This is a genomic window from Streptomyces sp. NPDC093149, from assembly GCF_044754145.1.
GTDB lineage: Bacteria > Actinomycetota > Actinomycetes > Streptomycetales > Streptomycetaceae > Streptomyces.
In genome coordinates this window covers 1-55,516 of sequence record NZ_JBIVON010000013.1, presented here as the reverse complement: position 1 = coordinate 55,516, position 55,516 = coordinate 1, and the positions used below count along the sequence as shown (strand labels likewise).

The following is a 55,516-nucleotide window of genomic DNA, read 5'->3' as shown; positions in this document are numbered from 1 at the left end:
CGCCACGCGGGCTCGACCACGTTGCGGAACTCGTGGAAAAGGCCGGTACGTTCGGCCTGAACACAACACTGACGATCGAGGGACGGCGACACGTTGTGCCGGCCGCGGTGGACCGGACCGTCTACCGGATCGTTCAGGAGTCGCTCACGAACATCGCTCGTCACGGGGATGCCACCACGGCGTCGGTCCGAATCGACTACCGGTCCGATGCCCTCGCGATACGCATCGACGACGACGGCAGGGCGACGCAGGACACCGCCCCGACGCCCGGCGTCGGACTGCTCGGCATGCGCGAACGAGTCACCGCCCTCGGCGGCCGACTGCGCGCCGAACCCCGTGGCGAGGGCGGCTTCACCGTCCAGGCCGAACTCCCCGTTGACCAGACGTCATGATCCGTGTCCTGCTGGTCGACGACCAGCCGCTGATTCGCAGCGGGTTCCGCGCCCTCCTCGATCTCGAAGACGACATCGAGGTGGTGGCCGAGGCCGCCGACGGGCAAGAGGGCCTGACTCTGGCCAGGGAGCACCTGCCCGATATTGCACTCGTCGACATCCGGATGCCGGTCGTCGACGGCATCGAGACAACCCGGCGCATCGCCGCGGACCCGACCCTGGCCGGGGTGCACGTCGTCATCCTGACCAATTACGGCTTGGACGAATACGTCTTCAACGCGCTGCGCGCCGGCGCTGCCGGGTTCCTCGTCAAGGACATCGTGCCGCAGGACTTCCTGCACGCCGTACGTGTCGCCGCGCGTGGTGACGCCCTGCTCGCACCCTCGATCACCCGCAAACTCATCAACCGGTACGTCACCCAGCCGTTTCACACCGGCACCGACACGGGACTGGAAGAGCTGACCAACCGCGAACGCGAGGCCGTGGTCCTGGTCGCGCGAGGCCTGTCCAATGACCAGATCGCCGACCGCATGGTGATCAGCCCAATGACCGCAAAAACCCATATCAACCGGGCCATGACCAAGCTCCACGCACGTGACCGCGCTCAGCTCGTAGTCCTCGCCTACGAATCCGGCTTGGTAGCCCCACGCAACTCCTGACATCCACGGTCCGGGTGCAGGCCTGCCCGCCGGTGGTCCTCGTACTGAATGCCCTCTTGCAGGGTGAGGTCGAGTCCTTCGACCTCACCCTGCGAGCCTTCGTCGACTGCGCGTCGGCGGCGGGCCAATGGGTCGGCGCGACCCGAAGGCTGTCGTTGCCCGCGTTCCGGGACAGAGCCGGCCGAATCGGTGCGGGCTATGGCAGTTCGGGTCGGCACAGCCCTGGTGGCCGACGCCGGCGCGCGGTCCGGCCCAGGTCGCGCCGGCGAAGGCCACCGTAGCCCTGGCCGCCCTGCCGCGGGCCGCTGGTTGCGGGCCGAAGCGTCCGCCGTGTCAGGGCACGGTGATTACGATCTTGCCGCGCGCATGGCCGGTGGCGCTGACGTCATGAGCTGTGGCGGCCTCCTTCAGCGGGAACACGGCGTGCAACGGGACGGTGAGGCGGCCGTGGTCGGCGAGGTCGGCCGCCAGCGGTAGTCCTGCCCAGCCCGGCGACTCTCCGGCTTCGGAGCGGGAGAACCGCACTCCGTGCCGGCCGGCGTCGAAGTCCGCGATGGTCACCACGCGGTGCGGATCGCCGGCGATGGCCACGAGTTCGGCAAGAGAGCCCTTACCAGCCGCGTCCAGAACCACATCGACACCGAGCGGAGCCAGTGGGGCAAGGCGATCGGCCAGCCCCGCCCCGTAGGTGACCGGTACGACGCCGAACTGGTCGAGGAAGCCGTGGTTGCCTTCGCTCGCGGTGCCGATCACGGTGAGGCCGCGGGCCTGGGCGAGTTGCGCGGCGATGGTGCCGACGCCTCCGGCGGCACCATCGATCAACAAGGTCATGCCTTCGGCGGCTTCCAGTGCGTCCAGTACACGTGTGGCTGTGTCGATATTGCCCGCGGCGCCACCCGCTTGCTCGAAGGACCATGACTGAGGCTTGGACGCCCACGCCTCCAGCACGGCGTACTGAGCCGCGGCACCTCCCTGATCCACGAAGGGGACGAGGCCGAAGACCGCATCTCCCACGGCGGTGCCGGTCACCCCCTCGCCCACCTCGTCGACGATTCCCGCGGCATCCATGCCGGGTATAAGGGGGAAGTCCACGGTGGCGATGTCCCGCAGCATCCCTGAGCGCAGGTACCAGTCAGCAGGGGTGACGCCGGTGGCACGCACCGCGATGCGGACCTGGCCTGGCCCGGCGTGCGGCTCGTCGACCTCCTCGACGCAAAGGACCTCGGAACCGCCATAGCGGTGGTACTGCACAGCAAACACGGGCAACCTCCGTACACATGGCACATCGTTCAGCAGGAGAACTCGCAGCCGCCGCTCACCTCTGCGGCAGAGAGCCGACCGCGGGGCACCGCGGCACCAGGTCACGCTAACCCGCTAAACGGTCGACCTCTTCCGTTTGTGATTAAGTGGGAGACATGCCTGCCCAACCGTCTCGGAACCCGCCCCCTTCCGCCTCCGGCACCCCTGTCCGGGGGCAGAGAGCCGACGCCCGGCACAACCGCGCCCGGCTCCTCCAGGCCGCCCGCGAGGCGTACGCTCTCAACGGCGCCGACGTGTCCTCCAGCGCAATCGCCCGCAGAGCGGGTGTGGGTGCCGCCACCCTCTACCGGCACTTCCCGACACGCGGCTCGCTGATCGCCGCTGCGTTCTCCGAGCAACTCAGCCAGTGCGTCGCAGCCCTCGACGAGGCCCTTCAGGACGACGATCCCTGGCGCGGACTTCGCAACGTCCTCACCAAGGTGTGCCTGATGCAGGCCCAGGACCGCGGGTTCAGCGCCGCGTTCCTCTCCCAATTTCCCGACGCGCCCGACGTCCATCGTGAGCGTGCCCGCGCCGAGGCATGCCTCGCCCAGCTGGTACAGCGTGCGAAGGACACCGGACAGTTGCGCAAGGACTTCGACCCCAGCGACGTCACCCTCCTGCTCCTGGCCAACAACGGCGTCGTGCGAGAGTCCCCGGCGGCCTCCATGGCCGCATCCCGCCGCCTGCTCGCCTACTTCCTCCAGTCGTGCCTGCCGACGGACGGCACCCCCCTGCCGCAGCCCGCGCCACTCCGCCTCGACGACCTCTACAAGCCACCGCATCGAACGGGGTGACCGGCCGGCGTCCACCCCGGGGCACGCGCCCCTGATGTGGCCCGACGGGTGCGGCGGCCCCGCTCGCCGTTCGCGGCACGCACGCAGCCTCGTGTCACAGCCCTGCCAGGGCGAGGAGCCGGTGGATGTGTGCGGGCGGCAGGTCGGGATTGCCGGCTGCGGCGGTCGCGACCGATTCCGATGGATCGGCCAACAGCCGTGTCAGATCGTGGGTCGGAAGCCTGGGGTGGGTCGTGATGGCGCGGCGCACTGTGTGATCGGGGTCGGTGGCAAGGTGACGGACGAGTTCCATCGGCAGGCCGAGGTCGCGTGGGGCCAACTGGCGCATCCTCGGGTCGGGATCGGTGGCCAGCCGCCGCAGGGTGTCCACGGGGAGGGGGAGGTCGTCGGCCGGGCGCCAGCGTGTCATTTTGTCCGGGCGGTAGCTGCGGTCGATGCGTTCGGCGGTGGCGGGATCGATCTGGTCACGGGTGCTCAGGGCCATCGTCGTGCGGACGCTGCTTTCCTCGTCGTCGAGCAGCCGGGCCACGACCGGCGCGGGGAGGGAGCCGGACATCGCAGCCGAAGCGCGGAAGCAGGCGTAGGGCGAATCGGCGTACGGCAAGGGGGCAGCGGTCACCCACGGCAGGCGCAGCGCCCGAAGCTGCGTCCGGGCAATGGCGTGCATGATTTCCCGTTCAAGCGCGTCATCGTCCGTGGTTCGGTGATCGGTGAGCCAGCCCAGCGGGGGGACCCCGGACAGGATCCGCGCGTGGATCGCGGCACGGGTCGGCTCCGGGGTGTCCTGACGGGCGAAGATACGGAGGGTGACCTGCGGGCTGGGGTCCTCGGCAAGAATGTCGCGCAGCGGCGGTGGGAGGTCGGGGTGCTCGGCGAGTTCCGTGCGCACCTCGTCGTCCGGGTCGTGGGCCAGCCGCTCGGCGGTGGCGGCGTCCAGTGTGCAGTGGCGTACCGCCCCTGCGCGGGTGACCGGGTCGGCCAGCAGCGCGGGGACCAGGTCGGAGGGCGGGACGGGATGGGGAAGCCGTCGGAAGTAGGTGGCACAGGCTCCTGCGCGCACGGTCTCTTCCGGGTCGGTCAGCAGGAGCCGACGCACCGACTCCGGGGCCTGCGTCCACCATTGGGCAAGTGCCGCCCGGATCTTCGGGTCCGGGTCGGCCGCCAGCCGGGTGCGTAGATCCGTTGGCACGTGATCGCTCTGCGCCAGGTGTTCGCGCACCTGCGGGTCGGCGTCGCCGATCAGCCGCTCGTACAACTCTCGCGGTGCGGCGTCCGCGCCTACCACGACGGCCGCGCGTATCGCCGGATCGGGGTGCTCGGCGAGTTTCATCCGGAAGGCATGAGGGAGGCTGCGGTTGAGGGCGAGCGAGTGCGTGAGCCAGTGATCGTCGGCGGCGATGATCTCAGCGATCATGTCATCGCTGAGGTCCGGGCGCTCGGCAACTCTGCCAAGGCCCTTGCGGTAGGCGAAGAGGCGGCGCACGAGCTCACGTGGCAGAGCGGGGTTCGTCGCCAGACCCTCCATTATCTTGTCGAGGTGGATCGGGGGCGATGGCGCGTCCGTCACGGCAAGCGACCCTTCTGCCTGGGTGAGCTGACCGCCGAGTCTCTCATGCGCCGCCGTCCTTCTGCGTTCCGCAAAGGCTGTTGCAGAGCACTGACTTCGTCCACTTCGGAAGGCAGCGTTCGTCCAGCAGTCCCGGGAGGCATTCGGCGATCCAACAACCTCCCCGAGCCGGCCTTCGCGTTGGGCTTCGGCGATCCTGGTCGGCGAGGTGGCCGCGATCCTTCAATGAGTCGCGGCCCATCGGTTGGAGAGAGAGGACGGGGCAGCGGACGCCCTGTTGACCGAACTGGATTGGGCCCCCTTCGAGGTCAACTCACAGTGACGGCAAGGGGGTTGTGATGACTCCCAGTGGCGGGTCGTGGTGACTGTGCGTGTGATGGTGGATCTGGTTTCATCGCGTGTCGTCCAGTAGGTCGGCCCGTGGAGGAATGGATGCCAGAGCACAGCACGACGGTCCGGGACGTGGCGACGCTGAAGGTGGCGAGGGTCGGCCGCGTCGAGAAGACCGATGACCCTCTGCGGCCGTTCCGGCTCGTAGACGCTGATGGCATCGAGGTGGCGGCGGTCAGTGAATTCCTGCACCACATGCTCGCCGACGACGCGAGTCCGACGTCGCTGCGGTCCTACGCCTATGAGCTGTTGGCGTGGGTCCGGTTCTTACGCGCCGTGGACGTTCCCTGGCATCTGGCGAGCCGCGTCGAGGCCCGTGACTTCGCACTGTGGCTGAAGCGCCGCCGCCGGAGACCGGGCCGCCTACGCAGCCGAGATCAGCCGCCGGAACAGCACCTGACGGCGGGGCAGGGCCACCGACGAAATGCGCTGACCTGCTGTGATGGCTCCGGTCACGTGTGTGGGATCCCGAGCTCTGTGGATGCAGTTCCCGGCCGGGTTTGCGGCGCGCCAAGGTAACTCATAGCACCCGAATGGAAGTGGTACGTGGCGGCGAACCGCGCGCTGGGACGGACATCCACGCGGCGATCGTGGACCTGCTCGCAGGCCATCTACCGGCGACGGACCGGCGGTCGACGGACCGGCTGTAGGGCTCTCTTGGGTGGCACCCGTGCCGGAGCTCTTCGTGGGGCGGCCACGAGGGCCGTTGTCAGAGGCGATTGGCAAGATTGCGGCCATGAATGTCACTCCTGTCACTCCGCCACGGCCGATCGACGTTGTCGCGGTCTTTCCCCAACTGGCCCCGCTGGCCCGCACGGCGACTCGCCTGCACCCCCGCCCTGGGGCGCCGACGCGGCACGACAGCTCAATCGGCGGGCCGTTGCTGTGGCCCGCTGAGGAAGCGTGGCCGCACTGCGAGGAACCGCATGTGGTGGACGGCATCAACCCAGCCCAGTCCCCGGCGGATCTGCGGCTGGAACGACGGATCTTCGCCGCCTCGCACGGCCGGGACCTGACTCCGGAGGAACGGGAGACTCTCGAACGGATCCGGCCCCCTCAGACGTATCCGGCGAGGCTGGCGGTCCAGTCGTACGACGGCCCCATAGCGATGCTGCCCGTCGCGCAGCTGTACGTACGGGATGTGCCCGATCTGAGCCCGCCGGAGGGTAAGGACCTGCTGCAGGTCCTGTGGTGCCCCTTCGATCATCCGATCATGCCCAGGACCCTGCTTTTCTGGCGTTCCGCAGCCGCCGTCACCGACATCCTCGACACGCCCCCCGAGCCGCCCGCAGTGCAGTTCGACGGCTATCTACCGGAACCGTGCGTGCTCGAACCGGAGCAGATCACCGAGTACCCCGACCATCTGGAGCTGAGCGAAGAACTGCAGGAGCAGCTCAAGCAGTGGAGTGTGCCGCAGGCAGCAGAGGAAGACATGGACCCGGACACGTACTACGACTGTGTGCTGTCCAACGCACCCGGCTGGAAGGTCGGCGGCTGGCCCGCTTGGAACTCCACCGACCCCAGCCCGCAGCCCTGCTCCGAGTGCGGCACCGGCATGGAGGTCCTGATGACCGTCGCCACGTTCGAGGAAGGGGACGACGCCGGGAACAGCTGGTCTCCGTACCCCCACCCAGGTGCTGGACCGTACCCCGGCCACCGCGGCTACAACTCGACCGGGGTCCAGATAGGCAGCGGCTACCGGCAGCATCTGTTCGTCTGCCCGGCGAAGCCCGAGCATCCGCACATCGAGTTGATGACGTAGCCCGTCCGCAGTGTGCAGCCGGGGCGTCACGGTGCAGGCATGCCGTGACGCCGGGTGTCCGCGAGGCTCAGGGTCCCGGACAGCCGACGGATTTTGTTGACCTGCAGGAACGTCACCTCCGACGCGTGGAGTTCCCGCGCAGGTAAGCCCGCATTCCCTTCCACGAGGATCGGTAGACGAACGTAGGCACATCCTGACGGTGCCCGACCGGCCCATGCCTGCGTTTCGTCACTCGGTGAGGCCCATTTCGTCGGTACCTCGGGTATTCCGGGAGTTCCAATACCCGAGCCCACCATTAGCGATCTACCCCGAGGACGTGATCTCCCATCACCGGGCCTTCATCGCGCGCCGCAGAACCGATCGGCCCAGCGAGGAGTATCGCGAGCTCACCGCTACCGAGTGGAACGAGTTCCTGGCCCACTTCGAACTGCGCAAGGTCGCCCTGGGGACCTGCGGCCGCGACTACTCGACCCCGTGCCAGCACGAAAACGCCTGTGTCAGATGTCCCCTACTTCTCGTGGACCCGGCCCAGATGCCACGTCTCCGGGAGATCCACGCCAACCTCGTCGACCGCCTCCAGGAGGCCCGGGACCAGGGCTGGCTCGGCGAGGTCGCCGCCATCGAGACCACCATGGCCGCCGCAGCGCAAAAGCTGGAGGCCATGCGCGAGCGTGCAGCGCAACCGTCCACCGTCCACCTGGGCATGCCCGACTTCCGCCGGAACGCCGGACGAAGCAGCGCCGAGCCCGAAACCCCACCAACTGCGGCAGGCCCGTTGTGAGTCGACCGCGCATTCGGGACGGTTGCCGCCGCGAGATCAAGTCTTGGGCAGGAAATCCCGCCAGAACGAGACGGTCGCCTGCGGGCGCCAGCCGTCGGGGGTGTGGGCGTCGAAATCGTCGAACTCGTGGTTGACGTAGTCGACCAGGTCAGTGCCGTAACAGATGATGTCGGTGCCCCACACTGAGAGAACCGGGTGACCATGGGAGCCATGGCCGGCAGGTAGAAACCGATGCCCGTAGATGGGAACGAGCCTGGGGACCCGAGCAAGCAGCGCCTGAGCTTGCTGAAGGGCCTCGTCGGCATCCTCCGGGCGTTGTCCCCAGCTCGGATGCCAGTTGCCGCGTCGGACCGACAGGGCAATGCCCTCCACGGGCCACTCAAGCCGCTCTCGGAGTTCTTCGGGGTCGCCGTTGCGCCAGTCCGGCCATGGGTTCTCCCACGTGTCCCCCTCTTCGGGCGGCTGACTGACCGGCAAGCCCGACGCCAGGAAAGCCCGGTGGTCGTCGGCAAACTCGATGCCGTAATCCTGCTCAATACGCTGGAGCTCGATCTCGCTCAGCCCCGGCGCTATCTCGCAGCGGTCCGCAACGGCGAGAAGGCGCGCTGCTTCGATCCCCAGCTTCATCCCATCCGGCTTCATCACGTTGGAACAGTACTGGTCCCGCCATCTGAGCTCGGACAGTTTTCGAAGATCACCCGGCTGCAGCCGGAGCCCGCCTGACGCGAGATGAGCTCAGGCGCGCGGCGGCAGGACCTCAGGGAGTCAGGAGGGCCTTGATGGCGCGGCGCTCGTCCATTGCCTGGTAGCCCTCGGTGACCTGCTCCAGGGGCAGGGTGAGGTCGAAGACCTTGCCCGGGTCGATCCGGCCGGTCAGTACCCGGCCGATCAGGTCGGGCAGGTAGCGGCGCACGGGGGCGGGGCCGCCGCGCAGACCGACGTGGGAGAAGAACAGCTCCTGCCCGTCGACAGCGACCTCGTGGGGGACGCCGACGAAGCCGACGTTGCCTCCGGGCCGCGCTGCTCGCAGGGCCTGCTGCATGGCCTGGGCGGTGCCGACGCACTCCAGCACACTGTCGGCACCGATGCCGTCGGTGAGATCCTTGACCCGGGCGGCTCCCTCGTCGCCACGCTCGGTGACGATGTCGGTGGCGCCGAACTCCAGGGCGAGCTTCTGACGGGGTTCGTGGCGGCTCATCGCGATGATCCGCTCGGCGCCCATTTCCTTGGCCGCGATGACCGCGCACAGCCCGACAGCGCCGTCGCCGACCACCACGACGCCGGAGCCCGGCTTGACTTCCGCGGCGTCGGCGGCCCACCAGCCGGTGCCCATGACGTCGGAGACGGCCAGCAGGCCGGGCCAGATCCGCTCGTCGGGGATCTCGTCGGTGGCGACCAGGGTGCCCTGGGCGTTGGGAATGCGGACGTAGTCGGCCTGGCAGGTGCTCATGAACTCGCGGTGCAGGCAGTTGGACTGGAAGCCATTACGGCAGTTGGCACAGGTGTTGTCCGAGGTGGCGAACGAGCCGACGACGAACTGGCCCGGCTTGACCGAGGTGACCTCGCTGCCGACCTCCTCGACGAAGCCGAGGTACTCATGCCCCATCGGATGCGGAGCGCCGATCGGTTCCAGGCCGCGGTAGGGCCACAGGTCCGAGCCGCACACACAGGTGACAGCCGTGCGGATGATCGCGTCGGTCGGGTGGAGGATCTTCGGGTCGTCCAGGGTCTCGAAGCGGACATCGCCAGGGGCGTGGATCACTGCTCCGCGCATGAGGAGTTCCTTACGTAGTGAGGTGTGCGCCAGCAGGTTCACCTGACGGCGCCGAGTGCGGACCGGGGCACAGGCGGCGAGCCGCCCGATCCGGAGGTGGGCTCCTCATCGGCCGTCTTCACGGCCGACGACAAGCCCCACGTCTTCCAGGTAAGCGGCTCCTGGCGCGCGCAGCGAGTCACTGCCAAGGGGTGTACTGGCAGTACATCCCTCGGGCCGCGTGCGGGACGTACCGTCGAGGTGTGGACAACCGAGAAGAGGTCCGCGAGTTCCTCACCTCGCGGCGCGCAAAGATCACCCCGGAGCGGGCAGGGCTGCCGCCCGGCAGTCGGCGACGTGTGCCCGGCCTGCGCAGGAGCGAGGTCGCCACGCTCGCCGACATGAGCGTGGAGTACTACGCCAAGCTCGAACGCGGCCATCTCGCCGGTGTCTCACCGGCCGTCCTCGAAGCCGTCGCCCGCGTCCTTCAGCTCGACGACGCCGAACGTGCCCACCTGCTGAACCTGGCCCGCGCCGCGGACGGCTCCGAGGCCCTCACCCGCCCCCGGCGCCACAGCACCCGGCAGTGGAAGCCGCACCGCAGTCTGCAATGGACCTTGGACGCCATCACCGCCGGGCCCGCGTTCGTCCGCAACGGCCGCATGGACGTCCTCGCCGCGAACCAGCTCGCACGCGCCTTCTACACCGACGTCTACGCAACCCCCGGAAATCAGGCGAACCTCGCCCGCTTCAACTTCCTCGACCCCGCCTCCCGCCGCTTCTACCCCGACTGGGACACCTTCGCCGACGTGGCCGTGGCCATCCTGCGCACCGAAGCGGGCCGCAACCCCCACGACAAGGACCTGCACGACCTCGTCGGTGAACTGTCCACCCGCAGCGACGAATTCCGCACCCGCTGGGGCGCCCACGACGTACGCCACCACGGCACCGGCACCAAACGCTTCCACCACCCGGCCGTCGGCGAACTCACCCTCGCCTACGAGGGCCTGGACATGGCCGCCGAACCCGGCCTCACCCTCACCATCTACTCCGCCGAACCCGGCTCCCTGTCCGAGGAGGGCCTGCGTCTCCTCGCGTCCTGGGCCGCCACACAGGAAGCCGACACCGCTACGGAACCGTTCACAACCAGTTGACCAAGGCTGACGCAGACCAAGCCGTTGAACCAATCCGTTTTGCCGCCGCACACCCGGCCCCGGTCCCGACGGACCGAGGGCCGGTACATCGCCAAGTGCCGTTGCTTGCGTTGCGTGAAATATCGGCTGTGCAGTGACACGCAGCATCCTTAGGGTTCGTGCATGACAGACGAGAGTGAGCAGGGTGTTCCAGCGGCCATTGAGGCGGAGATGCGGCTTCTCGACCCTGATGTGCGGGCTTCGCCGGCCCGGGTCTCGGCGCTCCTGGACCCGGAATTCCTTGAGATCGGAGCGTCGGGGCGGCGCTGGGACGCGAAGTCGATTCTCTCGGTGACGAGTGATGGCTCAGTGGTCCCCGAAGCCCCGGTCAAGGTCAGCGAGATGTCAGGGACCGTGCTCGCTCCCGGCATCGTTCACCTGACGTACTTCGCTGACCACAACGGGCGCCGAGCGTGGCGGAGCTCCGTGTGGCGTCTGACGGAAGTGGGGTGGCGCCTGTACTTCCACCAAGGCACCTTGACGAGCTGAGCGACCGGTGGCCACCGCCCGGAGGAGGTGGCCACCGGGCCTGGGCCGTTGACACCCGGCGCGACCCTGCGCGGACTCCGAAAGCTGTCCGCAGGTGTTCCGTGGCCTCCTGGTGGTATGAGCGATCACGAGCAGCAGCCGCCCCACGCCGCGGCGGGTCGGACTTTCGTGTGTCACCGCAAGCCGTTGGTGCGCCCACCGAGCTCTGCCTGGCGGCCCTCCTGGCGGTCATTCTGCTGTGGAGACGACCGCGACCGGTGTGACGGTGCACTCCGCACGTGATGGGCAGCGGCCACCATGGGTTTCGGGGCAGGCCCCGTGGACACCGCGGTGTCTTCCGCTCGGACTCGACTGATACGGACTTGGTGTCACAGACCTCGGCCAACACGGTCGGTCCTCCCTGTGCGGCGTTGGGTGCGGATGAGGGTGCCGTCGATCAGGACCACCTCGCCGCCCCGCTTGGCGACCTTCCTCAACGCATACTGCGGCGAGGATGCGCCGGTAGTCCGGCGGGAGCGTGTCCTCCTGCCCGCCCGGTGCACGGTGCGGGATCAGCATCACAGCCTGCCCGCCCACTTGCCCGGGCGCCGGCGTGGCCGAGGCGCGTCGGAGGCGAACTGTTCGCTGACCCGCTCAACGACTCTTTCGGTGAAGGCGAGTTCGTCCTGCTCGCCCCGTACCTCCGCCAACCCTGTGGCCGGCTGTTCTTCGAGTTCGTCCAGTTCCGCGCGCCGCGCGGCGATCCGCTCCAGCAACACGGGATCCGGTATGCACAGGATCGTAGAAGACCGCCGAGCACTGTGAGCAAGAACCAGCGGTCAGGTCCACTCATCGTGGCCTGTCCGTCGCCTTCTGCTTGTCGGCGGCCGGGTCTAGGCTGGATCGCATGACTCCCGGTGAGTTGGTGCGGCCCGGACCTGACGGTGACACGACCGACCTCGTCTTCCGCGAGACCGGCGGTTCGCGCGGCCATGCGGTGCTGATCGCGCTCGCTTCTCTGGTGCGCATGCTGATTCTGTTCGGCTGCGCGGGAACCGTGATCATGGTGTTCATGGCCGCCTTCGGCGTCGACTTTCCCGAGGCGCTGTTCGCGGCCGGCCTGGTCGCGGTGGCCGGCCCTCTCGTCGCCGCCCCGTTTGTTGTGGCCGGTGCACTGCGTCGTGTCCGTCGAGTTCGGTTCGCCCTGGCACAGGACCCGCCCCGGTTTCGCTTGATCCGGGCGGGTCGGCCGGAGCCCTGGATGCCGATCGCCGACCTGGCGCGCATAGATCTGGTGGAGAGCATCGTCGAGCCGTACGAGGGCGATCCTCTGCCAGCCAGCCGAACGCTGATGGTTGTATTGGTCAGGGGAGATGACTTGGCCAAGCCGGTTTTCGGTCACCCGAGGCATACGGACGGGCGGCAGCTCAAGGAGACCCTGGATGCGCTCCTTTCGGATGCCGGGGTCCTCGTTCAGCTGGAGACAACGCGCACCCCGCGGTCCAAGCCTCCGTCGAAACCTCGTCGGTCAGGTTCGGCTCATGCCGGCGTGATCGCCAACAACGGGAGGTCGGGCGGTCCGGGATCCGGCAACGCGGCCGGCTTCTGAGGACCGCTCCCGAACCGGCCGCGGCTACAGACGGTCCCCGGCGTGAGGCGGAGGTCGGTCAGCGCGGCACCGCGTCCGGCGACCGCGTCGAACGGAATGTCTACGGCATTCTCCTGAAGCCGCCGGAGGCACCTGTCTCACCCGCGGCGGCAAGGTTGTCGAGGCGAACGCACTGACGCCGAGACACATGGGCCCGGGGGAAGGACCGATCACCGCGTGGTGGACCGAAGCCCGCCCCCGGACACCGTACTGTCAGCTCGCGTCGGGCAGGTCCCGCAGGTCGGGGAGGTTGAACAGGCGCTGTGCCCGGCGGTCGTTCTTCTCGCGCAGCGTGGTTCCCCATGGCCAGGGCCAGCGGGTATCGGCAGTGGGGTAGGGGCAGACGAGGTGGTGGGCCACACGGCACAGGGCGCCGGGGGTGGGTTCGGCGTCCCACGTGTTCCACGCTCGGCCGTCCGCGGTGGTGAGCCACCGTCGGCGGGGTGGCAGGTGGTGGGAGGGGACGGTGACGTCGGGTTCGAGGAGCACCCAGTGGCCTTCGTAGAGGGTGGGGTACCGGTCCTGTGGAAGCCCGCAGTCCGGGCAGTCGGGCGGCGTGGGCGGTGCGGGTGCGATGGCGCCTTCGCGGAGGGCTTGCAGGTCGTCGTCGTGATGGTCCGGGCCTGTCGCGGAGTTCTCGATGTCCCCCATACGGTTCAGGGTCCGGACGGGACGTCAGGCGCGGTAGGGCGCGATCCGGCCGGTACAGGAGTGGCCCTGGGGTGCTGGGGTGCCTGTACGGCGCCACATGTGGCGTACGCGGTCGCGGCTGTCGTGCCGGACCGTGGCCGAGCAGCCCACTGAGTCGGGGCATTCATGACCGGCCTCCGTGCGAGGAGCGGCACTTCTGCCTTGCGCGTGCCGGCCCTCCGGAGTTGTCAGTGAATCCCGGTTGCCCGGGGCGCGACCGACAGCGATGATCCTCCTCATGTCTGACGCTGCGTCTGCGGGTTCCTCGCTACAGCCGTACCCCAAGATCCCTGCCAAGGGACGGTTCGGCGTGTCCGGGGGCCGGGAGTGGGTCGCGGTGGAAAAGGTGCACGGAGCGCACTTTGCGGTGGTGTGCGACGGCGCGGGGGTTCATCCGGCGAAGCGGCGTGAGTTGTTGGGCGACGATGCGCTGGATGGTTTCTTCGGCGTGAGCAGGGTCTGGCCGGTGCTGTCGGTGGCGGCGGCCCGGTTCGCCTCGGAACTGCGCAGTGTGTGGGGTGGCGCTGCGGTGGTGACGATCTACGGTGAGCTGGCCGGCGGTTGCTACCCACACCCGGATGTTCCTGCCGTTGCCGGGGTCGAGCCGGTGCAGACGGGCGTGTGGTACGCGCCGGGCCTGCACTGGCTGCCGTTCGACGCGTCGGTCGAGAAGGCTGAGGGAAGCTGGTGGATCTCCGACCGTGCTCTGCGTGGAGCCGCTGCGGCTGCGGGGCTCCTGTGCCCTCCCGCTGTCGGGTACGGCGCGCTGAACAAGCTCCAGGAGCTGCCGTGCGCTTTCCCCACAGGAGTCCCGGCTCTTTTCGGGCTGCCTGAACTGGCGGGCAATCTCGCCGAAGGCTACGTCCTCAAGCCGGCCGGCGAATGGACCGAGGCGGATTCCGCGGGCATGCGTCCTGTGGTCAAGGTGAAGCAGAAGGCTTTCGCCGAGGACGAGCGGTTCGACGGCGCACGTCCCTATCTGCCACCGCCGCAGGGGGCGGCCGGAGTTCCCGCCTGGCTCCTGTCCCAGGCGTCGGCACTTCTCACGCCCGCTCGCGCGGCCGCGGTGGTCAGTAAGCTGGGCCCCCACACTCCGGTGGACGCTGTGGCGGAGGAGATCACCCGGGACGTCTCGGAAGAGCTTGCCGAAGCGCTGGGAGGCCTGGAGGATATATTCCTGCGCCCTTTGGAACGAGCGCTTCTGCCTGGGGCACGCGCCCTGGCGGTGTTCGATGCATCGGACCGTCAACCCGCCCGGAGGGGCAGAGAGCGCACACGGTGACGACAGCGCTCAGCCGCCTCGGTGAAAGACGCGGCGGGCAGAAGAAGGCATCAGTCAGGTGTGGCCGGCCGGCGTCGGCCGGATGACGCGCCCGCTCGTCGGCTCCCTCGGGGGCATCCGGGTTACGCAGCAGGCGCAGACCCGCGTTGAGGCCGGTGGCCCGGATGTCGAACCGGAAGCGGCCCGGGACCTTGATGTGCTGGTCCTTGGGTAGGGAGAGCCGGGCGACGTCCGCGCACCGGATGTCGCCGTACCGGGGCGACACCGACCGATACGTCCTGTCGTCCGGGCTCAACTCGGCGGGTGTGAGGGCCCCGTGGTCGCGGCTCGGCGGACCGCGTCGAGCGGCGCCTGCCCACCACTTGCGGCTGGTCCGCCACCGCGCGGCCACCGAACGCACAAAGGCCCCGACCGTCTCCGCCGCCCGGCCGTGCGCCGGGGCCTGCCCCGGCTCCAGCGCGCTCAGCATTCACAACTGCGCTTCCTTCTGCGCAGCGGCGGCCAGCCCTGCTCAAATCAAGATCGAGAAGCCAGGTAGAGGATCTGCGCGCCCTGAGGCCCGAGGTCCGTCGACGAGGGGGTGTCAGCGGCGTGCGTAGTAGAGCGAGTTGTGCGCGGTGTCCGGCAGGTACAGCACGTCGTCCCCGTCCGAGTCCCTCCGCACCGCGAGCCGGTCCGCGCTCACGCCCGGCGCGGCGGACTCCGAGGTCCAGGTGCCGCCCGACTCGGTCGCGGCGAACACGCGGTCGGTGCCGGAGCCGGTCACGTAGTAGACCCGCTTGGCGTCCGTCTGGTCCCAGGTGATGCCGAGGGCCGCGGCGGTCTGGCCGCCGGCGTACACGGTCTGGCGGGCCCAGTCGCCGCCGCTCGGATACGCGTAGTAAACGCGGAAGTTGCCGCCGCTGTCGGCCGAGCGGTAGCGGTAGGCCACCTTCGGGGTGGAGCCGTCGAGGGTGAGCTTGGCGCTCTGTACCGCCGGGCCCGTGTAGGCGTTGTCGATGCTCCACTCCTCACCCGTAGTGAGCTCCTGGATCACGTCGGACGTGCCGGGCGTGACCGGGGTGGTGACGGCCGCGCCCGCGCTGTCCGTGAAGGCGCCGGTCGCCGGGTCGTAGCGCAGGTAGGACAGCTGGTGCCGGAACGCGGTCGCCGGGGCCTTGGCCCACTCGTACAGAAGGTGCACGCGCCCGGCGGTGTCCACCGTCAGGTCATCGGGGTACACGGAGCGGTTCAGTGCGCCGGCGAAGGTGGCGACCACGCTCCAGCGTGCGGCGGCGTCGTCCCAGCGGTACAGCCTGCCGGGGCGCTGGTCGGAGCCGGCGCCGACGCGGGCGGCCAGGTACAGATCGCCGTTGGGCGCGGTGGTCACGATCGGGTAGGTGATGGCCTCGCCCTGATCGGGCAGTTCGGCCGCGTGGTCCGTGACGTCCCCGCCGGGGGCTTCGGTGCGGAAGTAGCGCCAGGCATCGGCGTGCATGGAGGTGAACACGTGCAGGCGGCCGCTGCCGTCGCGTGCCACGGACGGCTGGTTGTGACCGTTGTCGTCGGGGAACTCGGCCTGCTGTCCGCTCTTGTCGAGCAGCGGCAGACGGCTCCAGACCCCGTCCGGGTCGCGCCGCGCGATGGCAGGGCGGTGCGTGGCGGCCGTCGAGCCGGGCTCGTTGAAGGCGAAGTACGTGTACTGGCCGCGGCCCTTGTACGTGGCGACGGGCGTCCACCAGGCGGCCTGGTTCGACGAGTCCATCGCGTAGGGGACCTTCTCGATCACCGTCGCGGCTGCCGTGAGGTCCGTGCTGTCGGCCTGGGCGGCCGGGACGGGCGTGAGCAGGGCGGCCAGGGCCGCGGTCGAGGCGGCGTACGCGCGTGCCGTGGGACGTCGCAAGGTGAACTCCTTCGCGGGCGTGATGATGAGGCGAACGGGAGCGGCTCCGTGGGTCGGTCCACCCCCCCTGCGCTGCGCCGGAAACTTACAGCAGATCCCGGATCATGAATAGAGATTGCACAATACGGATTCGAGATACGTCTTGGGGAAGGCGTGTGCGGCATGGCGAAGGGTCCGGTGAGGCCGAACGGCCTTCACCGGACCCTTGAGCTGCCGCGCGCGGGCTCAGCGCTTGATGAGGGCGGTGATCTCCTCGCCGGCCTTCTTCATCGCGTCCTTCGGCTTCGACTTGCCGACCAGGACGGCCTGGACCTGCTTGGCCACGGCCTCCTCGATCTGGGCGTTCTGCGCGAACTGCCAGAACGGGCTGCCGGTCGCCGTCTTGGTGATCTTGTCGGTCCACTCGGTGGTGAAGGTGTCCTTCGCGACCTTCGGGTCGGCCAGGCCCGCCGTGGTGGACGGTGGCAGGGCGCGGGAGGCGAAGTACTCGGTGACGGTGGCGCGGTCGGAGGTGGCGTGCAGTGCGAACTGTGTCGCGGCCTCCTGTCCCTTGCCCTTGACGACTGCGATCACGCCGCCCCAGAGCAGCGCCTGCGGCGTGTCGCCGGAGCGCAGCACCGGGCGCTGCATCGGCTGCATCGCGTCGGCCAGTGTCTTGTCCTTGGACTGGGCCGCGGTCACGCCCTTGCCGATGATGGCGTCGTCGTAGAAGGCGGCCTTGCCCTGTCCGAACAGGGCACGTGCGTCGAAGCGGTCCACGTCCGCGGCGATCAGCTTCGCGTCGTGCAGTTTCTTGTACCAGGTGACCGCGTCGACGGAGGCGTCGTCGCCGATGGTCACCTTGTCGTCCTCCAGGAGCGTGCAGCCGAAGGTCTGCATCCACGGGAAGATGTCCTTGAGCTGCGCGACCTTGGTGGCTGCGGCGTAGGGCACGATGCCGCCGCCGAGCCCCTTCAGCTCCCGCAGCGCGTCCTCGAACTCCTCGACGGTGGTGGGGTGCTTCTTGATCCCGGCCTTCTCCAGGAGCTTGGAGTTGGCGATCACGCCGATCGAGCCGGTGTTCCACGGCAGGCCGTACTGCTTGCCGTCGTACATGCCGCTGTCCAGCGCCACGTTCGTGTAGCCGCCCTTCAGCGCCACGGAACCGAGGTCGGCGAGCTTGCCCATCTGCGCGACCGCGGCGAGCCAGGCGATGTCGAGGTGCACCGCGCCGGTCGTCTCCCCGCCGCCGAGCTTGAGGGTGAGCTGGCTCAGGTACTCGTTGTACGGGTACGAGACCGCGCGGATCTTGGAGCTCTCGGCCTTCTCCCACGCCGTGATGATCTTCTCGATCGCGGGCTTGGCGGCCTCCTCGTTGAGCGACCAGGAGGTGAAGTCGAAGTTCTTGGACTTCGTGTCGCCTCCGTTGGAGGAGGTGCCGGCGCCGGAGGGTGCGCAGGCGCCCAGCACGCCGACGCCGGCCGCGCCGAGCGCGCCGATGCCGAACATGCGCAGCGCGCCGCGCCGGCTGATGCCAGAGGTGGTCATGGTGTCTCCATGGGGGAGTGGGCGGAAAGGGGGGAAGTGCGTGGGGGAGGGTGCGGACGGAGCCCGCGGGCTCAGCTCTTGACCGAGCCGGCGGTCATGCCGCCGACGAGGTAGCGCTGCAGGAACATGAAGGCGACGACCACCGGGACGGACACCACCAGCGAGGCGGCCATCAACTCGGGCCAGGCGGTCTGGAACTCGCCGATGTACGTGGAGACGAGGCCGGGCGGCAGGGTCTGCTTCTCCTTGTCGGCCAGCGTCACCGCGAAGATGAAGTCGTTCCAGCCGCGGACGAAGGCGAACAGGCCGGCGGCGATCATTCCGGGCGCGGCCAGCGGCGCCACGATGGAGTGCAGCGTCCGCCATCGGGACGCGCCGTCGATGGACGCCGCCTCCAGCAGGGCGTCCGGGATGGTGTCGAAGATGCCCTTCAGCATCCAGACGCACAGCGGCATCGTGAACGTGGTGAAGGACAGCACCAGGGCGGTGTACGTGTTCAGCAGGCCGAAGCTGGAGAACACGGCATACAGCGTCACCAGCAGGAGCGCCTGCGGGAACATCTGGGATGCCAGCACCAGGTGCATCAGCGAGCGTCGCCCGCGGTAGCGGAACTTGGAGAACGAGTAGCCCATGTACGTGGCGACGACCACGCTCAGCACGGCGGTGATCGAGGCGACGATGAGGGAGTTGACCAGGTACGTGATCAGCTGGTCGTTCTCGGCCAGGGCCGTGAAGTTGCTGAAGGTGATGTCGGTGGGTATGAGCTTCGGCGGGAACTGGAAGGTCTGCTCGGGGCTGCTCAGGGCGGTGGCCAGCAACCAGTAGACCGGCAGCATGCCGAAGGCGCCGATCACCAGGACCGCGGTCCAGGCGGCGATCCGTGAGCGCAGCAGGTCCTTGCGCATTCTGCGCCGCGAGGTGTGTCCGGCGGATGTGACGGACGGTGCCGGCCGGTCGGTGCCGGTCAGCGGGGTGGAGGTCGTGGAGGTCATCGGGCGTCGCCCTTCCGCTCGGTGATCCTGAGATAGACGGCGACCAGGATGAGCAGGAGCAGCATCCACAGACCGCCCAGCGCGGTCGCCCGGCCGATGTCGAAGCCCTTGAAGGCGGTCTGGTATACGGCGGTCGCGAAGGTCTCGGTGGTGCCGGCCGGGCCGCCGCCGGTGAGCACGTAGATGGTGTCGAAGTGCTGGAAGTTCCAGATGAACTCCAGGAGCAGCACGATCGAGGCGACGCCGCGGACCTGTGGCCAGGTGACGGCGAAGAAGCGCCGGATGGAGCCGGCCCCGTCCATCGAGGCCGCCTCGTGCAGTTCCTTGGGCACGGTCTGCAGGCCGGCCAGGAGCATCACCATCATCCAGGGGAAGCTCGCCCAGGTCTTGGTGACGATGACGGCGAGCATGGCGGTACCGGGCTGGCCGAGCCAGGAGACGGACTCCTCGATGATTCCGGCTTTCATGAGGATGCCGTTCAGCACGCCGTAGTTCGCGTTGAAGATCCACATCCACAGGAAGGAGACCACCACGCCCGGGATCACCCACGGGAACAGGAACAGACCGCGCAGGAAGCCGCTGCCCTTCAGGCCCGAGTTCAGCGCGAGCGCGAGCGCGAAGCCGACCACGAAGGGGACGAGCGTCGCACCGACGGTGAAGACGACCGTCTGCTTGAGGATCGTGAGGAATTCGCCGTCCAGCCAGTAGGCGAAGTTGTCCAGGCCGACGAACTCCCGGCCCGGAAGCCGCAGATCCTGCTTGAAGAAGCCGGTGAACAGCGCAGATACCAGCGGGTAGATGATGATCGTCGCGAACAGGGCGAGCCCCGGTGCGGTCAGCAGCAGTGCGAACGCGCCGTTGGAGAGCCGTCCGCCGGACCGCTCACGGCGTGGAGCGGCCTTCTGCGGAGGTGCGGCCGTACTCATGGGTGTGTCCTCTCGAACGGGGCGGGAGCGTTGGTGCGGGGCATGGCACGGGGCGCCGTGCGCCGGCAGACGGATGCGACGCGGCCGGGCGTGAGCGGTGAGCCGTTCCGTCCCCTGCTCCGACCGAGGCCCTGTGTGAATGCCATGCATGCTCCATTGAACGCAAGTTGCAGCATGCGGGATCGTTCTCCATATCTTGCGACGGCGTCAACCCTTTTGGTCGGTGAATCGCCGGTTCTGCGCAGGACCGGCGGCATCGCCGAACAGGCCGGACTCGACCGTCGGCCCACGGCGGCGGTGTCGTCGGCTGCGCCGGAAATTTACAACACATCCCACTGGATGAACAGTGGTTGCACAATGTGGATGTGATGTACGTTCATGGCGGCTCCGCTGCGGCGGAGAGTATCCGAGCTTCACACCAAGGAGGCCGCACCGTGCGGGAAGAAGAGGTCCATTACGACATCGCCGTCATCGGCGGTGGCCTGGCGGGGACCTGTGCGGCCATTGCCGCGGCCCGGCTCGGCCGACGCGTCGCCCTGGTCAACAACCGGCCCGTCCTGGGCGGCAACGCCAGCAGCGAGATCCGCGTCTGGGTCTGCGGCGCCACCGCCCACGGCGTGCACCGCTGGGCCCGGGAGACCGGCATCATGGGCGAGCTGTACACCGAGAACCAGTACCGCAATCCCGAGGGCAACCCGTACTACTGGGACCAGGTGGTCCTCGACGCCGTCCGTGCCGAGCCGGGCATCGACCTGTACCTCAACACCGACGTACGGGAGGTCGACGCGAGCGGCCCGGACGACGCACGCGAGGTGCACTCCTGCACCGGCTGGATGATGGGCTCCGAGCGGCGCATCACCTTCCACGCGAAACAGTTCCTCGACTGCACCGGCGACGGCCTGCTCGGCCACCTCGCCGGCGCCCGCTACCGCATCGGCCGCGAGTCCCGGTCGGAGTTCGGCGAACCCTGGGCGCCCGAGGAACAGGACGAGGCGCTGCTCGGATCGACGATCCTGTTCCACACCAAGGACACGGGCCGACCGGTGAAGTTCGTACCGCCCGCCTCCGCCCGGGACCTCACCACCACGCCCATCCTGCGCAACCGCGTGCTGCGCACCGGCGACAACGGCTGCGACTACTGGTGGATCGAGTGGGGCGGCGAGCTCGACACCGTCCACGACAACGAGCGCATCCGCGACGAACTCCAGGCCGTGATCATGGGCATCTGGGACCACATCAAGAACTCCGGCGAGTTCCCGGACGCCGAGAACCTGACTCTGGAGTGGGTCGGCAGCCTCCCCGGCAAGCGCGAGTACCGCCGCTTCCTCGGCGACCACATGCTGACCCAGCAGGACATCCTGGAGCAGCGGCAGTTCGACGACCGCGTCGCATTCGGCGGCTGGTCCGTCGACCTCCACCCGGTGCAGGGCATGTACGCCGACGAGCCCGGCGCCCGCCAGCGCTACGCGGACGGCATCTTCCACATCCCGCTGCGCTCCCTGTACTCGGCGAACGTCGCGAACCTCCTGTTCGCCGGGCGCAACATCTCCGCCACCCACATCGCCTTCGGCGCCACCCGCGTCATGGCCACCTGCGCAACGCTCGGTGAGGCCGCGGGTACGGCCGCCGCGCTGTGCGTCGCCGAGGGGATCGGCCCGCGCGAACTCGCCGCCAAGCGTCCCGAGCTGGTGCGCCGCACCCTGCTGCGCCAGGACGCCTCGGTCATCGGCCTCGCCGACGACGACCCCGACAACCTGGCGCGCACGGCCCGCGTCAGTGCCTCCTCGCACCTGAGCCGCCTGGCCGCCGAGCCCACGGAGGCCGCGCCCGGCGAGCCGTACCCGCTCACCCGCGACCTCGCACTGCTGATGCCGGTGGACCCCGCACTCGACACGGTCGACCTGCTCGTCCACGGCGCCGCGGGCGAGCGGCCGAGCGAACTCACCGTGGAACTGTGGAGCACCGGCCGCCCCGAGAACGCGGTCCCCGTCGACCACCTGCTCACCACCACCGTGACCGTTCCGGCCGCAGGCCCCCACTGGGTCACGGCCCGCCTCGACCACCACCCGGACACCCCTGAGAACGTCGTCCTGATCGTGCGCGCCTGCCCGGGCGCCGCGCTCGTCCTCGTTCCCGAGCGCACCGACGGCGTCCTCGCCCTGCGCAGCAGGGTCGAGGGGGACGCGGCGGTCGACCACGACATCCCGGAGGAGGACGGCCAGCTGGTCCTGGAATGGCAGGCTCGCGGCCTGCGTCGCCGGACCTTCGGCTTCCGCGCGACTCCGGACACCGCTGCGTTCCTGCCCGAACGGGCCGTCGGAGGATTCCAACGCGCCTACGGGGGCCCGCAGATGTGGTCGTCCGAGCTGCTGCCCGACCCGGAGCGGGCCACGCAGTGGCTGCGCCTCGACTGGGACCAGGAGCAGCAGCTCGGCGAAACGCGTGTGGTGTTCGACGACGACGTCGACGAGTACCTCAACAACCTGCACCGCCACCGCACCCCGTTCGAGGTCATGCCGGAACTGGTCCGCGACTACCGCATCCAGAGCCGCGAGTCCGACGGCACCTGGCGCACGCTGCTGACGGTCACGGGCAACCGCCGCCGCCACCGCGTGCACGAGCTGAACGGTGCGGACGGCGGACCCGTGCGCACCGACGCGCTGCGGCTCGTGGTGGACGCGACGCACGGGGCGCGGCACGCGCACGTGATCGCGTTCAAGGCGTACGGCGCATAGCCACGCGGCGAAGGGGCCGGGGGAAGACCGAACGGTCTTCCCCCGGCCCCTTCGTCACGTGATTCAGAGGGCGCCGAGTGCTTGGCTGACGACGTCGGCGGCTTCGATGACCTCGCGGATGAGGGTGAGGCGCTGCCCTTCGGCTTCGGTGCGGTTGCCGAGGAGGGAAGCGGGGCCCCACAGGGAAATGGCGGCGACGACGTCCCCCGAGGCGTCGCGGACGGGCGCGGCGAGGGAAGCGCGGCCCAGGGCGCGTTCTTCGGCTTCGATGGCGTAGCCGGTGCGGCGGACGGTGTCGATCTCGGCGTCGAGGAGGTCGTGACTGGTGGTCGTGTAGTCGGTGTGTGCCGCGAGCGGCTCGGGAAGCAGCTTGCGGCGCTCTTTGGGCGTGAGGCCGGTGAGGAGGCACTTGCCGATGCTCGTGGCGTGCAGCGGGGCGGTGTGTCCGGCCTGCGTGTAGGACTTCGGGGCGCGGGCTCCCTCGAAATTGCACAGGAACATCAGCTCGGCGCCGCGGCGGATGGCGACGTTGGCTCCCAGCCCGGTGCGGGTGGCGAGGTCCTGGAGGACCATGCGGGCGGCGCGGTGGACGGGGTGGCGATTGGTGGCGGTGGCGGCGAGCGGGAGGATGCCGAGGCTGAGCCGGTACAGGTTGCTGACGGGGTCACGTTCGACCATGTCGAGGCGTTCGAGGGTGGAGAGGAGGCGGGAGGTGGTGGAGGAGCCCAGCCCGGTGAGTTCGGCGACGTCGGAGACGCGCAGTTCGGCGCGGCCGGAGTCGAGTGCGCGCAGCACCGAGACCGCTCGTTCGACGCTCTGGTTCGTCCCGGCGTCGCTCGCCCGAGTAGCCATGACCCTCCTCATTTTGCAAACCGCTTGCACAATCTGCATCAGCATATCGCGTCGGCCTGAGGGCTGTTCCTGAGATCCGCCGACTCGCGGACGGGGCGGAACGGATGCGAGTCATTCACCGTAGGGACGGCAGAGGGCTGGAACGGCATCCGCAGGACACGCCTCTCCCTGGAGGACGTGTGGACTGCCTTTCGCGGAGTGAGCCACCGAATCCTCGGGCAGGAGCATGCCCTTCCCGGCCCCTGTCACGGCAGTGGGACGACCTGGAGAACCACGGCGTCATTCCCCGGTTCCGGGTGCGCACCAGGGGCGCTGTGCCCTTACCGGTCAGGAACCGAGTCCTGCCCAACGCGGTGCCACGGCCTCCAGCACCGCCCATGTCGAACCGGCGCCCCGACGTCCACCACCTCGCCGGGGAGTGGCCGACGGCCACCGCGAAGCAGCGGGCCGCATACGTGGCCGTCAACAAGTGGCTGATGAGCGACTCGGACCTGTTCGCTGTCCCGCCCGCAGAGCGAGCCATGCCGGCCTCCGGGCCCAAGACGGCTGTTCCCTTGCTTCGAGCCTCGGCGGCCAGGAGCCCGCGTGCGGCGAAGACCTCGGCGGTTGGCCTGGTCAGTGATCGGTCAGGTCCCGGCCGTCGGCATCGCTCGCGCTGGGCCTCGATCGGAGGCGGCTTCGCCGACGGTGCGTTTGCGACGGTCCGCATCGTTGCAGGGCTCGATGAGGTCGGCCGGAGAGCAGTCGAGGATGTCGCAGAGCGCGGCAAGGGGCGGCGGGGACAGGCGCTCGGGCCAGCGCGTCGACCCGGGCTTCGCCCCGTCCGGCGACACCAATTCTAATACCGGTATAGTAAGGCCGGTATAGTTATTGCTTGCGCGAGAAGGGCGTCACATGATCGAGATCCTCAACTCCACCCTGCTGGTCAGGGCGAAAACCACCGGCGCCCTGGTCGGTGACATCCTGCAGACACTGAAGAGCCGTAGCACGATCGGCACGAACCTTCTGGACATCGACCGGTGGGCCGAGAAGATGATCGTCGAGGCGGGAGCGTCGTCCTGCTACGTCGACTATGAGCCCTCCTTCGGACGCGGCCCGTTCGGCCACTACATCTGCACGGCCGTCAACGACGCCGTGCTCCACGGACGGCCGTACGACTACACGCTTGCCGACGGCGATCTGCTGACACTCGACCTCGCCGTCTCCAAAGGCGGAATCGCTGCAGACGCCGCGATCAGTTTCATCGTGGGCGACGCACAGCCCCCGGAGAGCGTTGCGATGATCAGTGCAACCGAACGCGCGCTGGCCGCCGGGATCGCCGCTGCCGGGCCCGGGGCCCGCATCGGCGACGTCTCCCATGCCATCGGCACGGTCCTCAGGGAGGCGGGGTACCCGATCAACACCGAGTTCGGAGGGCATGGCATCGGATCGACGATGCACCAGGACCCTCACGTTGCGAACACCGGACGGCCCGGCCGTGGATACAAACTGCGCCCCGGGCTGCTGCTGGCGCTGGAGCCGTGGGTCATGGCGGACACCGCTGAACTGGTCACTGATGCCGACGGGTGGACGCTCCGAAGTGCGACAGGCTGCCGGACGGCACACAGCGAGCACACGATCGCCATCACCGACGACGGAGCCGAAATCCTCACCTTGCCGGAGCAGGTGCAGCCATGAGAAATGACCTCACAGGCCCGCAGACGCACGGGTGAGGTTCTGGCACGCATTCCGTGAAAGATCTTGCTGCCTCTCGCCGGCAGGAGGCGCGCCCGTCGTGTGAGCTGCGCGGGCCACGTGTCACCGGGGTCCGGTCAGGCCGGACTCGAGATCGCTCGCGGGGTGTGTGCCAGAACCGACTCGCAGCAGCGGTTGCTCACCGGTTGGGGAGGGGCCCCGATCCCCGGCTCGGTGCTGTTCGCGGGTCTTGATCGCCGTCGGCTGCGCCACCGCTGCATCGGGATGCTCTTCGCCAAAGAGGCTGGTCATCCCGCGCTCAGTCGAACGTGGCGCTGTCCGTGCCTCGGTTGCGAAACGGTTGCTGACACAGTCGTGACGAATGACTCTCATCGTGACCGATGATTCTTGTCGTTCCCGGCGGTCTCAATGTTCCAAGAGCGAAGTGGGCAGTGAGAGGAATGGGAATGTTTGTGCTGATTCCTGGGGCCGGGGGTGCGGCCTGGTACTGGCATCGTGTGGTGCCCGAGTTGCACGCCAGGGGGTATGAGGCGGTCGCTGTCGAGCTGCCCGGCGCCGACGAATCCGCAGGGCTGCCCGAGTACACCGACGCGGTGGTTGCCGCGATCGGCGATCACGACGACGTTGTGTTGGTGGCCCAGTCGATGGGCGGCTTCACCGCTCCGATGGTCTGCGCTCGCGTGCCAGTCGACCTGCTGGTGCTGGTCAACGCGATGATCCCGTTGCCGGGCGAGACGCCCGGACAGTGGTGGGACAACACCGGATCGCCGGCAGCCCGTGTCGCAGCTGCCGAAGCAGGCGGGTACAGCACGGAGTTCGACTTGTCCACCTACTTCCTGCACGACGTGCCGACCGAGGTCGCCGCCGCCGGCGCGGCACACGACCGGCCTGAGACCGAAGCCGCGTTCAGTCAGCCTTGCGGCATCGAACGATGGCCGGACGTGACCACTCGCGTGCTTGCCGCAGCCGAAGACCGTTTCTTCCCTGCGGAGTTCCAGCGCCGAGTGGCCCGCGACCGCCTCGGGATCGACACCGACGAGGTCCCCGGCGGTCACCTGGTCGCGCTGTCGCGCCCGGTCGGCCTGGTCGACCGACTGATCGAGTATCTGCGCTGACGACGGCGGGCCCTCCCCGTCCGGCCACATCGCAGTGCCGCCACTTCGATATGCGCTGTTGCTGAAAGTGAACGAAGCCAACAGACGAAGGCCGGCCGAAGGCCCGGGAAAGCGGGCCTTCGCCGTGGCGCACGGCGATGAGGAGCGGCTGCACCAACGACCTCGACGCCGACCGCTCCGAGGAGCCGTTGAAGCCGGTGCACGCCGCGAGGGCGGTGGCCCGGGTGTCACCTGCCGATGTGGTCTTCGGCAGGGGTCAGGCACCGACTGGCTCGTACGTCGAGTGCGGTTGGCTCGCACGTCGACTGCGGTCGGATGGCCCGCGCGTCCATGGAGTCCTGCGACGAGCGGCGCGAGGGTCAACTCCGGGCCTACGCTGATCGGTTGGCCACCTCGGCAAACGCCTGGCGAAACGAACCCGGGGAACGGGAGCGAGCGCGCGTGAACGCCCTTGTGAAGGCGGCGACCGAGGTGTAGCCGACTGCGCGTGCCACGTTCTCGGCCGGGTCGCCGGTCCCGCGGGGCCGCTGCGAGGTGAGGTTCATGCGCCACTGGTGGAGGTAGCCGGAGGGTGCCACGCCGACGACGTCGGAAGAGCGGAGGACCAGGGTCGCCCGCGACACCGCGACGGGGCCGACGAGCGGTTGCGCGGCCCAGGCCCGGGACGGTTCGGTGAGGGCCATGGTGTCACGGGCCACGAGGTCGGTCAGGGCGCTGAGCGGGGAGTCGGGATCACGACCGGGGGCGCGCCCCGTTCGTTTTGCAGTTCGTGGCCGGGGTTCCCGGCGTGGACGGGTGTGTCGCCGGTGAGAGCGGCCGGGGGGATGTCATCCAGAGGCATCGCGCCCGGCGGGGCCAAGGGAGTGCAGGGGCCGTGCCCTGCCTACAGTGGTGCTTACCGCGCGGAGGCCATCGTCCGGCGGGGCGCGGGCCCCGGGCGGCGGAGCCCGCCTAACGTACGGGAAGCAGACCACTTGCCCGGGAGGTTCCGTGCCCCGTACTCGTCCGAAGAGATTCACGCGTCACTTCGAGGCCATCGAACCGCCGCGCAACGCCGAGGTCGTGATCGGCGTGGTGTCAGTGACGGTTCTGGTGATGGCCCTCGGTGTCCTGTCGCCATCCCCGGTATGGCTTCTGGGGCTGCTCGTGTTCCTGCCGGGGACGGCGTCGGCGCTGTGCACCGTACGCCAGACGGAGTTTGTGTCTGCGTGGACCACGCTCGTGGTCACCGTCAGCGTGCTGGTGATTCAAGATGGCGGGCGTTCATGGCTCAACACGATCCTGATGGTGCTGCTCACCCTGGCCCTGGGCGCGGCCTCCGTGTACGCCTGCCACCGTCGTATCCACCGCGAGCATGCGATGCTGCGGCTTCGCTCCACCGCCGCGGCGATGCAGCGCCACATCCTGCGTCCTCTCCCGCTGCTCACCGACGACGTCCTGGTCGACGGCGTGTACGAGCCTCTGCAGGAGGACCGTCTCGTCGGCGGCGACATCTACGACGTCGTCGTCTCTCCATGGGGGTCCCGGGTTCTGATCGGCGACGTCCAGGGCAAGGGCCTGCCCGCGGTCGGCGCCGCGTTCGCCGTCATCGGCGCCTTCCGTGAGGCGGCCCACCGGGAGCCCACCCTGACCGCGCTCGTCGATGCCCTCGACGCCTCTGTCGTACGGCACAACTCCTACGCCGCACAGACCGGCGACGACGAACGGTTCGTCACAGCGCTCATCGTCAACATCGACGCGCACGACGAAGTACAGGTCATCAACTGCGGGCACATTCCGCCGCAGCTGCTGCACGACGCCACTGTCATCACACCGGCTCTCGAATCCGGCGTCCCCCTCGGTCTCGCCGAACTCGCAGCCGAACCCGCGACCGTCGACTGGTTCGCCTTCCCGCCCGGCGCAACGCTGCTGCTGACCACCGATGGGCTCACCGAGACCCGCGCCGCCGACGGCACGTTCTACCCTGTCACCGAACGCCTTGCCGAGCGCGCGTCACTCTCTCCCACCGAGCTGCCGCACGCCCTCTACGACGATGCGCGTGCGTTCGCCGGAGAGGGCGGCCAGCACGACGACGTCGCGGTCCTTTCCGTCCGACGGTCGCCACACCGCTGAGCGCAACACAGCGCACGTGCGCGCAAGCGCTCGGCGACCCTCGGGCGACAAGCGGGGTCCGAGCCGAGCTGGTTCCGCTTTGATGGATACCCTTGGCGTACGAGCGCACTCCTGGCCGCCGTGCCCGAACTCATCATCCATGGCGCGCCGGTCTCCAGCGCCCCCGTCACGTCCTTTCTGCCGAGCGGCCGGGTGGTCAAGCCCACTGCCCGAGACTCGCGCCGTCCTGGCCACCCTGCTTGAAGAGATCGCCGACGCGGTGGACTCGCCCTACCTCCACATCGGCGGCGACGAGGCCGACCTCTCCGGCTGGGAACGATCGGCCGACGTCCGCGCCTACGCCAAGGGTCGCGGGCTGGACTCCGTCGAGGAGCTGCGCGCCGACCTCACCACCTACGTTGTCGAAGTCTGCGCCCGGCTGGGCCGCCGTGCCGTGGTGTGGGAGGAAGCCGCGCGAGCGGGCGGACTGCGCCCCGACAGCGTCGTCATGGTCTGGCGCGCCGAGCGCAACGCCCACCCCGTCCTGGCTGCCGGTCACGATGTCGTCATGGCTCCCGTCGCCGGCAACTACCTCGACCATGCCGAGGATGGTTCGGACGAGCCGCTGGCTCTGGGTACGGGTCGGAGCACGGCCGGGGTCGCCGCTATGAACAGGGCGCCGTGCACCATGCGTGCCCCGTCATCCCCGGTCCGTACATCGTGACCGTGGTCGCTGTCGGCTACGCCTCCGCAGCCTCCACAGCCCTCGTCACCGCGAGCGGCCGCGCTGTGAAACTCGGTCGGGTCGTCCTGGCCCGTCAGTGGCGGCACCCGGTTGCCGCCGCCTGGTGCCTGGACCATTACACCTGTACTCCTCCGTCAATGCCACGGCACAGCAGGTCATCCCCGTCGGGGAGGCGGCCGGCCGTGGTGTCCGATGAACTGCGCGACAGCCGGATCGTCGTCGTTGGTACGTCTCTTGCCGGGCTGTATGCCGCCGAGACACTGCGCGAGGAGCGCGACGACCGCGTAACGGTACGCCTGGAGGTCGGGGGAGTGCCGCGCTGCACGATCCGATTCGTCGTGGACCAGAGTGTCCTGTTCACCGGCAGCCCGTTCCCCGGCTCGGGTTCGGGTCTCTGGAGCCCGCCGCCTGGCTGGAGCAGGCATGCGACCACTGCAAGGGCCGCTGGCCACGCAGGGCCGCAGAGGCCCGCGCTGAGTTGCGATGGTGCTCTTTGAGCACCCAAGAGAGAAGAAACAGCAAACAGCACCATGAGCAAGCCTTTTGACCAGGCCGCGTGCATTGCGCGTCGGACCGCCGTCGGGACTGCCGCTGTGGCAGTCGCGGCAATCGGACTGCTCGCCACAGGGGGCACCGCCTCGGCGGAACTCCCCGGAACAGCGGCCACTGCGTCCTCGTATCGGGCCCCGCTCGCGCAACCCCTGAGGCGTGCAACGTCGCGGTCAGGTGCCAGGGCGGAGGCGGAGGGCCAGGAGGCCCAGCGTGACGAGCGATTGCACTGGATCCGTGCGGCGTTTGAGCACAGGTCTCCGGGAGAGCGCCCTGATCACGGTGAACACGGCGTGGACCGCGATCTGGGCCTCGGTCCGGTCCATATCGGGTCGGCATGCTCGAAGCAGGCCGACCAGCTCAGCCGCGTACTCGACCTGGGCGCGGTGGAGCGACTCGCGGTCGGCAGCAGGCAGATGGGACAGTGCGCCCACCAGCGTCGCGGTGCCGCCCGAGGCAAGGTTCACGGTGCAGAAGGTGCGCAGGGTGCGCTCCAGCGCATCGCGGGCGGATGCGCTGTGGTTCAGCGCCTGGTCGAGGTCGAAGTAGAGGGCACCAGTACCGCGGTGGAGCGCCGCACTGAGCAGGTCGGTCTTCGCGGCGAAGTGGTTGTACACAGCCGGACCGGATACGCCGACAGCCGCGCCGATGTCGTCCATACTCACCGCTTGGAAGCCGCGCTCGGCGAAGAGCTGGACCGCTGCGGAGAGCAGTGCCTCGCGGCGTGAGGCGTGGGTGAGACGGGGAGCCGAGGAGGATGCGGCAGATGCGGCCGCCGTGGGCAGTTCCTGCGCCCGGGACACGGCAGCGCCCAGTTCGCACAGCAACTCGTCGAAGCGGGGCCGGGGAAGGCCGACCGTATGGAAAGACGGGCTGGCCAGCACACCGAGCACAGCCCAGCCGAGGAGTTCGGCGTCGTCGGTCCCGAGGTCGGCGCGCGCATCGCGAATGGCTGAGGAGACGATGTCTGCGATCTTTTTGTTGCGTTCTTGAACTTCTGTGCGGCACTCGGGGGACAGGTTGCCTTCCTCCGTCTCCCACACTGCCGTCTAGCCGGACTGGTGGAAGCGCTCCAGGGCCGCAGCGACGATCTGCGCCTTGCGGTTGCGGGGGCGGCGGGTAGGCCCGCCGTTTTTGCTCGTCACTTGGTCATCCTAGTTACAGTTCGGCGTCATTCGGTTACTGACGGAGGAACGGGGCTGTTCCAGGGTGTGGGGGATGGGCTCAAGTTCGGAGTGGTTCGGTTGACTCCGTCTCGCCTGCGTGGGGCGCGATTGTCAGCCATCCATCTCCCACCGGGCCGGGGCACGGGTATCCGCCTCGCCGTTTGCTTCACACCGTTGGAGAGGTCTCACCCGATTGGAGCATTTGAGTCGCCACCTTGAATGATGCGGGTTTTCCATGGAGTTGCACCGCAATGGCGTTCGGGGGAGGTGGCGGATGTGCAACGTGCGCGCCGAACGCGTAGTGACGGACAATGCCACCGGACTTTTGTGGCATGGCGTCGACCGCGGGGGCAACGACCTGTGTGCTCGGATCTTCAGCGGCAAAACAGCGTCGACACCAGACGGCGTGTGCGACCGTGATGACCACTGCCGCAGTCGCATGAACTTCGTTGCCCAGGTAGTTCAGCCCCTCCTGTCACGGCGGATTCACCCACTCCGGTCGACGACGCCACGCAGCAGACGCGGACCTCGTCGCGCCGAACCCGGGAGGTCACCCTCGTGGTCACTGACACGTCCCAAGAGCTGAACCCGTCTCGGCCGACGCTCATCGCACGCTGGCGCGAATCGGCAGGTCAGCACCTCACCCCCACGAAAAGATCACTGATCGTGACGTGGATCGCCTTCGGTGTCACGTGGGGAACCGTGCGGACCATCACCCACGGTATTCGCGGCGGATGGCTGCCCTGGGGGAACATCTCCGCCGGCGGTCAGCACCTGCACCACTACAACTTCGGCATCGGCACCCTTGCCGGCATAGGGCTCATCGCCGTACGCGGCGACGAGCGCGCCGTCGGCCACCCGGCCGTCGCCGCTGCCTACGGCGCAGGAACCGCCCTCATCGCCGACGAATTCGCCCTGCTCCTCGATCTGCAGGACGTCTACTGGGCCAAGCAAGGACGCCTCAGTGTGGATGTCTCCCTCGGCATCCTTTCCGTACTCGGCGCGTACCTGACCGCCGCACCGTTCTGGCACGAGTGCGCTCGGGCGACCCATCACCATGTCGTCTCCGCCGCCAAGCATCACCTGACCTCCGCCAGGTAGGTCGCCCCGGGAACCTACCGCCGTGCCGTTGGTGGGCGTTGGCGAGGCTGCCACGGGGCGGGATGTGGTCGTGCGTAAGCGGTCGGTGATCTTGCCGCATATAGGGCAGGTCATGGGGCGCTGGCGCCGCCCGGCGGGCAACGAGGGTGCTCGGGATCAGGTGCGGCGTGCGGCCCACACGGTGCGTTCGGTGCGTACCGCAAGGTCGTCGCGGCGCAGGATGCTGTTCGGGCTTCCGGTATCGAGGAGCTCGTCGAGCGCGGTGAGGTCCTCGGTGGAGAGCGCGCCGACGGCGGCGCTTCGGATGCGTTGCAGGCTGCCGAGGGCGTAGCGGCCGATCGCTTCGCTGCGGGTGCCCTCGATGTTCACGGCGACGGTGCGTTCGCCCTCGACCGTGAATCCGGCGGCGGTGAGCATCGGACCCCAGTCGGCGCCGCGATGGGGCACGTGTTCGGCGTGGAAGCGGTCGGTCGCGGCGTGGCAGCGCTCTTCCAGACCGGGCCGGTCCTGGGGGGCGGTTTCGGGCAGGAAGCGTGGGAAGCCGGCCAGTTCGACAACGCTGAACAGGCCGCCGGGCGCGAGCAGGTCGTGGACGTTGCGCAGTGCGCGATCGGGGTGGGCCATGTGGTGCATCGAGGCCGACGCCCACACCAGGTCCGGTGATCCGAGGTCGGGCCAGGCGGAATCGTCGAGATCGGCCTGCACGGTGCGCACGCGCTCCTCCAAGCTGCGGGTGCATGCCTTTTCGCGCAGGCGCTGGAGGTATCCGGCGGATGCGTCGACGGCGGTGACGTGTGCGTCGGGGAAGCGGTCGAGAAGGGCGAAGGTGCCCGCGCCCGTGCCGCAGCCCAGATCCACGATCTGGCGCGGTCCGGTCTTCAGCGGCAGCCATGCAGTGATGGAGGCGATGTGCTCGGCGAGGACCTCGGCGTCCAGGTCGAGAATCTCCGCCTGGCCGTCGGTTCCGTGCTCCTGGTGGCGGCCGTGCGGAGCACCGTGATGAAGGGTGTGCGGGTGAGCTCGGTTCATGCCTTCACGCTAGGACAGCCATGCGCCTGCGGCACAGCCACTTCCTGTTTACGCAAGGCGATGGTCGGCTGTGATGCCCGACGCGCAAGATGTCACCACTTCGGGGCCGTCGCGCGGCCCGCGCTGTCATTCAGCCGTGCCCTGGACGTCGCTGTCGCTGCCCTCACGCTGGTGGCCGCGGCGGGCGTCGCGGTCGAAGATGCCCAGGATCTCGCAGGGTCCGCCCTCGGCTCCGATCGCATGAGGCATCATCGTCGGGAACTCGGCGGCCTGGTTGGTCTCGATGCGGAAGCGGCGGTGGCCGAGCATGAGGACCGCGGTGCCGGACAGGACGACGAGCCATTCGCGCCCCGGGTGGGCACGCATGCGCGCCGGGTTCTCCGGCGGCGGTTCGGTCATGCGCTGGCGCATCACGCTCATGCCGGGGTCACTCTTCACGGGCCAGCGCATCAGGCCGTGGGCGCCGTCGATCATCGGGCTGGTGACTACGTCGTCAGCGGCGGTCTCCACGAGCTGATCCAACGTGGTGTCCAGGGCCCGGGCAAGAGTGACCAACTGATCCAGCGCGAGGCGGCGTCGGCCGTTCTCGATGCGGCTCAGCGACGACTGGCTGAGGCGGGCGCGGGTGGCCAGTTCCTCCAGGGACCAGCCCTGCGCCACCCGCAGAGCGCGGATGCGTTTGCGTACGAGGCCGTCCAGGTCTGCATCTTCTTGCGTCATGAGCAACATCGTATGCCTTATGTGCAATGCGGGGTTAGCGTCGAGTGCAGATGGCCCGGAACGTCTGGGACCACGTACAAGGAAGGGGTAGGAGGACATGGCTGTGATGACTTCTCCGTACCCGAGCGACACACTGCCCGGCGGGACCGTCGACACGGTGGTGATCGGCGGCGGCGCCGCAGGGCTGAACGGTGCGCTGATGCTCGCCCGCTCCCGCCGCTCGGTCGTCGTGATAGACAGCGGCACCCCGCGCAACGCGCCGGCCGAGGCCATGCACGGCTTCATCGTCCTGGACGGCACCCCGCCCCCCGAGATCCTTCGGCGGGGCCGCGAACAGGTGCGCCGGTACGGCGGCCGCATCGTCTTCGGCGAAGTGGCCTCGACCGAGCCCGCCGCCCCGTCGACCGACGGAGATCTCCGTTTCACCATCACCCTGGCCGACGGCCGGAGCGTAACCGCGCGCCGCGTCCTGGTGGCCACCGGCCTGCGGGACGTACTGCCCGAGGTTCCCGGGCTCGCCGAGCACTGGGGACACGGCGTGGTGCACTGCCCGTACTGCCACGGCTGGGAGGTGCGCGACGAGCCCATCGGCATCCTCGCCACTGGCCCCGCCTCCATCCACCACGCACTCCTCTTCCGCCAACTGACCGAGGACCTGACGTACTTCACCCACGGCACTCACCTGGACGAGGACACCCGCGCGCGTTTCGCCGCCCGCAGCATCCGCATCGTCGACACCCCGGTGCGGGAAGTCATCAACAACGAGGACGGCACCCTCGCCGGGGTGCGCCTGACCGACGGCCAGGTCGTGGCCCGCCGCGTCCTCGCCGTCGCCACGCAGATGCAAGCCCGCACCGAGGGTCTGGAGAGTCTGAAGCTGCCGATGGAGGACCTGCCCGACAACATGGGCCGCCGCTTCGCCTCCGGTAGGGCCGGCAGCACCGAGGTGCCGGGCGTGTGGGTGGCCGGCAACGCCACCGACCTCACCGCCCAGGTGGGTGCCTCCGCAGCGGCCGGCGCCCTGGCCGGATCCCATATCAACGCCCTGCTGGCCACCGCGGACACCGACGCGGCCCTTGCCGCAACCCAGGGCGAGACACCCGTCTCCTGACATCCCCGCGCAGCACCGGCCCACCGTTCGACCACACCCGGCGACGCGTGCGGCGGCCGGTCCCCGCCCCCGGCTCGGCGACCGGCCCCGCTCCGCCGCTGACTTCAGCGTGCCCTTCTGAGAGGAGTCCGGAGGAATCCATGTGTACGAACCAGCCCGTACAGGCCGCGAAAGCCAGCGGCGGGGACGTACCTGATGCGCGTCGGCTGCGCATGATCCTGATCGCCGTCTCCATCGCGCTGATGGCCGTCATCGCGTCGGTGTCCGGGCTGAACGTCGCGCAGACCCACATGGCCGTCGAGTTCGGCGCCTCGCAGACCACCATCCTGTGGATCATCAACATCTACACACTCGCTCTGGCGGCGCTGCTACTGCCTCTCGGCGCCGTCGGCAACGGCCTGGGCCGCAAGCCCACGCTCATCACGGGGCTGGGTGTCTTCGGCGCCGCGAGCGTTGTCGCGGGCCTGGCCCCGTCGGCCGAGGTCATGCTCGCCGCGCGCGTGGCCGGCGGCATCGGCGCCGCGACAATCATGCCCATCACCCTCGCCGTCATCACCTCCACCTTCCCAGAAGAGCAGCGCGGCAAGGCGATCGGCGTGTGGACCGGCGTCGCCGGAGGCGGCGGCATCCTGGGCATGTTCCTCTCCGCACTCCTCGTCGACGTCGCCGACTGGCGTCGGCTGTTCCTCCTACCGGTGGTCCTGGTCCTCGTGGCCCTGACCATGACGCTGAAGTCGGTTCCCAACTCCCGCGAGACCACGGCCCATCGCTTCGACACCGTCGGCGCGCTGGTCTCCACCATCGCCGTCATCGGCCTCATCTCCGCCCTGCAGGAAGGCCCCGAACGCGGCTGGACCGCCCAGGCGACGCTCATCAGCCTCACCGTCGGTCTCGCTGCCTCCGTCGGCTTCGTGGTCTGGGAACTGCACCGCCGCGACGCCTCACTGCTGGACGTCCGCCTGTTCCGTGAGCGCGGCCTGGCCGACGGCTCGATCACTCTGCTCGTGGTCTTCGGCGTCCAGGCGGGTATCGCTGTGGTCCTCTTCCCGTTCTTCCAGGCCGTCCTCGGCTGGTCGGGCCTGCTGTCCACGGTGGCACTGATGCCCATGGCCGTCATGATGATGGCGACCTCCGGCCTGGCACCCAAACTCGCCGCACACATCGGCTCCCGCCCGACCATGGCCGTGGGCATCGCTCTGGCCGCTATCGGACTTGCACTCATGGCGCTATTCGTCTCCGCCGACGGCGGCTACCTGACCATCCTTCCCGGCATGCTTGCCATGGGCATCGGCATGGGCCTTTCGATGACACCCTCCACCGAGGCCATCACCGGTTCCCTGCCGCGCGAGAAGCAGGGCGTCGCCTCCGCGCTCAACGACGTCACCCGCGAGTTCGGCACCGCACTCGGCGTCGCACTGCTCGGCGCACTCCTGTCCGCCGGCTACCGCAACGCCATCGACAACAGGCTCCACGGCATCCCCCGAGGAGCCGCGGACACTGCCCGGGAGGGCATCGCCAACGCCGTGGAAGCGGCGGGCAGTACGGGCCCGCACGCGCACGACCTGGTCCACGCCGCCCAGCAGTCCTTCATCGACGGCTGGCAGCAGGCCATGTGGGCAGGCGTCGCCGTCACGGGCGCCCTCTTTCTCTACATATCCCTCCTCAGCCCGAAATGCCCGGCCCCCGCCGTTGTGGACGAGACAGAAGCCGCCGAGGCCGTCGCCACCTGATGACCACAGGAGAGCTGGGCGCACGGCACGCAGTCCGCCACGCCCGGCGGGCGCCTGGTCTTCCACGCCTTCGCCGCTCCCGCCGAGTTCATCCGCGAACTCATCGTCCAGGGCACCAGCGACGGCTTGGATGCCGCCCGGGCCCGTGGCGCCCGGCTCGGCCGCCCGCCGACCACGACGCTCCTCTCACGACCCCAGGACGGGGCCGGCCTCTCGGAACGCAGCCGAGGGTCTCGCATCAGCCCCCTGACCTGCTGCGAGACCCTCGCCCAGCGCCTGTAACCCCGCATGCGGCCCCTGGACTTCTCTTTTGTCCAGGGGTCGCAGGCGGCGCCTGGACGAAGTCGCGCCGCCACCAGGCACCCTGTGATCTGCACAGGGCGTCGTGGCCTGCACCGATGCAGTAGCCGTTGCTGCATCTTCTTCGCAGGTGCGTGCAAGGCCGTCTGCTACGCGGGAATCCGGACCGTCGTGCAGCATTCGCACGACCCAGGCGGCGCACGGTTGCTGGTGCCGCAGGCTGGTGCAACAACAGCCTGGCTGTCGGCCTTCTCCGGCATGGTGTGCCGGACACCGCGTCGCCTCAGGCATTCGCGGCAGGGCCCGTTGCTCCATGCCTTGTCCACCTCGAGGCTGTCTGGCTCAATTCGAGGCCGGCCCGGCCCACGCTTCGGAACGCGGATCTTCCCCAGCACGCGCTCGAACTGTGTGCAGTCCGCCCGCTGCCCTGGCGTGACGATCAGAGAGCGGGCGGCAGCGGCCGTCTGAGCTCAAGTAGATCTTGCTGGTGAACCCGCCCCGCGAGCGGCCCGGGCCCCCACCTCCACCAGACGGGCGAGGAGTCCAGGCGCTGGCGCTGCCTGTCCAACGGCCCGGCCCACATGACGTGCTGACGCTGCTTCTGGAGCCACTGGTCGATGTCCACGCCATGGACCATCACGCCGGGCAGAATGTCGGTATCGCCCTCGTCACGCACCGGCTCGCGCACGGTGTGCCCTGGATCGCCATCTGCTCTGTCGCCGGGTCCGTACGGGTAGTGAGTGGGGCGCGCTGCCTGATTGCGCTCGCTCGAACGAGTGGATCGAGGGGAGACCGGGCCCGGCATCGAGGACCCGGATCTACGCTCAACGAGTGAGTGCTGCCCAAGCCGGATCCGGTGACGGGGAATCCCCGCGAACGGGTGCTGCACAGCTGGCCGAGGCGTCCTCGGTGATGCTGATGCAGCCGACTACGCTGTGCAATCTCGACTGCACGTATTGCTATCTGCCGGACCGGAAGGTCTCGCGGCGCATGAGCCTTGAGGTCGCGCAGGCAGTGGCGGCCGGCGTCGGGGAGTGGTCCAGGCGACGCCCGGTGGCGGTGGTGTGGCACGGCGGCGAACCCCTCGCGGTCGGCCCGGCCTACTTCCGTTCCCTCATGGAACCATTCGGGCCGGGTGAGGAACATCCGGTGATTCAGGCCGTACAGACCAACGCCACACTCATCGATGAAGCGTGGTGCGAGGTGTTCGCCACCGTTCCCGTCCGCGTCACCGTCAGCCTCGACGGCCCGGACGGAGCGAACGCCTCGCGAGTGGACTGGGCGGGAGGCCCAAGCACCCAGCGGGCCCTGAGCGGCATCGATGCCCTGCGCCAGGCGGGCATCCGCTTCGGCCTGATCGCGGTGGTGGCCGACGTGTCCCCGGGAGCCGCCACCGACCTGTACCGGTTCGCCTGTGAGCTCGGCTGTGACAACCTCGGAGTAAACCTTGCCGAGAAGAAGGGTGTGTATGCAGGAGGACACGAGCCCAGGCACTCAGTCGTGGCCTTCTGGGAGGAACTGGCGGCCTGCTGGCAGGCCGATCCGCGCATCCAGGTCAGAGAGCTCGACCACGCGTACACCTACATCCGCGAGGAACTGTCCGGCGCAGCGGCACAGCGTGCCGACCGCCCTGTCATGCCGCTTCCCCTGGTGACCTGGGACGGCGACTTCCTCCCGGTCGGGGCTGAGCTGGCGGGCTTCCGCTCCGCACGGCATGGCCCCTTCGCTGCGGGTAACGTCCTGGACACCCCTCTGACCGTCCTGGCGGCCCGCGCCACAGAGGTGCCCTGGGTCGCTGAGGCCCTGGCAGGCGTGACCAACTGCCGCAAACACTGTGATTACTTCACTTACTGCCGCGGCGGCCAAGTGGCCAACAAGTACTTCGAAACCGGCCGTCTGGACAGCACCGAGACCACTTATTGCCAAACCAGCAAGATCAATCTCATGGAAGGAATCCTGCGCCATGCCGAACGTGCACGTACCTGAAGAGTCCACACCGGTCACGACCCCGCTCGCCCAACGGATCACGGCCTGCAGGGACCAGCTCACGCGGCCGACCGCACAGGCCGGCGAACTCCACGACACCGCCAGCATCTTCGGCTGGGCCTATCTGCGGCGGCGATCCTGACTTCGTCGCCCCCGAGACACGGATTACGAGCCTCCAGACAGGAGGCCGCCCGCTCCCGATGACACGCCTCGGTCCGGAATGCGGCACGCGGGTCGGAGGTCCGGCCCGCGTACCGTCACTCGCGCACGTCGGAAGGGGCATCAGCCCAGGCAAGCCGAAGCTGCCGGTGCCGGTGCCCCGCTGAGCGCTGTTACCTGCCCGGTTTGAACGTGCCTTCCGCCCGGTGCGCGAAAGCCCCCACCGCGGTCTTCTTCCCGGCCGCGGCCCCCTTGAGCGCGAGCTGCCCGCCCATCACCCGCAAGTCCAGGTAGAAGCGCACCACGCCCCGCTCAGTGGTCAGGACATGAATGCGGGAGTCGATGTAGCCGAGATTGTTGAGCTCCTGCCTCACCTGAATTGTGGTCGGTTTGTTCAGGCCAGCCAGAGCCTCGGTTATGCGTTTGCCATGCTCACGCCCCTCACACACCTCCACCCCGTTCAGCTTGGGCTGCTCATACGTAGCGGTGGGGGACGGTGCGTCCGTGGGCGGCTTCTTGTCCACCAGCAGCAGCTCACTCGGCCGCGCGGGCGGATGCTCACCCGGGCCCGGATCATCCGACTCTGCCGCTGCCGGGGTATCCGGTACGCACGGCGCACCCATCCGCTCCAGCATTTCCATGAACGCGACCTGCGCATCCGGGCTCGGGCCGGCAGCCGGCGCCTGCGCGCCCACGCTGTTCGCGGTGTTCCGCTGCCATCCCCCGGCCTGCTCGTTGCCGCACGCAGCCAGCGCCACCATCGCGAGCGCTACCGCCCCCGTGCCCGTAAGAACTCTGTTCAGCGTCATGAGCACACGCTCATGGAACAGTCCGCCATCACGCATGAGCACGCGTACTCACGCGCACCCCGCCAGGCCGCGTAGAGGCGTGGTGGGGTGCCGGACATTCCTTCTCAGCGCATCCTGCAGCCCTCTTCCTTGGAGAAGAGGGTAGGAAGGGACGATGGGCGGGTGCACTCAGGCGGACCGACGCCGTCGGGGCAGCGGTGTCGGCTTACGGTCCAGGACACCGGTGGCGTCGGCAAGGCAATGTGCTCGATCACGACCGAGCGGGTTCGGCACGGCAACATGCCGGTACTGATCAAGGCGAGCGAGCCGATTGTGATGACGACCGGCAACCAGAGCACCTCCGAGGCACTGTCGGCCGACAGGGCCATCATGCGCGAGAGCCTCGGTATGGAGCAGAGCAAGATGTTCCGGCAAACGCTGTACGCCGACGCCAGAGTCAAGCAGTCGGATGTCGACAGCATCGCCGCCGTCAGCCGGGACTACGACCAGCCGGGTACCTGGACCCCGGTCGGCTCCAGTTCAAGGCCGCGGCGGAAGCTCCTGCAGAACATGCAGCGGGAAGGCGGGATCGGGGCTTCCAGCGACCAGGCCTCCGTCATCAAGGACCTCGGCCGCTGAATGGGCGGGAAGCATGTGCGTGACTTCCTGATGAAGACCGAGCTCGCCTCCGACCCGTGGGGCACGGAAGAGGAGCTCATTTCGCATATGAGGAGGCTGATACCTGCAAGAGCTTCCTCGACCACCTCCTCGGACTCCCATGCAGCGAGCGGTAGCTCTTCCGGCCGGCGGGGCGGCTCATCGGGTGCTGCCCCGTTCCGTAGCAGCCTTTGCTGCGACGGAGCCGGGCCCGGCTGACGTCCCGCCGCCGGGTCGCTCGGTACGACTTCCCACCCGGCCGGGTGACGCCTGCTATGCAGGAACGAATCTCCAGCATTCGCGTGCCCGAGCATGGGGGCATGATTCGTCATCTGCGCCGTACCACCTCCTTCTTCGTGGCCGTTTCGGTGGTTGCCGGTCTCGCGGTCACCGCCGCTCCTGCCACGGCCGCCACCTTCCACAGCCTCGTCGGCAGGGCCCCGGCCGTCCGCGACCTCGCGGAGCGGTCTGACGCTGCGAAGGCCCGCGAGCTGCTCGCGGATCTCGGCGTGGCCGGCGAGGCAGCCAGCGTCATCTGCGGCACCGATGACAGATCGGGGCTCACGGTGGGGACGGCCCGCGCAAGGGACTGTGCCGCAGCACTCCAGGTCGCGAGCGCCTACACGCGGAGCTGGAACAGCGGCGGCGAAGGGGCCGCGACCGTCCACGCCGCAGGATCCGTCTGGAGCTGTCGGGAACGGCCGGGTCCGCTGAATCCGTATCAGGAATGCGTCGAGACAGGCGGCACCGGTCGGTGGGTCACGCTGACGTCCTGATCGAGACGCCTGTCGACGCTACGGGCCTGCCGGTCGCAGCGCTCGTCGATCCACCTTCGGAGGTGTGCTCACGATGTACGTCCGAATGCTCGTGGCGGCGGCCCGGCACCGGGATGATCCTGATGCTTGCCGTCGGCGTCCCCGCTGCCGCTGTGCCCTCCGCCACACCTGCGGCCTGCGCCCGAGCCCGGGCCGCAGCCGAGGGGAAGGGGACTACGACGCAATGAGGAAGGACCACCTGGCCCAGATCGCCGACGGCGGGCATCCGGACGCCTCTGCCATCATCTGCGTTGCCGATGTCGTTGCTTCTCGGCGATCCTGTCGACTCATTGAGCGAGGAGGACGGCGTGGGATTGATCCTTTCCCCGGGAGATGGAGACGTCAGCAGTCCGGACGTAGGCTCGTCCTGTGCGCACTTCAACGACTTCCGGCGACGGCTGGCACAGGCCGAGGGCTTCACCCTCGACGAGATGTGGGGCTTTCGGAGGAACGCGAGGCGAGGTGCGTCGTATCCGGCGTCCGCGACGATCAGAATGTCCGGATCTCCCGCCCGTCACTGCCGCGCCGCGATCATTCGCTCGACCAGATCGTGCAGCTGCCGGGTACTGATGGTGGCGGTGTCGTCCCCGGGTGCCGGACGAAGCGCGCCCAGTGGTGCCGTCCATGAGCTGCGGCCTGGGTCGAGCGCGCAGACGATCGAGTACGGCGGGCGGGGGACAGGGACGTGCTGGCCCTTGCCCGGCCGTAGATGTGACACAGGATCCGTTCCGGTGAGGTGCGGGCGTCGGGCCGGAGCCGGCAGGTGACGTCGACGACCAGGACCAGCCGGTCCTCAGCAGCCCGTGGCAGCGGCACCCTGGCCAGCTCGAACAACGCGTCCGAACGAGCAGTGAGACAGGAGTGGAACTCACCCCGAAAGCATGACAGTTCCGCCAACGGTACTCTTCCGGCATCGCAATGCAGCAGACTCATCCTCACGGCCTTCGCGCTGGACGTGTGTGTTCCTTGGTCGGAGCACATGTTCAGACGAAGGCCGCTTCCGTGTAAGGGCTCGCAGAAAAACAACACGCCGATTTCGTTGCTGGGACCTGTCCTTGTGATATCGGACGCTGAACCCGCAGGTCACAGGGATGTGTCTCAAGTAGGTCCAGGGGCCTCACTCCTTATCGCTCGGGACATCGCTGCAGGTCGGCGTCTGTCATCACCAAGGCTCGAGCAGATCCTGAAATCGGCGTGTTGTTTTTCTGCGAGCCCTTAGAAGTCATCTCATTCGGTGAGTCGGCTGTAGTAGACGAGGGTGCAGCCGATGGCGGCGAGAGTGTTCGGAGGTTTCGCGTGATCAGATATCGTGCGCAGCCATGGGTGAACTGATATTGATCAGGCATGGCCAGACCGAATGGAGCCTGTCGGGCCAACACGCCGGCCGCACCGACATCCCGCTGACTGACGCGGGCGAGGCCGCGGCCAAGTCGCTCGCTTCGAGGCTTGCCCAACACCATCTGGTCGCCGTGTTCAGCAGCCCGCTGAGCCGCGCCATGCGGACGGCCGAGTTGGCCGGCCTGACCGGCGTCCAGCCCGATCCCGATCTGATGGAGTGGGACTACGGAGGGTATGAGGGCCTGACCGCGGCGCAGATCCAGGAGACAACGCCAGGTTGGGACCTGTGGCGGGACGGCGTGATTCCCGGCGACGCAGCCCATCCTGGCGAGCAGCTCCTACAGGTGGCCGCGCGCACGGACGCGGTGCTGGACCGGGTCCGGCCACTGTTGGACGATGGCGACGTCGCCATCGTGGCCCACGGTCATCTGGCGCGCGTGCTCACCGTACGCTGGCTCGGCCTCGACGCGTCCGCCGGTCGACTGCTCGGCCACCCGCATCCCGGCACGCTCAGCTTCCTGGCCACCGAGGACGAGCAGCCCTTCATCGCTGCCTGGAACGTTCCGTAGTGGTGGGGCTTGCCCCACACCCGGGCCCGGCTCCACTCCGTGAACCGCTGGTGTGTGTACGGCCCGAACGGGCAGAGGCTCGGCGGCAGTTGGCGCCACGTACAGCCCGTCGTGCCACGAACACGATCGTCAGAGGTCAAGCCAGGGCCTGTTGCGCAAGTATGTGCGGCGGTGGGTGTGGCGTAGTACTTGTTGTGGGTCTCGGAGTCATGTCTGTTCTCATCTGGAGTCGTCGATGGCAGTTCGCCGTGTCGTGCCCAACATTCAGTCAGAGGCTGCGCAGGAGAGCCGGGAGTTCTACGGCCTGCTGGGCTTCGAGGAAGTCATGAATCACGGCTGGATCATGACGCTCGCCTCCCCGACCTGTCCGGCGGCGCAGGTCAGCGTCATGACCAGCGACAAGACTGCCCCGGTCACCCCCGACATGAGTGTCGAAGTGGACGACGTGGACGCGGCCTATGCGGCCGTGCAGGGCAGCGGTGCGGAGATCGTCCGCCCCTTGCAGGACGAGGAGTGGGGCGTGCGGCGGTTCTTCGTCCGCGACCCCAACGGCCTTGTGGTCAACGTGCTGGGCCACCGCTGACGCTGCCCCGGTACGAGTGGGGGAGATGCTGGTCAGCACCACGCCCTCACTGATGGCCTGATTCCGCACGGGCCTGAATCGGGGTGCGTGCCGGTGCCGGTCCGACGGCTCCTCCTGAGCCACCGGCCTGTACGACGGCGGACATCGGCTCGGCGCCCGGCACCGGGGGCCGGCGAAAGGCGCCGTTCCGGGCCCCATGCGGCCATCGGGATGACGTCGGCTGCCGCTCGTAGCGGCAGGACCGCCGCATTCACAGGCCCGGACTGCCGCGTGATCGGCTCCGGCGCGCAGGAGAGGCGCCATTCCGCAGCCGGCCGGGGCTGTCGCATCCAGCAATGCATCTCGGTTTCCTGGTGGGCCGGGCGGCGGTTGTATGGCCATCTCGCTGCTGGATGCGGCAGTGGTGGTCATGGGAAAGGGCACCTGTGACAGCTTGTGCCGCCTCAGCGCCAGCGCTCGTGGCGGATGTCTGCGGAAGCGGCGGTGAGCTTCGCGATCGAGCGGCGGGCGGCGTTGACAGTGATGGTCCGGCGGGCGATACGAGCGAGCGGGAGGTCGCTGGCCGAGTCGGTGTACAGGAGTGCGTCCTCCGGGGCGAACCCCAGCGCCCGGACGGCGTCGACCTTTGCTTCGCCCACGTTGTGGGCGATGAGTCGGGGCCCTCGTGGGGTGAAGTCGAGCCGCGAAGCGGCCAGAGGGATGCCGTGCAACCCGACGCCGTCCAGAAACGCACGCGCGAGATTCTCCTCCGAGGCTGTCGCCACGACGGTCGGACCACGACCGCGGGCGCGCCGGCAGCTTGCCACGGCCTGTCCGACCGCTGTCCGGGCTGCCATGGCCCGGCCCGTCACGGCTGCCAGTTCCTCGTACTGGCTACGGGTCGTTCCGCGCAGGGCCAAAGCCACGATCGCCCGGTTCATCGCGGGCTTCAGCGCGCCGTCGGGAGGTGCTGCCGAGGCGAGCAAGAACGGTGGGATTGCAGCGGCGAACCGGAGAGGACGGGCTGCCAGACGAGCCCTGACCAGCGAGGACATCGTGTCCTCACTGGTCAGGACGCCATCGAGGTCGAAGATCGAGGTGATTTCGTTGGCCGGGTTCACTGTGGGAAGGCGTCGGCTTTCATCTGGACGAGAAGGTCTGCGGCAGCGAGCGCGCTCACTTCGGCGACCATCGTGACAGGGGAGCTCTCGACGTGGACAGCGTTCACCGGGGCGAGGCCGACGTCGATACGGCTGAAGATCTCGCGCGCCTGCGCTGCTGCGCCGGCGCCTTCGGCTGCGGAAGGCCGGTTGCGGCGCCCCGGTCCTGCCATGATGCGCTGCCACTTCGATTGCCCGAACATGTGGAAAGTTGACCGTTTCGGTCTGTGATTGTGGATGCGGTGGCCGGTGGGAGTCAAGGGGAGGTCCAGGCGGGTGCGCCGATGGATCGTCCGCACAACTGAGGCGGAACGGCCGGATTCCGCGCGACGCTCCCCGGAGGGGCAGGACCGCTGCCGCGCCGGAGTCGAGGGGGACTGCCAGGCGCCGAAGGGAGTGGTTGGCTGTACCGCCTTCAGGCCACGACGATGTTGTCGCCTGCCGCGGCGAGGGCGTCGCTCAGGCCGTCCGGGCAAGGGCTGTCGGTGATGAGGGTGTCGAAGCCGTCGAGTTCACAGACGCGATGGGCGGCCGTGCGTCCGAACTTGCTGGAATCGGCGAGCACGTAGCGGTGGGACGCGTTGGCGAGCATGGTGCGCTTCGTCGCGACTTCGTCGAGGTGGAAATCGGTCAGTCCGTAGGAGGCGATGCCTCCGGAGCCCAGGAAGACAGCGTCCGCGCGCAGATTGTCGAAGAACTCGACGGCCTGGGCGTTGGAGCAGGCCAGGTCGCCACCGCGCAGCCGCCCGCCGCTGACCAGGACCTCGACCTGCGGGCGGGAGCTGACTTCGGCGGCCACGAGCAGGGAAGGGGTGGCGACGACACCGACGTGATCGGCGGGCAGAGCGCGGGCCACCTCCAGGGCCGTGGTACCGACGTCGATGACGACCGTCTGGTTGGGTTCGATCAGGGCTGCTGCGGCTCGGCCGATGGCCTGCTTCTCGGCGAGGAAAGCGCCCCTGCGCTCGTTGAAGGACGCCTCCTCCCCGACGGGTGACCGGACGGCGGTGGCCCCTCCGTGGACACGCGCCAGCTCGCCGCGGCGCTCGAGGAGGGCGAGGTCTCTGCGGATCGTCTCGTGGGAGACGCTCAGCAGGCTGGTCAGGTCGTCCGTCGTGATGAACTTGAGCCGAGCGATCTCGGCGACGATCCTGCGGTGACGCTCGGCTGCTAGCACGTCCGGCCCTCTCTGATTGACTGTTTCTGTGGAAGCCTGACTGCATTCTAGGGCTCATGTGACGTGCGGAGCGCATCGCCGACGGCCTCAAAATTCCGTTCTTCTCCGCAGCTCAAAGCGTTCTCCGCTAGGTGATCAGCGATCGTTCGCCAGGTCGGGAGCGCTAACCCTTGACGGCAAACGGGCAAGGGTCCACACTCTCAGCAGTCAATAGTCCACACAAACGGTCACGAGTGGGCTGTCGACCGGCGTCGAGGTGGCGCGGACCGCGAATCCTCGCGGCCATCCCCACGGACAGGCTCCAGCGCATCCCTGTGAGGCGGGCCTTGATGCCGATCGCATTCGGTTCTTCGATCACTCACTGGCTTCCGCGGCGACGGCGGGGCACTCTGAAGCAGGGAACGAGGTCATGGCCAAATCAGAAGCAGGTGCTCAGGCGCCAAGAACGGCTGAGGGACAGCAGGGCGGGGCGAACCAGGTAATGGCGCGAGAGCTGGGCTGGTACGCCTCGTTCTCCGTGGCGTTCGGGTTCGTGTCGATCGCGACAGGGATCTTCACGGCCTACGGCTCGGTGCTCGCCACCTCGGGCCCGCGCGGCATCTGGGCCTGGCCGATCTCGGTGATCGGCCAGCTCTGCGTCGCCCTCGTCTTCGGAGCGCTGGCGGCGCGCATCCCGATCAGCGGCTACTCCTACCAGTGGGTGTCGCGGATCGTCGGGCCCGTGTGGGGCTGGATCATGGGCTGGATCTCGTTCGCCTTCCTCGGGGTCGTCGTGGTCGCAGTGGACTACACGATCGCCTCCACGATTCTTCCCGAGCTGTTCCAGTACGTAGGCACGACACAGAACGCCTGGGTCATCACGGCCGGCGTGGTGTTGCTGCAGGCCCTGCTGGTCGCCGCGTCCACGCGCATCACGCACAAGGTCAACAGTGCGGCGGTGACAGCGCAGCTCATCGGCATGATCACGCTGACGGTGCTGCTGTTCGCGGTGGGCTACTTCACCGGCAAGCTCGACTTCGCCCACCTGTTCGACACCGCGACCATCCCGGAGAGCGGCTACTACGGTCTGGGCGGCGCAACCCACGCCGGACCCTTCGCCCTGGCGTTCCTGCTCGGCGCGTTCACCATCGTCGGATTCGAGTCCGCGGCAAACCTGGCGGAGGAGACCAAGGACCCCGCCCGCGTCATCCCCAAGGCGATGGTCCAGGCCGTCCTCTCCCTGGGCGTTCTCGGCTTTCTCTTCCTGGTCGCCGTGACCGCCGCCGTCGGCCGGGTCAACGGCGCCGCCGAGTCGGCCACCCCGGTGGCCACCGTGATCACCGCCGTGCTCGGGTCCGTGGTGGGGAAGATCCTCCTGGTCCTCGTCGTGGTCTCGATCTTCTCCTGCGGGCTGGTGATCACCCTCAGCGGAACCCGCCTGGTCTACGCGATGTCCAGGGACGAGCGCTTCCCCGGATGGCGCCTGCTCAAGCGCATCCACCCCCGGACGGCGACGCCGCTGAACGCCACGGTGTTCATGATGCTCATCGCGCAGATCGTCCTCGCGGTCTTCTCCCGTTCCACCGACGCCCTGTTCCAGCTGTTCTCCGCCGCCACCCTGCTGCCCGCCGTCATCTACGCCGGCACGGTCGCGATGTACGCGGCCAAGCGCTCCTCCCTGCCGCCGTCGCGCGGCTTCTCCCTGGGGCGGTGGGAGGTCCCGGTCCTGCTTCTGGCCGCGGTCTGGCTGGTGTACGAGCTGCTCATCTTCCGGGACGCTTCCTTCCGCGGCCCCTGGGCCTACGTCCTGGTGCTGTGCGGGATCGGCGCCGTCTACCTGGCGGCGCTCCTCGTCCGGCGCGGCCGCGCCGCCCTGACCATGCCGGACATGGCCGACGTCGACCGCGCCCTGGACAACGCCACCGCACCCTCCGCGGCCGACACGGAAGGGGCCCTGCGATGACCACGATCCTCGCCATCGACCAGGGCACCTCAGGCACCAAAGCCATCGTCGTCGACGCCGAGGACGGAACGGTCGCCATAGCCGAGGAGGCCATCCGCCCCACCTACCTGCCCGGGGGAGGTGTCGAACAGAATCCGCACGAACTGCTCGATTCCGTCCTCACCGCCGGCCGCCGGGCCGTGAGCATGGCCGGCCGGCCCATTGACGGCGTGGCCCTGGCCAACCAGGGAGAGACCGTCCTGGCCTGGGACGAAGCCACGGGAACGCCGCTGTCCCCGGCGATCGTCTGGCAGGACAGCCGTGCGGAGAGTATCTGTGCCGAGCTGGCCGAGCACCGCGAGGCCATCGCGCAACGCACCGGTCTCGTTCTCGACCCCTACTTCTCCGCGCCCAAGATGGCGTGGCTGCGCCGCAACCTCACCCGTGACGGGGTGGTGACCACCACCGACACCTGGCTCGTGCACCACCTGACAGGAGAATTCGTCACCGACGCCTCCACCGCCAGTCGTTCTCTGATCTTCGACCTGGACGGTGCGGCGTGGGACGGGCGTCTCGCTGAGCTGTTCTCCCTCGGCGACGAGCGGCTGCCCCGTATCGTCGGCAGCGACGAGGTGGTCGGCACCACGCGCGCCTTCGGACAGGAGACGCCTGTGGCCGGCCTGATCGTCGACCAGCAGGCCGCTCTGGTCGCCGAGGCATGCCTGGAGCAGGGCACGGCCAAGTGCACCTATGGCACGGGCGCGTTCCTGCTGGCGAACACGGGATCCGACCCGGTGCGCTCCAGCGCGGGCCTGACGACGTCGGTGGCCTGGCAGGCCGGGGGGCAGACCCTGTATTGCGTGGACGGCCAGGTCTACACCGTGGCCTCGGCCGTGCGCTGGCTGCAGGACCTCGGTCTTCTCCAGTCCGCCACCGAAATCGACGCGCTGGTCGCGAAGGACAGCGACGGCGTGATGTGCGTCCCGGCATTCGCCGGACTCGCCGCTCCATGGTGGGCTTCCGAGGCCACGGCCTCCCTCACCGGCATCACGCTGGCCACCCGCCGTGAGCACCTCATCCTGGCCGTGCTCCAGGGCATAGCCGCCCAGGTCACCGAGCTGACGGCCCTTGTCGGCCGAGACCTCGGCCGGCCCCTGAACCGGCTGCGCGCCGACGGCGGACTGACCAACTCCGCCGCCCTCATGCAGGCCCAGGCCGACATCGCCCAGCTCCCCGTCGACATCTACCCCAACGCGCACGCCACCCCCCTCGGCGCTGCCGCGCTCGCCCGCTGCGCTCTCGACCCCGCCATCAGCCTCGAAGAGGCCGTCTGCGACTGGCAGCCGGCGACCGTCTACGAACCCCGCTGGTCCGAAGACCGGGCCCAGGAGTTCCGCACCACATGGGCACAGGCCGCCGAGGCGTGTGCCACCAAGGGAGACCACTCATGACCCCCACCCCCCACCGTCCTCACCCCGACGTCTTCGACATCGTGGTGATCGGAGGAGGCATTGTCGGCTCGGCCATCGCACGCGAACTGTCCGGCTACGACGTCTCCGTGGCACTGCTCGAAGCCCGCGACGACGTCGGAGACGGAACCAGCAAGGCCAACACCGCCATCCTGCACACGGGCTTCGACGCGAAACCGGGCACCCTGGAGTCCCGGCTCGTGGCTCGCGGCTACCACCTGCTGAGCGACTACGCCAAGGCCACCGGCATCCCCGTCGAGCACACCGGCGCCGTGCTGGTGGCCTGGAACCAGGAAGAGCTCGACGCCCTGCCCGGCCTGAAGGAAAAGGCCGAGGCCAACGGGTACGAGCACTGCTGCATCGTGGACGTGGACGAGGTGTACCAGGTCCTGCCCGATCTGGGCGAGGGCGTGCTCGGAGGCCTGACCGTTCCCGACGAGTCCATCATCTGCACATGGACCACCAACCTCGCCCTGGCCACGGACGCCAGGCAACGCGGGACGACGATCCTGCTCGAACACGCCGTGACCGGCATCGACGTGGGCGACGACGCGACGACGTTGCACACCGCCCAGGGCGACGTGCGAGCCCGCTGGGTCGTCAACGCGGCAGGCCTCGGCGCCGACACGATCGACCGGCTCTTCGGCCACGACCGCTTCACGGTCACCCCCCGCCGCGGCGAGCTGTTCGTGTTCGACAAGCTGGCACGGCCCAAGGCCGACAAGATCGTCCTGCCGGTGCCCTCCTCCCGCGGCAAGGGCGTGCTCATCTCCCCGACGATCTACGGCAACGTCATGCTCGGCCCCACCGCCGAGGACCTCACCGACCGCACCGACACCTCCACGTCCGAGGACGGCTACGACTTCCTCCTCAGCAAGGGCGCGCGGCTCATGCCGAGCCTGCTCACCGAGGAGGTCACCGCCAGCTACGCCGGACTGCGCGCCGCGATCGACCGCGACGACTACCTCATCGAAGCCACCCCCGAGCAGCGGTACCTCCTCGTGGGCGGCATTCGCTCCACCGGACTCACAGCGGGCATCGCCATCGCCGAGCACGTCGCCGGGCTCCTGTCGGAAGCCGGTCCCGAGCTCCGCAGCCGCAGCGACCTGCCCGCTCCGCCCCGGATGCCGAACATCGGCGAAGCCACCACACGCCCCTACCAGGACGCCGACCTGATTGCCGAGGACACCGCCTACGGCACCATCGTCTGCTTCTGCGAACGGGTCACCGAGGGTGAGATCCGCGACGCCTGCCACGCCCCGGTGCCCGCGCGCAGTCTGGAAGGGCTGCGCCGACGCACCCGGGCGATGAACGGCCGCTGCCAGGGTTTCTTCTGCGGCGCGGCCGTCGCAGCCCTGCGCACCCGGCACCAGACCAACGACGGCTGCTGCAGCCAGCACAAGGACAACCGATGACCCACCAGCTGCCCCTCATCGAGCCCGATGTCCTCATCATCGGAGGCGGCCCCGCAGGGCTCACCGCAGCCGCCGAACTCGCCGACCGCGGCGCCGGGCGGGTCCTGGTCGTCGACCGGGAGAAGCAGGCCGGCGGCATTCCCCGGCACAGCGACCACACCGGATACGGTCTGCGAGACCTGCACCGTGTGATGACCGGCCCCGCGTACGCCCGCCACTTGGCCGACCGGGCCGCACGGGCCGGAGCGGAGCTCCGCACCAGCACCATGGTCACCGGCTGGTCCGACCAGCACACCGTTGACGTCACCAGCCCCGAGGGCCGCTACCGGATCCGCGCCCGGGCGATCGTCCTGGCGACCGGCGCCCGCGAGAGGCCCCGCACCGCACGCCGCATCCCCGGAGATCGCCCCCACGGGGTCTATACCACCGGACAACTTCAAAACCTCGTCCACCTCCACCACCAGCCCGTCGGCAAGCGGGCCGTCATCGTCGGCGGCGAACTGGTCAGTTGGTCCGCGGCCATGACCCTCCGCGAAGCCGGCTGCACCCCCGCGCTCATGATCAGCAAGTACCCGAAGGCAGAGTCCTACGGCGCCTTCAACGCCGCCGGCCGCACCATCCTCCGCGTTCCGGTCGCCACCCGCAGCCGTGTCACTCAGGTCATGGGCAAGGGCCGCTGCGAGGCTGTCGAGATCGAGCACCTCGACACGGGCAAGCGCCGAACCGTCGAATGCGACACCGTCGTCTTCACCGGCGACTGGATCCCCGACCACGAACTCGTGCGCTCCGCGGGCATCACCCTCGACGAACGCACCCTCGGCCCTCTCACGGACACCGCGCTGCGGACCAGCCGACCCGGAGTCTTCGCCGCCGGCAACATGCTCCATCCCGTCGACACCGCCGACGTGGCCGCCCTCGACGGTAAGCACGTCGCCCAGCAGGTCATCAGCCACCTGGACGGAAGGCGCAAGCCGACCGAGGGGGTCCGCCTGATCGCCGATGCCCCGTTCCGCTGGATCGCACCGCAGATCCTCCGCCCCGGAGATCCGGCTCCGGCCCGCGACCGGCTCCTGCTCTGGACGGACGAGTTCGTCCGCTTCCCCAAGGTGACGGTCCGCCAGGACGGCCGTATCGTCGCCCGCCGGTCCCTCGCCTGGCCTGCGGCCCCGGGCCGGGTCTTCCGTATCCCGTCCTCGGTCCTCGACGGGATCTCCCACACCGGGGGTCCCGTCCACATCACCGTTTAGTCCATCGCCCCACGCGTCTGCGGTGGTGGCCAGTGGATGCCGGCCACCACCGCAGACGCGTAGCGCCTTCAGGAGCGGCATCAGCCCCCACGCTGTACCGAGAACTCCGCAAACGCCGCGCCGGCTTTCGAGCGCCGTGTGCGCCACTTGGGCACCCGTCGGCCCACCGACATCAGCCACCACGGCCAGGCCCCGGACGCTGGAGAGCCGATCGCGGCTGCATCATAGGGGACCGCGAACGTGGTCCCCACCTCCGGAACCGCGACGAGCACGAGCGAGGCGACGGCGTTCGCGGACAGGCCACTGCCCGCCCGCAGTGCGTCGGCGATCCGCTCGCGCGCGAGGGAGATGTCGTTCCAGCGGGCATGGCCCAACTCCCCGCCGTCGACGACCGCGACGACGAACGGCGCGGCGGGCAGCAGCCGCCGCAGGAACCAGCCGTCGAGGATGCGCTTCTGCAGCTCGATGAGCACGCCCACCGCGGTCAGCCGTCCACCAAGCGCATCGGCCCTCCGGCCAGCTCGCAGGCCGGTGTGGCGGTCGCCGCCCCGTCGCGCAGTTCGCCCCGGGCGCAGCGACTCATGGGGCGGACCCAGCCCACCGACTGCGGGGTGGGGCGCCGGGCCAGTCTCCGACACCCATGGTGGCGGGCAGTCCGAGCCGGTTCGGAACGCCGGCCGACTCGACCGCGTTGTGCAGCGCGCGTACGGCGTCCCGCCACTCGACACCGGCCGGATCGGCGTCCCGTACGACCGGGAGGGCCGACTCCCGGACGGCGGAGGAGACAAGCGGGCGCGATCCTCGACGTTGCGGCACAGGTATTCCACGGCGTCCTCGTACACACCGCACGCCTTCGCCCCGCCTCCCACCGCTGTCTCCCTCGAAGTCCGATAGCCATTGCTTTCTGACAGTCGATCAGTCTCCTGCAGGCGGCGATGCCCGAGCTTCGGGAACGAGTGGTCGAACGCCTGACCGCGGCGCACAGCACCGGCGATGCCGCACCTCTGCGCGACCAGGAGGCGGTGGCCGACGCGCTGGCTTTGTTGGGTGAGGCGGCGCCGTAGCCCGAGGGTTCGATCGATCCCAAGGCGGTGGCCGCCGTGTTCTGGACGTTCTGAGGCCGTCACCAAGGCGCGGAGGACCCGGAGGGCGCACAGAACACGGGTCGGCGTCGCCGCCTTCGGCTTTCTGTGCCCGCGCCTCCCCGAGGAGGCCGGGCTCCCCGAATCCTTGAAGGAGAACTTCGACCCCGCCGACCCGTCGCACGAGGCGCGGTTCGCGCACCTGGTGTGCTCGGTGCATGCCGATGTCGCGGTGAACGGAGCACCTCGGGAGCGGACGGTGGCGCTCGACCGCGCGCTCGTCCGGTCGGACGCCGCTCTCGAGTCCGTACGCGCGGACGACCACGTGGCACCGCCGAATGCCTCATGGACGAGGCCATTCACATCACGAGTTCGTTCCTGCCGGCAGGCTTCCCGACGGCGGTCGGCACGCTGTGGAAGATCGACAGCACGCACGCTGACCACATGACGCGGGACTTCTATCGCCGTACGACTGCTCCCGACAGCCCAGGTGTCGCGCGCCCTGCACGACACCGTTCGTCAGTTGCGGCGCTGTATCCCGGAGAGGCCGCGCGTCTGGGCGGCGTACGTCCACGCGGGGGCGTAGGCACCCCTGGCAGGAACAGGGGCCGGGGAGTGCGGTGCGGGTTCATCAGCAGGCGCCAGACCCGCAGCGTGACCTCGTCGTGAGTGGCCTCGATCAGGCCCAGCCCAGGTACTGTGCGACATCCCGCGAGTTCCCCTGAGCCCTGCTGGGTCCTTGCCCCCATGGCCAGGGTGTTCTGTCTCCTTGGGGCGTTCTTCGAACTGATGACGTAACTTCAGGATTCTTGGAGCGTTCGGACTTGGTCCTGTCGATCCGTGATCCGGGTGAAGGCGAGGAGGCTCGGCTTGGCGCCGGCAGCCGTGCTTTTGTGGCCGTTACTGTGGCGACACATGCCTGTCTTCGCGCGGTGGTGGCCGTGCTCGGCCCGGATGCCGGATCCACGAGCGGGTTCACCTGGCCGGACCGGTACGTGACCGACACGGAGGTGGCGCTCTGTATCGGCCTGAGCGGCACGCACGTGCTCTTCTGGGACCCGCTCGTCGGCGGGTGGTTCTGCGACGGGGCCGACTCGGAGGACCGCATGCTCAACCAGGCCTGCCCATCGAAGGGGCGGCAGTTCCCTGGCCCGACGGCTTGATGGCCGCGGTCCGCCTTCAGTACCCGGGACGGGGTGACGAGATGCCGCTGCGCGCGGCGGGGGCCGTGGTGCCGACCGGGGCTCGGCTCACGCCGGCCCGGCAGGTTGTGGCGGACCGCGGGGCCCTTGCCGAGGACGTCGCGTCATGCCTGGACGTCTACGCGGCGGGCGCTCATCCGTCCATCGACCGCACCGCGCTCGCCCAAGTGGGCGGCGATGTTGGGGCGGGGCAGATCCTCCGGGTCGGTGCCGTTCCGGCGGCGCCCCTATTCGGGTGGCGATTGGAGGTTGTGGGTCTCTGGCGGGTCCGGCGGGTGGTGTCGGCCTGGGCGGGGCGTGTGTGGTCCGGTCGGTGCCGTGGTGATACCTGCGGTAGCTCCGGCCGGTTTGGTTCATGGGGGACCGGTGGTGCTGGGTGCCGGTCGTTGTGTAGGGAGCGGGTCCCTGGTGTGATCTGCTGGTGTTCGGGTGAAGTTGTGGCTGGGTGGGTGTTTGTTTCGTGGGCTGCGGTGATGTCGGGGGTGGTGGGTGCGGGTTCGCTTTCGCTGCGACTTGTGTGATTTTTTTCCAATTTTTGTGGGTATTTGTGTCTGTTTCTGTGGTCTTGGGCTGGATGTTTCGGGAGGGGATATTGTTGGGTGGTCAGGCGGGAATCCCGGCCCGATTACGGCGGGCCGGGATTCTGTGTTGTGCTTGAGCGGGGGTCCCGGCCCGATTACGGCGGGCCGGGGTTGTTGGGTGTGTGTGGGTGGTTGCTGGTTTTAGTAGTCGCCGTAGCCGCCCTCGCCGTAGCCGCCGCCCTCGCCGAAGTCGCCGTAGCCGCCGCCTTCGCCGTGGTGGCGCTTGATGACGCGGAAGCTGGCGACGACGCCGTTCTTGACCTTGACGCCGTCGTTCATCTTCTCGTGGTGCTTCTTGTCGTGGTGCTTCTTCTCGTGGTGCTCGCCCTTGTCGAAGTCTTCGTCTTCGTCCTTGCCGGGGCGGATGTTGTTGGCGGAGCTGTAGCGGCCGACGGTGGCGATGGGGGCGCCGTTGTCGCACACGGCTCCGCGGAAGACCTC

The 55,516-nt window shown here is 68.9% G+C and carries 52 protein-coding genes and 2 pseudogenes (1 of these 54 cut by a window edge); 31 read left to right on the top strand and 23 right to left on the bottom strand.

Going from position 1 to position 55,516, the window contains the following annotated elements; all coding sequences use genetic code 11:
• Nucleotides 1–392, top strand: the end of a protein-coding gene (locus tag ACIQCZ_RS31715; RefSeq protein ID WP_402287349.1) for a histidine kinase. The gene continues 724 nt to the left of window position 1, outside the view; only the last 392 of its 1,116 coding nucleotides appear in the window; its start codon lies off the left edge, out of view; the stop codon is at nucleotides 390–392.
• A complete protein-coding gene (locus ACIQCZ_RS31710; RefSeq protein WP_402287346.1) occupies nucleotides 389–1,051 on the top strand; it encodes a response regulator in 663 nt (220 codons plus the stop codon). Before ACIQCZ_RS31715 ends, ACIQCZ_RS31710 begins: the two co-directional genes overlap by 4 nt.
• 333 nt (nucleotides 1,052–1,384) lie before the next feature.
• On the opposite strand, the gene ACIQCZ_RS31705 is transcribed toward ACIQCZ_RS31710, so the two are convergent.
• Nucleotides 1,385–2,311, bottom strand: a complete 927-nt coding sequence (locus ACIQCZ_RS31705) for an NADP-dependent oxidoreductase (RefSeq protein ID WP_402287344.1) — start codon at nucleotides 2,309–2,311, stop codon at nucleotides 1,385–1,387.
• Between the two features lie 155 nt (nucleotides 2,312–2,466).
• On the opposite strand from ACIQCZ_RS31705, the gene ACIQCZ_RS31700 reads away from it, so the two are divergent.
• Nucleotides 2,467–3,147 carry a TetR/AcrR family transcriptional regulator gene (locus ACIQCZ_RS31700; protein ID WP_402287342.1) on the top strand — a complete coding sequence of 227 codons (681 nt, stop codon included), beginning with the start codon at nucleotides 2,467–2,469 and terminating at the stop codon, nucleotides 3,145–3,147.
• A gap of 94 nt (nucleotides 3,148–3,241) precedes the next feature.
• Here ACIQCZ_RS31700 and ACIQCZ_RS31695 read toward each other — a convergent pair whose 3' ends face one another.
• Entirely contained in the window at nucleotides 3,242–4,714 is a 1,473-nt protein-coding gene (locus ACIQCZ_RS31695; protein WP_402287339.1) for a hypothetical protein, read from the bottom strand.
• Nucleotides 4,715–5,146: 432 nt separating this feature from the next.
• Here ACIQCZ_RS31695 and ACIQCZ_RS31690 point away from each other — a divergent pair, with 432 nt between their 5' ends.
• The 3 genes from ACIQCZ_RS31690 to ACIQCZ_RS31680 all read left to right on the top strand — a co-directional run bounded on the left by ACIQCZ_RS31690 (nucleotide 5,147) and on the right by ACIQCZ_RS31680 (nucleotide 7,647).
• A complete protein-coding gene (locus ACIQCZ_RS31690) occupies nucleotides 5,147–5,623 on the top strand; it encodes a hypothetical protein (protein WP_402287338.1) in 477 nt (158 codons plus the stop codon).
• 217 nt (nucleotides 5,624–5,840) lie between these two features.
• Entirely contained in the window at nucleotides 5,841–6,866 is a 1,026-nt protein-coding gene (locus ACIQCZ_RS31685) for a hypothetical protein (protein ID WP_402287336.1), read from the top strand.
• Between the two features lie 316 nt (nucleotides 6,867–7,182).
• Nucleotides 7,183–7,647, top strand: a complete 465-nt coding sequence (locus ACIQCZ_RS31680) for an integrase (protein ID WP_402287334.1) — start codon at nucleotides 7,183–7,185, stop codon at nucleotides 7,645–7,647.
• Between the two features lie 36 nt (nucleotides 7,648–7,683).
• Here ACIQCZ_RS31680 and ACIQCZ_RS31675 read toward each other — a convergent pair whose 3' ends face one another.
• Together ACIQCZ_RS31675 and ACIQCZ_RS31670 are read right to left on the bottom strand one after the other, a co-directional pair.
• Nucleotides 7,684–8,289, bottom strand: coding sequence for a hypothetical protein (locus ACIQCZ_RS31675; RefSeq protein ID WP_402287662.1), 606 nt, complete (start codon nucleotides 8,287–8,289; stop codon nucleotides 7,684–7,686).
• 115 nt (nucleotides 8,290–8,404) lie between these two features.
• Nucleotides 8,405–9,421, bottom strand: coding sequence for a zinc-dependent alcohol dehydrogenase family protein (locus ACIQCZ_RS31670; RefSeq protein WP_402287332.1), 1,017 nt, complete (start codon nucleotides 9,419–9,421; stop codon nucleotides 8,405–8,407).
• A gap of 242 nt (nucleotides 9,422–9,663) precedes the next feature.
• Here ACIQCZ_RS31670 and ACIQCZ_RS31665 point away from each other — a divergent pair, with 242 nt between their 5' ends.
• Together ACIQCZ_RS31665 and ACIQCZ_RS31660 are read left to right on the top strand one after the other, a co-directional pair.
• Entirely contained in the window at nucleotides 9,664–10,554 is an 891-nt protein-coding gene (locus ACIQCZ_RS31665) for a helix-turn-helix transcriptional regulator (RefSeq protein WP_402287329.1), read from the top strand.
• Between the two features lie 162 nt (nucleotides 10,555–10,716).
• Complete coding sequence (locus ACIQCZ_RS31660) at nucleotides 10,717–11,082, top strand: DUF4440 domain-containing protein (RefSeq protein WP_402287327.1); 366 nt, start codon at nucleotides 10,717–10,719, stop codon at nucleotides 11,080–11,082.
• 557 nt (nucleotides 11,083–11,639) lie between these two features.
• Here the strand turns inward: ACIQCZ_RS31660 and ACIQCZ_RS31655 are convergent.
• On the bottom strand, nucleotides 11,640–11,840 hold the full coding sequence (locus ACIQCZ_RS31655; RefSeq protein ID WP_402287324.1) for a hypothetical protein: 201 nt from the start codon (nucleotides 11,838–11,840) through the stop codon (nucleotides 11,640–11,642).
• A gap of 128 nt (nucleotides 11,841–11,968) precedes the next feature.
• Between ACIQCZ_RS31655 and ACIQCZ_RS31650 the strand changes: the two genes are divergently transcribed.
• Nucleotides 11,969–12,670 carry a hypothetical protein gene (locus ACIQCZ_RS31650; RefSeq protein ID WP_402287323.1) on the top strand — a complete coding sequence of 234 codons (702 nt, stop codon included), beginning with the start codon at nucleotides 11,969–11,971 and terminating at the stop codon, nucleotides 12,668–12,670.
• 252 nt (nucleotides 12,671–12,922) lie between these two features.
• Here the strand turns inward: ACIQCZ_RS31650 and ACIQCZ_RS31645 are convergent, their stop codons facing one another.
• Complete coding sequence (locus tag ACIQCZ_RS31645) at nucleotides 12,923–13,360, bottom strand: DUF6083 domain-containing protein (protein ID WP_402287321.1); 438 nt, start codon at nucleotides 13,358–13,360, stop codon at nucleotides 12,923–12,925.
• 277 nt (nucleotides 13,361–13,637) lie between these two features.
• On the opposite strand from ACIQCZ_RS31645, the gene ACIQCZ_RS31640 reads away from it, so the two are divergent.
• Entirely contained in the window at nucleotides 13,638–14,681 is a 1,044-nt protein-coding gene (locus tag ACIQCZ_RS31640) for an RNA ligase family protein (protein ID WP_402287319.1), read from the top strand.
• 583 nt (nucleotides 14,682–15,264) lie between these two features.
• Here ACIQCZ_RS31640 and ACIQCZ_RS31635 read toward each other — a convergent pair.
• The 4 genes from ACIQCZ_RS31635 to ACIQCZ_RS31620 form a co-directional block, all read right to left on the bottom strand.
• A complete protein-coding gene (locus tag ACIQCZ_RS31635; protein ID WP_402287317.1) occupies nucleotides 15,265–16,563 on the bottom strand; it encodes a BNR-4 repeat-containing protein in 1,299 nt (432 codons plus the stop codon).
• Nucleotides 16,564–16,788: 225 nt separating this feature from the next.
• Nucleotides 16,789–18,090: an extracellular solute-binding protein gene (locus ACIQCZ_RS31630; RefSeq protein WP_402287315.1), complete on the bottom strand. Its 1,302-nt coding sequence runs from the start codon at nucleotides 18,088–18,090 to the stop codon at nucleotides 16,789–16,791.
• A gap of 71 nt (nucleotides 18,091–18,161) precedes the next feature.
• The gene (locus ACIQCZ_RS31625) at nucleotides 18,162–19,082 is read right to left on the bottom strand and encodes a carbohydrate ABC transporter permease (RefSeq protein ID WP_402287313.1); all 921 of its coding nucleotides are present in this window, start codon (nucleotides 19,080–19,082) and stop codon (nucleotides 18,162–18,164) included.
• Nucleotides 19,079–20,008: a carbohydrate ABC transporter permease gene (locus ACIQCZ_RS31620; RefSeq protein ID WP_376283134.1), complete on the bottom strand. Its 930-nt coding sequence runs from the start codon at nucleotides 20,006–20,008 to the stop codon at nucleotides 19,079–19,081. Before ACIQCZ_RS31620 ends, ACIQCZ_RS31625 begins: the two co-directional genes overlap by 4 nt.
• A gap of 434 nt (nucleotides 20,009–20,442) precedes the next feature.
• Here ACIQCZ_RS31620 and ACIQCZ_RS31615 point away from each other — a divergent pair, with 434 nt between their 5' ends.
• The gene (locus tag ACIQCZ_RS31615; RefSeq protein ID WP_402287311.1) at nucleotides 20,443–22,743 is read left to right on the top strand and encodes an FAD-dependent oxidoreductase; all 2,301 of its coding nucleotides are present in this window, start codon (nucleotides 20,443–20,445) and stop codon (nucleotides 22,741–22,743) included.
• A gap of 63 nt (nucleotides 22,744–22,806) precedes the next feature.
• On the opposite strand, the gene ACIQCZ_RS31610 is transcribed toward ACIQCZ_RS31615, so the two are convergent.
• Together ACIQCZ_RS31610 and ACIQCZ_RS31605 are read right to left on the bottom strand one after the other, a co-directional pair.
• Complete coding sequence (locus ACIQCZ_RS31610) at nucleotides 22,807–23,595, bottom strand: IclR family transcriptional regulator (RefSeq protein ID WP_376222339.1); 789 nt, start codon at nucleotides 23,593–23,595, stop codon at nucleotides 22,807–22,809.
• Nucleotides 23,596–24,221: 626 nt separating this feature from the next.
• Entirely contained in the window at nucleotides 24,222–24,428 is a 207-nt protein-coding gene (locus ACIQCZ_RS31605; RefSeq protein WP_402287660.1) for a helix-turn-helix domain-containing protein, read from the bottom strand.
• Nucleotides 24,429–24,489: 61 nt separating this feature from the next.
• Here ACIQCZ_RS31605 and map point away from each other — a divergent pair, with 61 nt between their 5' ends.
• On the top strand, nucleotides 24,490–25,272 hold the full coding sequence (map, locus tag ACIQCZ_RS31600) for a type I methionyl aminopeptidase (RefSeq protein ID WP_402287309.1): 783 nt from the start codon (nucleotides 24,490–24,492) through the stop codon (nucleotides 25,270–25,272).
• Between the two features lie 398 nt (nucleotides 25,273–25,670).
• On the top strand, nucleotides 25,671–26,405 hold the full coding sequence (locus ACIQCZ_RS31595; protein ID WP_402287307.1) for an alpha/beta fold hydrolase: 735 nt from the start codon (nucleotides 25,671–25,673) through the stop codon (nucleotides 26,403–26,405).
• A 371-nt stretch (nucleotides 26,406–26,776) separates the two neighbouring features.
• On the opposite strand, the gene ACIQCZ_RS31590 is transcribed toward ACIQCZ_RS31595, so the two are convergent.
• Entirely contained in the window at nucleotides 26,777–27,088 is a 312-nt protein-coding gene (locus ACIQCZ_RS31590) for a helix-turn-helix domain-containing protein (protein ID WP_402287305.1), read from the bottom strand.
• Nucleotides 27,089–27,395: 307 nt separating this feature from the next.
• On the opposite strand from ACIQCZ_RS31590, the gene ACIQCZ_RS31585 reads away from it, so the two are divergent.
• Both ACIQCZ_RS31585 and ACIQCZ_RS31580 read left to right on the top strand, forming a co-directional pair.
• Nucleotides 27,396–28,517: a PP2C family protein-serine/threonine phosphatase gene (locus tag ACIQCZ_RS31585; protein ID WP_402287303.1), complete on the top strand. Its 1,122-nt coding sequence runs from the start codon at nucleotides 27,396–27,398 to the stop codon at nucleotides 28,515–28,517.
• Nucleotides 28,438–29,220, top strand: a complete 783-nt coding sequence (locus tag ACIQCZ_RS31580) for a family 20 glycosylhydrolase (RefSeq protein ID WP_402287301.1) — start codon at nucleotides 28,438–28,440, stop codon at nucleotides 29,218–29,220. The genes ACIQCZ_RS31585 and ACIQCZ_RS31580 overlap by 80 nt, the downstream gene beginning before the upstream one ends.
• Before the next feature lie 743 nt (nucleotides 29,221–29,963).
• On the opposite strand, the gene ACIQCZ_RS31575 is transcribed toward ACIQCZ_RS31580, so the two are convergent.
• Nucleotides 29,964–30,833 (bottom strand): TetR/AcrR family transcriptional regulator, encoded by an 870-nt coding sequence (locus tag ACIQCZ_RS31575; protein ID WP_402287299.1) that lies wholly within the window; start codon nucleotides 30,831–30,833, stop codon nucleotides 29,964–29,966.
• Between the two features lie 789 nt (nucleotides 30,834–31,622).
• On the opposite strand from ACIQCZ_RS31575, the gene ACIQCZ_RS31570 reads away from it, so the two are divergent.
• A complete protein-coding gene (locus ACIQCZ_RS31570; protein WP_402287297.1) occupies nucleotides 31,623–32,057 on the top strand; it encodes a hypothetical protein in 435 nt (144 codons plus the stop codon).
• Between the two features lie 156 nt (nucleotides 32,058–32,213).
• On the opposite strand, the gene ACIQCZ_RS31565 is transcribed toward ACIQCZ_RS31570, so the two are convergent.
• Nucleotides 32,214–33,086 carry a class I SAM-dependent methyltransferase gene (locus tag ACIQCZ_RS31565; protein WP_402287296.1) on the bottom strand — a complete coding sequence of 291 codons (873 nt, stop codon included), beginning with the start codon at nucleotides 33,084–33,086 and terminating at the stop codon, nucleotides 32,214–32,216.
• A gap of 126 nt (nucleotides 33,087–33,212) precedes the next feature.
• The gene (locus tag ACIQCZ_RS31560) at nucleotides 33,213–33,806 is read right to left on the bottom strand and encodes a helix-turn-helix domain-containing protein (protein WP_402287293.1); all 594 of its coding nucleotides are present in this window, start codon (nucleotides 33,804–33,806) and stop codon (nucleotides 33,213–33,215) included.
• Between the two features lie 97 nt (nucleotides 33,807–33,903).
• On the opposite strand from ACIQCZ_RS31560, the gene ACIQCZ_RS31555 reads away from it, so the two are divergent.
• From ACIQCZ_RS31555 to ACIQCZ_RS31535, 5 genes are all read left to right on the top strand, one after another.
• Complete coding sequence (locus tag ACIQCZ_RS31555) at nucleotides 33,904–34,917, top strand: NAD(P)/FAD-dependent oxidoreductase (protein ID WP_402287292.1); 1,014 nt, start codon at nucleotides 33,904–33,906, stop codon at nucleotides 34,915–34,917.
• Nucleotides 34,918–35,057: 140 nt separating this feature from the next.
• Nucleotides 35,058–36,647 (top strand): MFS transporter, encoded by a 1,590-nt coding sequence (locus tag ACIQCZ_RS31550; RefSeq protein ID WP_402287290.1) that lies wholly within the window; start codon nucleotides 35,058–35,060, stop codon nucleotides 36,645–36,647.
• Between the two features lie 54 nt (nucleotides 36,648–36,701).
• Nucleotides 36,702–36,929, top strand: coding sequence for a hypothetical protein (locus tag ACIQCZ_RS31545; protein WP_402287657.1), 228 nt, complete (start codon nucleotides 36,702–36,704; stop codon nucleotides 36,927–36,929).
• Between the two features lie 930 nt (nucleotides 36,930–37,859).
• Entirely contained in the window at nucleotides 37,860–38,933 is a 1,074-nt protein-coding gene (gene amcB / locus ACIQCZ_RS31540; RefSeq protein ID WP_402287288.1) for a cyclophane-forming radical SAM peptide maturase AmcB, read from the top strand.
• Nucleotides 38,911–39,075, top strand: coding sequence for a hypothetical protein (locus ACIQCZ_RS31535; protein WP_402287286.1), 165 nt, complete (start codon nucleotides 38,911–38,913; stop codon nucleotides 39,073–39,075). The genes amcB and ACIQCZ_RS31535 overlap by 23 nt, the downstream gene beginning before the upstream one ends.
• Before the next feature lie 190 nt (nucleotides 39,076–39,265).
• On the opposite strand, the gene ACIQCZ_RS31530 is transcribed toward ACIQCZ_RS31535, so the two are convergent.
• Entirely contained in the window at nucleotides 39,266–39,901 is a 636-nt protein-coding gene (locus tag ACIQCZ_RS31530) for a hypothetical protein (protein WP_402287284.1), read from the bottom strand.
• Between the two features lie 87 nt (nucleotides 39,902–39,988).
• On the opposite strand from ACIQCZ_RS31530, the gene ACIQCZ_RS31525 reads away from it, so the two are divergent.
• Together ACIQCZ_RS31525 and ACIQCZ_RS31520 are read left to right on the top strand one after the other, a co-directional pair.
• Nucleotides 39,989–40,519, top strand: coding sequence for a hypothetical protein (locus tag ACIQCZ_RS31525; RefSeq protein WP_402287281.1), 531 nt, complete (start codon nucleotides 39,989–39,991; stop codon nucleotides 40,517–40,519).
• Nucleotides 40,520–40,857: 338 nt separating this feature from the next.
• A complete protein-coding gene (locus ACIQCZ_RS31520) occupies nucleotides 40,858–41,313 on the top strand; it encodes a hypothetical protein (protein ID WP_402287279.1) in 456 nt (151 codons plus the stop codon).
• Nucleotides 41,314–41,797: 484 nt separating this feature from the next.
• Here ACIQCZ_RS31520 and ACIQCZ_RS31515 read toward each other — a convergent pair.
• Nucleotides 41,798–42,285: pseudogene (locus tag ACIQCZ_RS31515) on the bottom strand (transposase); the annotation flags it as partial.
• A gap of 386 nt (nucleotides 42,286–42,671) precedes the next feature.
• Between ACIQCZ_RS31515 and ACIQCZ_RS31510 the strand changes: the two are divergent.
• Together ACIQCZ_RS31510 and ACIQCZ_RS31505 are read left to right on the top strand one after the other, a co-directional pair.
• The gene (locus ACIQCZ_RS31510; protein ID WP_402287276.1) at nucleotides 42,672–43,259 is read left to right on the top strand and encodes a histidine phosphatase family protein; all 588 of its coding nucleotides are present in this window, start codon (nucleotides 42,672–42,674) and stop codon (nucleotides 43,257–43,259) included.
• Nucleotides 43,260–43,494: 235 nt separating this feature from the next.
• Nucleotides 43,495–43,842, top strand: a complete 348-nt coding sequence (locus ACIQCZ_RS31505; RefSeq protein WP_402287274.1) for a VOC family protein — start codon at nucleotides 43,495–43,497, stop codon at nucleotides 43,840–43,842.
• A gap of 443 nt (nucleotides 43,843–44,285) precedes the next feature.
• On the opposite strand, the gene ACIQCZ_RS31500 is transcribed toward ACIQCZ_RS31505, so the two are convergent.
• The 3 genes from ACIQCZ_RS31500 to ACIQCZ_RS31490 form a co-directional block, all read right to left on the bottom strand.
• On the bottom strand, nucleotides 44,286–44,942 hold the full coding sequence (locus ACIQCZ_RS31500) for an HAD family hydrolase (protein WP_402287272.1): 657 nt from the start codon (nucleotides 44,940–44,942) through the stop codon (nucleotides 44,286–44,288).
• Entirely contained in the window at nucleotides 44,939–45,184 is a 246-nt protein-coding gene (locus tag ACIQCZ_RS31495) for a hypothetical protein (protein WP_402287270.1), read from the bottom strand. Before ACIQCZ_RS31495 ends, ACIQCZ_RS31500 begins: the two co-directional genes overlap by 4 nt.
• Nucleotides 45,185–45,396: 212 nt before the next feature.
• Nucleotides 45,397–46,158 (bottom strand): DeoR/GlpR family DNA-binding transcription regulator, encoded by a 762-nt coding sequence (locus ACIQCZ_RS31490; RefSeq protein WP_402287268.1) that lies wholly within the window; start codon nucleotides 46,156–46,158, stop codon nucleotides 45,397–45,399.
• A gap of 409 nt (nucleotides 46,159–46,567) precedes the next feature.
• Here ACIQCZ_RS31490 and ACIQCZ_RS31485 point away from each other — a divergent pair, with 409 nt between their 5' ends.
• Genes ACIQCZ_RS31485 through ACIQCZ_RS31470 form a run of 4 tightly spaced genes read left to right on the top strand, consistent with a single transcriptional unit; the run spans nucleotide 46,568 to nucleotide 52,210 of the window.
• A complete protein-coding gene (locus ACIQCZ_RS31485) occupies nucleotides 46,568–48,100 on the top strand; it encodes an APC family permease (RefSeq protein ID WP_402287265.1) in 1,533 nt (510 codons plus the stop codon).
• A complete protein-coding gene (locus ACIQCZ_RS31480) occupies nucleotides 48,097–49,530 on the top strand; it encodes an FGGY family carbohydrate kinase (RefSeq protein WP_402287264.1) in 1,434 nt (477 codons plus the stop codon). The genes ACIQCZ_RS31485 and ACIQCZ_RS31480 overlap by 4 nt, the downstream gene beginning before the upstream one ends.
• Complete coding sequence (locus tag ACIQCZ_RS31475; protein WP_402287262.1) at nucleotides 49,527–50,963, top strand: NAD(P)/FAD-dependent oxidoreductase; 1,437 nt, start codon at nucleotides 49,527–49,529, stop codon at nucleotides 50,961–50,963. Before ACIQCZ_RS31480 ends, ACIQCZ_RS31475 begins: the two co-directional genes overlap by 4 nt.
• Nucleotides 50,960–52,210, top strand: a complete 1,251-nt coding sequence (locus tag ACIQCZ_RS31470) for an NAD(P)/FAD-dependent oxidoreductase (protein WP_402287260.1) — start codon at nucleotides 50,960–50,962, stop codon at nucleotides 52,208–52,210. The genes ACIQCZ_RS31475 and ACIQCZ_RS31470 overlap by 4 nt, the downstream gene beginning before the upstream one ends.
• Nucleotides 52,211–52,290: 80 nt before the next feature.
• Here ACIQCZ_RS31470 and ACIQCZ_RS31465 read toward each other — a convergent pair whose 3' ends face one another.
• Nucleotides 52,291–52,683, bottom strand: coding sequence for a hypothetical protein (locus ACIQCZ_RS31465; protein WP_402287258.1), 393 nt, complete (start codon nucleotides 52,681–52,683; stop codon nucleotides 52,291–52,293).
• 462 nt (nucleotides 52,684–53,145) lie between these two features.
• On the opposite strand from ACIQCZ_RS31465, the gene ACIQCZ_RS31460 reads away from it, so the two are divergent.
• Nucleotides 53,146–53,274: a hypothetical protein gene (locus tag ACIQCZ_RS31460; RefSeq protein WP_402287256.1), complete on the top strand. Its 129-nt coding sequence runs from the start codon at nucleotides 53,146–53,148 to the stop codon at nucleotides 53,272–53,274.
• 827 nt (nucleotides 53,275–54,101) lie between these two features.
• Nucleotides 54,102–54,455: a hypothetical protein gene (locus ACIQCZ_RS31455; RefSeq protein WP_402287253.1), complete on the top strand. Its 354-nt coding sequence runs from the start codon at nucleotides 54,102–54,104 to the stop codon at nucleotides 54,453–54,455.
• A gap of 761 nt (nucleotides 54,456–55,216) precedes the next feature.
• On the opposite strand, the pseudogene ACIQCZ_RS31450 reads toward ACIQCZ_RS31455, so the two are convergent.
• Nucleotides 55,217–55,516: pseudogene (locus ACIQCZ_RS31450) on the bottom strand (hypothetical protein); the annotation flags it as partial.

Coding starts and splice junctions, on each gene's coding strand:
- amcB (WP_402287288.1), top strand. CDS start 37,860: ATGCTGATGCAGCCGACTACGCTGTGCAATCTCGACTGCACGTATTGC.
- ACIQCZ_RS31565 (WP_402287296.1), bottom strand. CDS start 33,086: ATGAACCGAGCTCACCCGCACACCCTTCATCACGGTGCTCCGCACGGC.
- ACIQCZ_RS31610 (WP_376222339.1), bottom strand. CDS start 23,595: ATGGCTACTCGGGCGAGCGACGCCGGGACGAACCAGAGCGTCGAACGA.
- ACIQCZ_RS31510 (WP_402287276.1), top strand. CDS start 42,672: ATGGGTGAACTGATATTGATCAGGCATGGCCAGACCGAATGGAGCCTG.
- ACIQCZ_RS31530 (WP_402287284.1), bottom strand. CDS start 39,901: ATGACGCTGAACAGAGTTCTTACGGGCACGGGGGCGGTAGCGCTCGCG.
- ACIQCZ_RS31555 (WP_402287292.1), top strand. CDS start 33,904: ATGGCTGTGATGACTTCTCCGTACCCGAGCGACACACTGCCCGGCGGG.
- ACIQCZ_RS31470 (WP_402287260.1), top strand. CDS start 50,960: ATGACCCACCAGCTGCCCCTCATCGAGCCCGATGTCCTCATCATCGGA.
- map (WP_402287309.1), top strand. CDS start 24,490: ATGATCGAGATCCTCAACTCCACCCTGCTGGTCAGGGCGAAAACCACC.
- ACIQCZ_RS31690 (WP_402287338.1), top strand. CDS start 5,147: ATGCCAGAGCACAGCACGACGGTCCGGGACGTGGCGACGCTGAAGGTG.
- ACIQCZ_RS31590 (WP_402287305.1), bottom strand. CDS start 27,088: ATGGCCCTCACCGAACCGTCCCGGGCCTGGGCCGCGCAACCGCTCGTC.
- ACIQCZ_RS31495 (WP_402287270.1), bottom strand. CDS start 45,184: ATGTTCGGGCAATCGAAGTGGCAGCGCATCATGGCAGGACCGGGGCGC.
- ACIQCZ_RS31660 (WP_402287327.1), top strand. CDS start 10,717: ATGACAGACGAGAGTGAGCAGGGTGTTCCAGCGGCCATTGAGGCGGAG.
- ACIQCZ_RS31560 (WP_402287293.1), bottom strand. CDS start 33,806: ATGACGCAAGAAGATGCAGACCTGGACGGCCTCGTACGCAAACGCATC.
- ACIQCZ_RS31645 (WP_402287321.1), bottom strand. CDS start 13,360: ATGGGGGACATCGAGAACTCCGCGACAGGCCCGGACCATCACGACGAC.
- ACIQCZ_RS31475 (WP_402287262.1), top strand. CDS start 49,527: ATGACCCCCACCCCCCACCGTCCTCACCCCGACGTCTTCGACATCGTG.
- ACIQCZ_RS31700 (WP_402287342.1), top strand. CDS start 2,467: ATGCCTGCCCAACCGTCTCGGAACCCGCCCCCTTCCGCCTCCGGCACC.
- ACIQCZ_RS31670 (WP_402287332.1), bottom strand. CDS start 9,421: ATGCGCGGAGCAGTGATCCACGCCCCTGGCGATGTCCGCTTCGAGACC.
- ACIQCZ_RS31480 (WP_402287264.1), top strand. CDS start 48,097: ATGACCACGATCCTCGCCATCGACCAGGGCACCTCAGGCACCAAAGCC.
- ACIQCZ_RS31710 (WP_402287346.1), top strand. CDS start 389: ATGATCCGTGTCCTGCTGGTCGACGACCAGCCGCTGATTCGCAGCGGG.
- ACIQCZ_RS31535 (WP_402287286.1), top strand. CDS start 38,911: ATGCCGAACGTGCACGTACCTGAAGAGTCCACACCGGTCACGACCCCG.
- ACIQCZ_RS31580 (WP_402287301.1), top strand. CDS start 28,438: ATGCGCGTGCGTTCGCCGGAGAGGGCGGCCAGCACGACGACGTCGCGG.
- ACIQCZ_RS31505 (WP_402287274.1), top strand. CDS start 43,495: ATGGCAGTTCGCCGTGTCGTGCCCAACATTCAGTCAGAGGCTGCGCAG.
- ACIQCZ_RS31550 (WP_402287290.1), top strand. CDS start 35,058: ATGTGTACGAACCAGCCCGTACAGGCCGCGAAAGCCAGCGGCGGGGAC.
- ACIQCZ_RS31675 (WP_402287662.1), bottom strand. CDS start 8,289: ATGAAGCCGGATGGGATGAAGCTGGGGATCGAAGCAGCGCGCCTTCTC.
- ACIQCZ_RS31650 (WP_402287323.1), top strand. CDS start 11,969: ATGACTCCCGGTGAGTTGGTGCGGCCCGGACCTGACGGTGACACGACC.
- ACIQCZ_RS31630 (WP_402287315.1), bottom strand. CDS start 18,090: ATGACCACCTCTGGCATCAGCCGGCGCGGCGCGCTGCGCATGTTCGGC.
- ACIQCZ_RS31460 (WP_402287256.1), top strand. CDS start 53,146: ATGCCCGAGCTTCGGGAACGAGTGGTCGAACGCCTGACCGCGGCGCAC.
- ACIQCZ_RS31595 (WP_402287307.1), top strand. CDS start 25,671: ATGATTCTTGTCGTTCCCGGCGGTCTCAATGTTCCAAGAGCGAAGTGG.
- ACIQCZ_RS31625 (WP_402287313.1), bottom strand. CDS start 19,082: ATGACCTCCACGACCTCCACCCCGCTGACCGGCACCGACCGGCCGGCA.
- ACIQCZ_RS31485 (WP_402287265.1), top strand. CDS start 46,568: ATGGCCAAATCAGAAGCAGGTGCTCAGGCGCCAAGAACGGCTGAGGGA.
- ACIQCZ_RS31685 (WP_402287336.1), top strand. CDS start 5,841: ATGAATGTCACTCCTGTCACTCCGCCACGGCCGATCGACGTTGTCGCG.
- ACIQCZ_RS31620 (WP_376283134.1), bottom strand. CDS start 20,008: ATGAGTACGGCCGCACCTCCGCAGAAGGCCGCTCCACGCCGTGAGCGG.
- ACIQCZ_RS31640 (WP_402287319.1), top strand. CDS start 13,638: ATGTCTGACGCTGCGTCTGCGGGTTCCTCGCTACAGCCGTACCCCAAG.
- ACIQCZ_RS31520 (WP_402287279.1), top strand. CDS start 40,858: ATGATTCGTCATCTGCGCCGTACCACCTCCTTCTTCGTGGCCGTTTCG.